This window comes from Nocardioides sp. (assembly GCF_030150155.1).
Lineage (GTDB): Bacteria > Actinomycetota > Actinomycetes > Propionibacteriales > Nocardioidaceae > Nocardioides.
In genome coordinates, this window is record NZ_JASLGR010000061.1 from 1 (window position 1) to 56,077 (window position 56,077).

54 protein-coding genes and 1 tRNA gene (1 of these 55 cut by a window edge) are annotated in these 56,077 nt (G+C 71.2%); 26 read left to right on the forward strand and 29 right to left on the reverse strand.

What is annotated here, in order from left to right:
- From kdpB to Q1V88_RS18720, 6 genes are all read right to left on the reverse strand, one after another.
- On the reverse strand, positions 1–1,167 hold a 1,167-nt coding region (gene kdpB / locus Q1V88_RS18695), incomplete at its 3' end, for a potassium-transporting ATPase subunit KdpB (protein ID WP_300683315.1).
- Positions 1,168–1,172: 5 nt separating this feature from the next.
- A complete protein-coding gene (gene kdpA / locus Q1V88_RS18700; protein WP_300683318.1) occupies positions 1,173–2,825 on the reverse strand; it encodes a potassium-transporting ATPase subunit KdpA in 1,653 nt (550 codons plus the stop codon).
- The gene (locus Q1V88_RS18705; protein WP_300683320.1) at positions 2,826–2,915 is read right to left on the reverse strand and encodes a potassium-transporting ATPase subunit F; all 90 of its coding nucleotides are present in this window, start codon (positions 2,913–2,915) and stop codon (positions 2,826–2,828) included. It lies immediately after the preceding gene.
- On the reverse strand, positions 2,912–3,259 hold the full coding sequence (locus Q1V88_RS18710; RefSeq protein WP_300683323.1) for a hypothetical protein: 348 nt from the start codon (positions 3,257–3,259) through the stop codon (positions 2,912–2,914). The genes Q1V88_RS18705 and Q1V88_RS18710 overlap by 4 nt, the downstream gene beginning before the upstream one ends.
- Before the next feature lie 96 nt (positions 3,260–3,355).
- On the reverse strand, positions 3,356–3,808 hold the full coding sequence (locus Q1V88_RS18715; protein ID WP_300683325.1) for a hypothetical protein: 453 nt from the start codon (positions 3,806–3,808) through the stop codon (positions 3,356–3,358).
- 1 nt (position 3,809) lies between these two features.
- Positions 3,810–3,894: transfer RNA gene (locus tag Q1V88_RS18720), tRNA-Ser, on the reverse strand.
- A 33-nt stretch (positions 3,895–3,927) separates the two neighbouring features.
- On the opposite strand from Q1V88_RS18720, the gene Q1V88_RS18725 reads away from it, so the two are divergent.
- Positions 3,928–4,284 carry a hypothetical protein gene (locus Q1V88_RS18725; RefSeq protein ID WP_300683327.1) on the forward strand — a complete coding sequence of 119 codons (357 nt, stop codon included), beginning with the start codon at positions 3,928–3,930 and terminating at the stop codon, positions 4,282–4,284.
- Between the two features lie 75 nt (positions 4,285–4,359).
- Here Q1V88_RS18725 and Q1V88_RS18730 read toward each other — a convergent pair whose 3' ends face one another.
- Genes Q1V88_RS18730 through Q1V88_RS18740 form a run of 3 tightly spaced genes read right to left on the reverse strand, consistent with a single transcriptional unit; the run spans position 4,360 to position 6,969 of the window.
- Entirely contained in the window at positions 4,360–4,590 is a 231-nt protein-coding gene (locus Q1V88_RS18730; protein WP_300683329.1) for a biotin/lipoyl-binding carrier protein, read from the reverse strand.
- A gap of 46 nt (positions 4,591–4,636) precedes the next feature.
- Entirely contained in the window at positions 4,637–6,163 is a 1,527-nt protein-coding gene (locus Q1V88_RS18735; protein ID WP_300683330.1) for a hypothetical protein, read from the reverse strand.
- Positions 6,164–6,174: 11 nt separating this feature from the next.
- A complete protein-coding gene (locus Q1V88_RS18740) occupies positions 6,175–6,969 on the reverse strand; it encodes a carbon-nitrogen hydrolase family protein (protein ID WP_300683332.1) in 795 nt (264 codons plus the stop codon).
- Between the two features lie 72 nt (positions 6,970–7,041).
- Here Q1V88_RS18740 and Q1V88_RS18745 point away from each other — a divergent pair, with 72 nt between their 5' ends.
- Entirely contained in the window at positions 7,042–7,605 is a 564-nt protein-coding gene (locus Q1V88_RS18745; RefSeq protein ID WP_300683334.1) for an NTP transferase domain-containing protein, read from the forward strand.
- Between the two features lie 88 nt (positions 7,606–7,693).
- On the opposite strand, the gene Q1V88_RS18750 is transcribed toward Q1V88_RS18745, so the two are convergent.
- The gene (locus Q1V88_RS18750; RefSeq protein WP_300683336.1) at positions 7,694–8,671 is read right to left on the reverse strand and encodes an NAD(P)H-quinone oxidoreductase; all 978 of its coding nucleotides are present in this window, start codon (positions 8,669–8,671) and stop codon (positions 7,694–7,696) included.
- 138 nt (positions 8,672–8,809) lie between these two features.
- Between Q1V88_RS18750 and Q1V88_RS18755 the strand changes: the two genes are divergently transcribed.
- Positions 8,810–9,367, forward strand: coding sequence for a bacterial proteasome activator family protein (locus tag Q1V88_RS18755; protein ID WP_300683338.1), 558 nt, complete (start codon positions 8,810–8,812; stop codon positions 9,365–9,367).
- A gap of 142 nt (positions 9,368–9,509) precedes the next feature.
- Here the strand turns inward: Q1V88_RS18755 and Q1V88_RS18760 are convergent, their stop codons facing one another.
- The 4 genes from Q1V88_RS18760 to serS all read right to left on the reverse strand — a co-directional run bounded on the left by Q1V88_RS18760 (position 9,510) and on the right by serS (position 13,167).
- A complete protein-coding gene (locus Q1V88_RS18760; RefSeq protein WP_300683340.1) occupies positions 9,510–10,100 on the reverse strand; it encodes a hypothetical protein in 591 nt (196 codons plus the stop codon).
- 25 nt (positions 10,101–10,125) lie between these two features.
- Positions 10,126–10,938, reverse strand: coding sequence for an HAD family hydrolase (locus tag Q1V88_RS18765; RefSeq protein WP_300683342.1), 813 nt, complete (start codon positions 10,936–10,938; stop codon positions 10,126–10,128).
- Between the two features lie 83 nt (positions 10,939–11,021).
- Positions 11,022–11,891: an HAD family hydrolase gene (locus Q1V88_RS18770; RefSeq protein ID WP_300683344.1), complete on the reverse strand. Its 870-nt coding sequence runs from the start codon at positions 11,889–11,891 to the stop codon at positions 11,022–11,024.
- Between the two features lies 1 nt (position 11,892).
- On the reverse strand, positions 11,893–13,167 hold the full coding sequence (serS, locus tag Q1V88_RS18775; protein ID WP_300683346.1) for a serine--tRNA ligase: 1,275 nt from the start codon (positions 13,165–13,167) through the stop codon (positions 11,893–11,895).
- A gap of 77 nt (positions 13,168–13,244) precedes the next feature.
- Here serS and Q1V88_RS18780 point away from each other — a divergent pair, with 77 nt between their 5' ends.
- Both Q1V88_RS18780 and Q1V88_RS18785 read left to right on the forward strand, forming a co-directional pair.
- Entirely contained in the window at positions 13,245–15,287 is a 2,043-nt protein-coding gene (locus Q1V88_RS18780) for a CARDB domain-containing protein (protein WP_300683348.1), read from the forward strand.
- A gap of 45 nt (positions 15,288–15,332) precedes the next feature.
- Positions 15,333–16,892 carry a diacylglycerol kinase family protein gene (locus Q1V88_RS18785; protein ID WP_300683350.1) on the forward strand — a complete coding sequence of 520 codons (1,560 nt, stop codon included), beginning with the start codon at positions 15,333–15,335 and terminating at the stop codon, positions 16,890–16,892.
- A gap of 1 nt (position 16,893) precedes the next feature.
- On the opposite strand, the gene Q1V88_RS18790 is transcribed toward Q1V88_RS18785, so the two are convergent.
- Positions 16,894–17,616 (reverse strand): hypothetical protein, encoded by a 723-nt coding sequence (locus tag Q1V88_RS18790; RefSeq protein ID WP_300683353.1) that lies wholly within the window; start codon positions 17,614–17,616, stop codon positions 16,894–16,896.
- Positions 17,617–17,678: 62 nt separating this feature from the next.
- On the reverse strand, positions 17,679–18,446 hold the full coding sequence (locus Q1V88_RS18795; protein ID WP_300683356.1) for a hypothetical protein: 768 nt from the start codon (positions 18,444–18,446) through the stop codon (positions 17,679–17,681).
- Positions 18,447–18,567: 121 nt separating this feature from the next.
- On the opposite strand from Q1V88_RS18795, the gene Q1V88_RS18800 reads away from it, so the two are divergent.
- The gene (locus Q1V88_RS18800; RefSeq protein ID WP_300683358.1) at positions 18,568–19,413 is read left to right on the forward strand and encodes a prephenate dehydratase; all 846 of its coding nucleotides are present in this window, start codon (positions 18,568–18,570) and stop codon (positions 19,411–19,413) included.
- A gap of 56 nt (positions 19,414–19,469) precedes the next feature.
- Here the strand turns inward: Q1V88_RS18800 and Q1V88_RS18805 are convergent, their stop codons facing one another.
- Positions 19,470–20,264, reverse strand: coding sequence for a hypothetical protein (locus tag Q1V88_RS18805; RefSeq protein WP_300683361.1), 795 nt, complete (start codon positions 20,262–20,264; stop codon positions 19,470–19,472).
- Positions 20,265–20,396: 132 nt separating this feature from the next.
- Here Q1V88_RS18805 and Q1V88_RS18810 point away from each other — a divergent pair, with 132 nt between their 5' ends.
- Together Q1V88_RS18810 and Q1V88_RS18815 are read left to right on the forward strand one after the other, a co-directional pair.
- On the forward strand, positions 20,397–20,765 hold the full coding sequence (locus Q1V88_RS18810; RefSeq protein WP_300683363.1) for a cyclic nucleotide-binding domain-containing protein: 369 nt from the start codon (positions 20,397–20,399) through the stop codon (positions 20,763–20,765).
- A gap of 455 nt (positions 20,766–21,220) precedes the next feature.
- Positions 21,221–21,736, forward strand: a complete 516-nt coding sequence (locus tag Q1V88_RS18815) for an adenylate/guanylate cyclase domain-containing protein (protein WP_300683364.1) — start codon at positions 21,221–21,223, stop codon at positions 21,734–21,736.
- Here the strand turns inward: Q1V88_RS18815 and Q1V88_RS18820 are convergent.
- Positions 21,728–22,537, reverse strand: a complete 810-nt coding sequence (locus Q1V88_RS18820) for a glycerophosphodiester phosphodiesterase family protein (RefSeq protein WP_300683367.1) — start codon at positions 22,535–22,537, stop codon at positions 21,728–21,730. The two genes, Q1V88_RS18815 and Q1V88_RS18820, sit on opposite strands and share 9 nt — an antisense overlap.
- A 200-nt stretch (positions 22,538–22,737) precedes the next feature.
- Between Q1V88_RS18820 and Q1V88_RS18825 the strand changes: the two genes are divergently transcribed.
- From Q1V88_RS18825 to Q1V88_RS18835, 3 genes are all read left to right on the forward strand, one after another.
- On the forward strand, positions 22,738–23,604 hold the full coding sequence (locus tag Q1V88_RS18825) for a DNA-formamidopyrimidine glycosylase family protein (RefSeq protein WP_300683370.1): 867 nt from the start codon (positions 22,738–22,740) through the stop codon (positions 23,602–23,604).
- A 97-nt stretch (positions 23,605–23,701) separates the two neighbouring features.
- Positions 23,702–24,361 (forward strand): DUF4396 domain-containing protein, encoded by a 660-nt coding sequence (locus Q1V88_RS18830; RefSeq protein WP_300683372.1) that lies wholly within the window; start codon positions 23,702–23,704, stop codon positions 24,359–24,361.
- Positions 24,362–24,482: 121 nt separating this feature from the next.
- Entirely contained in the window at positions 24,483–24,815 is a 333-nt protein-coding gene (locus Q1V88_RS18835) for a rhodanese-like domain-containing protein (RefSeq protein ID WP_300683374.1), read from the forward strand.
- A gap of 15 nt (positions 24,816–24,830) precedes the next feature.
- On the opposite strand, the gene aat is transcribed toward Q1V88_RS18835, so the two are convergent.
- Entirely contained in the window at positions 24,831–25,532 is a 702-nt protein-coding gene (aat, locus tag Q1V88_RS18840; protein ID WP_300683377.1) for a leucyl/phenylalanyl-tRNA--protein transferase, read from the reverse strand.
- An 87-nt stretch (positions 25,533–25,619) separates the two neighbouring features.
- Here aat and Q1V88_RS18845 point away from each other — a divergent pair, with 87 nt between their 5' ends.
- Positions 25,620–26,312, forward strand: coding sequence for an EcsC family protein (locus Q1V88_RS18845; RefSeq protein ID WP_300683378.1), 693 nt, complete (start codon positions 25,620–25,622; stop codon positions 26,310–26,312).
- Here Q1V88_RS18845 and Q1V88_RS18850 read toward each other — a convergent pair.
- A complete protein-coding gene (locus Q1V88_RS18850) occupies positions 26,273–27,472 on the reverse strand; it encodes a hypothetical protein (RefSeq protein WP_300683381.1) in 1,200 nt (399 codons plus the stop codon). The genes Q1V88_RS18845 and Q1V88_RS18850 overlap by 40 nt on opposite strands.
- A 127-nt stretch (positions 27,473–27,599) precedes the next feature.
- On the opposite strand from Q1V88_RS18850, the gene Q1V88_RS18855 reads away from it, so the two are divergent.
- Positions 27,600–28,529, forward strand: coding sequence for a glycosyltransferase family A protein (locus Q1V88_RS18855; RefSeq protein ID WP_300683384.1), 930 nt, complete (start codon positions 27,600–27,602; stop codon positions 28,527–28,529).
- Positions 28,530–28,545: 16 nt separating this feature from the next.
- Here the strand turns inward: Q1V88_RS18855 and Q1V88_RS18860 are convergent, their stop codons facing one another.
- The 3 genes from Q1V88_RS18860 to Q1V88_RS18870 form a co-directional block, all read right to left on the reverse strand.
- Positions 28,546–29,001 carry a hypothetical protein gene (locus Q1V88_RS18860; protein WP_300683386.1) on the reverse strand — a complete coding sequence of 152 codons (456 nt, stop codon included), beginning with the start codon at positions 28,999–29,001 and terminating at the stop codon, positions 28,546–28,548.
- Positions 28,998–29,657: a hypothetical protein gene (locus tag Q1V88_RS18865; protein WP_300683388.1), complete on the reverse strand. Its 660-nt coding sequence runs from the start codon at positions 29,655–29,657 to the stop codon at positions 28,998–29,000. The genes Q1V88_RS18860 and Q1V88_RS18865 overlap by 4 nt, the downstream gene beginning before the upstream one ends.
- Positions 29,658–29,769: 112 nt before the next feature.
- Positions 29,770–32,622, reverse strand: coding sequence for a DEAD/DEAH box helicase (locus tag Q1V88_RS18870; protein ID WP_300683389.1), 2,853 nt, complete (start codon positions 32,620–32,622; stop codon positions 29,770–29,772).
- Positions 32,623–32,677: 55 nt separating this feature from the next.
- Between Q1V88_RS18870 and Q1V88_RS18875 the strand changes: the two genes are divergently transcribed.
- Positions 32,678–33,163, forward strand: coding sequence for a glutathione peroxidase (locus Q1V88_RS18875; RefSeq protein ID WP_300683390.1), 486 nt, complete (start codon positions 32,678–32,680; stop codon positions 33,161–33,163).
- A gap of 102 nt (positions 33,164–33,265) precedes the next feature.
- A complete protein-coding gene (locus Q1V88_RS18880; RefSeq protein WP_300683391.1) occupies positions 33,266–34,852 on the forward strand; it encodes a DHA2 family efflux MFS transporter permease subunit in 1,587 nt (528 codons plus the stop codon).
- 499 nt (positions 34,853–35,351) lie between these two features.
- On the opposite strand, the gene Q1V88_RS18885 is transcribed toward Q1V88_RS18880, so the two are convergent.
- The 3 genes from Q1V88_RS18885 to Q1V88_RS18895 form a co-directional block, all read right to left on the reverse strand.
- Complete coding sequence (locus Q1V88_RS18885; protein WP_300683392.1) at positions 35,352–37,442, reverse strand: DEAD/DEAH box helicase; 2,091 nt, start codon at positions 37,440–37,442, stop codon at positions 35,352–35,354.
- A gap of 110 nt (positions 37,443–37,552) precedes the next feature.
- On the reverse strand, positions 37,553–39,511 hold the full coding sequence (locus tag Q1V88_RS18890) for a M13-type metalloendopeptidase (protein WP_300683393.1): 1,959 nt from the start codon (positions 39,509–39,511) through the stop codon (positions 37,553–37,555).
- 37 nt (positions 39,512–39,548) lie between these two features.
- Entirely contained in the window at positions 39,549–40,799 is a 1,251-nt protein-coding gene (locus Q1V88_RS18895) for a M15 family metallopeptidase (protein WP_300683395.1), read from the reverse strand.
- Between the two features lie 224 nt (positions 40,800–41,023).
- On the opposite strand from Q1V88_RS18895, the gene Q1V88_RS18900 reads away from it, so the two are divergent.
- On the forward strand, positions 41,024–41,785 hold the full coding sequence (locus Q1V88_RS18900) for an NTP transferase domain-containing protein (protein WP_300683399.1): 762 nt from the start codon (positions 41,024–41,026) through the stop codon (positions 41,783–41,785).
- A gap of 123 nt (positions 41,786–41,908) precedes the next feature.
- On the opposite strand, the gene Q1V88_RS18905 is transcribed toward Q1V88_RS18900, so the two are convergent.
- Positions 41,909–42,337 (reverse strand): CBS domain-containing protein, encoded by a 429-nt coding sequence (locus Q1V88_RS18905; protein WP_300683400.1) that lies wholly within the window; start codon positions 42,335–42,337, stop codon positions 41,909–41,911.
- Between the two features lie 178 nt (positions 42,338–42,515).
- On the opposite strand from Q1V88_RS18905, the gene ppgK reads away from it, so the two are divergent.
- Together ppgK and Q1V88_RS18915 are read left to right on the forward strand one after the other, a co-directional pair.
- Positions 42,516–43,262 carry a polyphosphate--glucose phosphotransferase gene (gene ppgK, locus Q1V88_RS18910; protein ID WP_300683403.1) on the forward strand — a complete coding sequence of 249 codons (747 nt, stop codon included), beginning with the start codon at positions 42,516–42,518 and terminating at the stop codon, positions 43,260–43,262.
- Positions 43,259–45,028: a phosphatidylglycerol lysyltransferase domain-containing protein gene (locus Q1V88_RS18915; RefSeq protein WP_300683405.1), complete on the forward strand. Its 1,770-nt coding sequence runs from the start codon at positions 43,259–43,261 to the stop codon at positions 45,026–45,028. The genes ppgK and Q1V88_RS18915 overlap by 4 nt, the downstream gene beginning before the upstream one ends.
- 94 nt (positions 45,029–45,122) lie before the next feature.
- Here Q1V88_RS18915 and Q1V88_RS18920 read toward each other — a convergent pair whose 3' ends face one another.
- Complete coding sequence (locus tag Q1V88_RS18920; RefSeq protein ID WP_300683408.1) at positions 45,123–46,445, reverse strand: FAD-binding oxidoreductase; 1,323 nt, start codon at positions 46,443–46,445, stop codon at positions 45,123–45,125.
- Between the two features lie 111 nt (positions 46,446–46,556).
- Between Q1V88_RS18920 and Q1V88_RS18925 the strand changes: the two genes are divergently transcribed.
- Positions 46,557–46,967: a nuclear transport factor 2 family protein gene (locus tag Q1V88_RS18925; RefSeq protein ID WP_300683411.1), complete on the forward strand. Its 411-nt coding sequence runs from the start codon at positions 46,557–46,559 to the stop codon at positions 46,965–46,967.
- Positions 46,968–46,981: 14 nt separating this feature from the next.
- Here Q1V88_RS18925 and ilvA read toward each other — a convergent pair whose 3' ends face one another.
- Positions 46,982–48,226 carry a threonine ammonia-lyase IlvA gene (ilvA, locus tag Q1V88_RS18930; protein ID WP_300683414.1) on the reverse strand — a complete coding sequence of 415 codons (1,245 nt, stop codon included), beginning with the start codon at positions 48,224–48,226 and terminating at the stop codon, positions 46,982–46,984.
- A 168-nt stretch (positions 48,227–48,394) separates the two neighbouring features.
- Between ilvA and Q1V88_RS18935 the strand changes: the two genes are divergently transcribed.
- From Q1V88_RS18935 to Q1V88_RS18965, 7 genes are all read left to right on the forward strand, one after another.
- Positions 48,395–49,156 carry an ABC transporter ATP-binding protein gene (locus tag Q1V88_RS18935; protein WP_300683417.1) on the forward strand — a complete coding sequence of 254 codons (762 nt, stop codon included), beginning with the start codon at positions 48,395–48,397 and terminating at the stop codon, positions 49,154–49,156.
- The gene (locus Q1V88_RS18940; RefSeq protein ID WP_300683420.1) at positions 49,153–49,977 is read left to right on the forward strand and encodes an ABC transporter permease subunit; all 825 of its coding nucleotides are present in this window, start codon (positions 49,153–49,155) and stop codon (positions 49,975–49,977) included. Before Q1V88_RS18935 ends, Q1V88_RS18940 begins: the two co-directional genes overlap by 4 nt.
- Before the next feature lie 104 nt (positions 49,978–50,081).
- Positions 50,082–51,314, forward strand: coding sequence for an ABC transporter substrate-binding protein (locus Q1V88_RS18945; RefSeq protein WP_300683422.1), 1,233 nt, complete (start codon positions 50,082–50,084; stop codon positions 51,312–51,314).
- Between the two features lie 8 nt (positions 51,315–51,322).
- On the forward strand, positions 51,323–52,411 hold the full coding sequence (locus Q1V88_RS18950) for a hypothetical protein (protein ID WP_300683425.1): 1,089 nt from the start codon (positions 51,323–51,325) through the stop codon (positions 52,409–52,411).
- Complete coding sequence (locus Q1V88_RS18955) at positions 52,408–53,838, forward strand: aldehyde dehydrogenase family protein (protein WP_300683428.1); 1,431 nt, start codon at positions 52,408–52,410, stop codon at positions 53,836–53,838. The genes Q1V88_RS18950 and Q1V88_RS18955 overlap by 4 nt, the downstream gene beginning before the upstream one ends.
- 12 nt (positions 53,839–53,850) lie before the next feature.
- Positions 53,851–55,290: an amidohydrolase family protein gene (locus Q1V88_RS18960; protein ID WP_300683431.1), complete on the forward strand. Its 1,440-nt coding sequence runs from the start codon at positions 53,851–53,853 to the stop codon at positions 55,288–55,290.
- Positions 55,287–56,077 carry the beginning of an NAD(P)/FAD-dependent oxidoreductase gene (locus Q1V88_RS18965; RefSeq protein ID WP_300683434.1) on the forward strand. Its footprint extends 925 nt past the window's final position, so the window shows 791 of its 1,716 coding nt (coding positions 1–791); the start codon lies at positions 55,287–55,289; its stop codon lies off the right edge, out of view. Before Q1V88_RS18960 ends, Q1V88_RS18965 begins: the two co-directional genes overlap by 4 nt.

Here is a 56,077-nt window from a genome sequence, read left to right on the forward strand (position 1 = left end):
GTCGACCCCATCGAGATCGACACCGGACATCCGGGTCGCGGCGGAGAATTCCACCCACTGGGCATGCGCCAGCTCGCCTGCCGCGCGCTCGCGCAGCCCGAAGTGCTGCTTGGCGAAGACGACGATCGAGCGCCCCTCCGGCGTTTCGTCGGCGAGGCTGGACAGCTGCGCGGCGTCGGCGAGCTGCTCATTGGTGACGCCGTCAAGTGGGAGGAAGGCGGCGGCCTGCCGGTTTCCCAGGGTGATGGTGCCGGTCTTGTCGAGCAGCAAGGTGTTGACGTCGCCGGCGGCTTCCACCGCGCGACCGGACATCGCGAGCACGTTGCGCTGCACCAGCCGGTCCATGCCGGCGATGCCGATCGCCGAGAGCAGCGCGCCGATCGTGGTCGGGATGAGACAGACCAGCAGCGCGATCAGCACCAGGATGGACTGCGGGGCTCCCGAGTACGCCGACAGGGGGCGCAACGTGATGGTGACCGCCAGGAAGACGATGGTCAGGCTCGCCAGCAGGATGTTGAGGGCGATCTCGTTGGGCGTCTTCTGCCGGCTGGCGCCCTCGACGAGGGCGATCATCTTGTCCACGAAGCTCTGCCCGGGCATGGTCGTGATCTCCACGACGATCCGGTCCGAGAGCACCTTGGTGCCACCTGTCACCGAGCTGCGGTCACCGCCGGACTCGCGGATCACGGGCGCCGACTCACCGGTGATGGCGCTCTCGTCGACGCTGGCCACCCCCTCGACCACGTCACCGTCGCCGGGGATGGTCTGCCCGGCCTCGACGACGACCCGGTCACCGATGGTGAGCGAGGCCGCCGAGACCTCGGTCTCGGTGCCGTCAGGCAGCAGCAGGCGCGCGGCGGTCTCGGTCCGGGTCTTGCGCAGGGTGTCGGCCTGGGCGCGACCGCGGCCCTCGGCCACGGCCTCGGCCAGGTTGGCGAACAGCACCGTGAGCCACAACCAGACGGTGATCGCCCAGCCGAAGAACGAGCCGTCGCCGATCGCCTCGACGGTGCAGTAGACGGCTCCGACCCAGACCACGAACATCACCGGGGTACGGATCAGGGCGCGGGGGTCGAGCTTGCGCAGTGCCTGCGGCACGGCGTCCTTGAGCAGGGGAAGCAGTCCCGACGTGGTCGGCGCTGTGGTGTTCGGGGTTGATTCAGTCATCTCTCTCACAGCCCCTCAGCCAGCGGCCCGAGGGCCAAGGCGGGGAAGAAGGTCAGGCCGGCCACGATCACCACGACGCCGCAGAGCATCGTGACGAAGAGGGGCCCGTGGGTGGGAAGGGTGCCGGCGCTGCGGGGCGTCGTCGTCTGACGAGCCAGGGATCCGGCCAACGCCAGGGTCAGCACGATCGGGACGAAGCGCCCCAGCCACATGCAGATCGCCAGCGCGTAGTTGTAGAAGTTCGTGTTGGCATTGAGGCCGGCGAACGCGGAGCCGTTGTTGTTGCTGGCCGAGGTGAACGCGTAGAGCACCTCCGAGAGGCCGTGCGGCCCGGCGTTGAGGATCGACTCCCGCGGACCGGGCAGCGCCATCGCCAGACCGGTGCCGAAGAGCACCAGCAGCGGCATCGTGAGGATGGTCAGCGAGACCAGCTTCATCTCCCGGGCGCGGAGCTTCTTGCCCAGGTACTCCGGGGTGCGTCCCACCATCAGGCCGGCGATGAAGACCGCCACGATCGCCATCACGAGCAGGCCGTAGACGCCGGTCCCGACACCGCCGGGGGCGACCTCGCCGAGACCCATGTTGAGGATCAGCAGACCCCCGCCGATTGGGTCGAAGGAGGAGTGGAACGAGTTCACCGCTCCGGTCGACGTACCCGTGGTGGCGGCGGCGAAGATGGTCGACGGGATCACGCCCAGACGCATCTCCTTGCCCTCCAGGGCCGTCCCGGCGACGCTGTAGGACCACCGGTGCAGCTCCAGCAGGGTCACCGAGGTGGCGATGATCACGAACAGGGTGACCATCGTGCCCAGCAGCGCGACACCCTGCCGGCGGTCGCCGACCATCGTGCCGAAGGTGCGGGTCAGCGAGACCGGGATCAGCAGGATCAGGAAGATCTCGAGCATGTTGGAGAACGCACTCGGGTTCTCGAACGGGTGCGCGGAGTTGGCGTTGAAGAAGCCGCCGCCGTTGGTGCCGAGCAGCTTGATCACCTCCTGGGAGGCGACCGGACCGCCGGGCACGTGCTGGGTGCCGCCGGTGAGCGTGGTGACGTCGAAGCCGGCGCTCAGGTTCTGGATCGCGCCGAAGCCGACCAGGACGATCGCCGAGACGAAGGCGATCGGGAGCAGGATCCGGACCAGGCCCCGGGTGAGGTCGGCCCAGAAGTTGCCCAGCCGATCGGTGTTGGTCCGGGTGAAGGCGCGGATCAGGGCGACCGCGACGGCGATCCCGACAGCACCGGAGACGAAGTTCTGCACCGCCAGTCCGGCCATCTGGACCAGGTGGCCCATCGTGGACTCACCCGAGTAGGACTGCCAGTTCGTGTTGGTCACGAACGAGACCGCGGTGTTGACCGCGATCGGCGTCGGCACCGCGGGCAGACCGAGGGAGAGCGGCAGCAGGGACTGGAGCTTCTGCAGGGCGAACAGCAGCACGAACCCGACCACCGAGACGGCCAGCACCGAGCCGGCGTACACCTTCCAGCGCTGGTCGGCCTTGGGGTCCACGCCGATCATCCGGTAGATCACGCGCTCGACCCGGAGGTCGCGCTCGGAGGTGAAGACCCACGCCATGTAGTCGCCCAATGGGCGCCAGCACAGGGCGAGGGCAGCGAAGACCACGCCGACCTGGATCAGGCCGGCCACGTTGTCGTTCATCTAGAGACGCTCCGGGAAGAGGAGGGCGACCACCAGGTAGGCCAGGGTCGCGAAGCTGACGATCAGGGCGAGGACGCTCTCGACACTCATCGGCGTGCCCTCCGATCGGGGTCGGCGATGCCGCCCAGCGCGAAGGCGAGCACGACCAGGACCACCAGCCACTGGCAGGCCACGGTGGTGAAGGTGAGCTCGCCGAAGCGGTTGAGCACGAAGCCGTCGCCGACCGCCCAGGCGGTGACGCCGATCAGGAGCGCCATCGCCCGGGGCAGGAACAGCGCGAGGCCGGCGGTGAGGACGCCGAGCACGGCGAGACCGGCGAAGGCACTCACGCCCGCCAGCGAGGTCACCAGGGTGACGCCGACGATGGCGAGTCCCCCGAGCCCCAGCCGCACGCCCGCGTCGTCTGACAGACGCGGATGGATCGATGTAGTCATAGGGCCATTCCAGGCCCGCCGACGTGCCCCGGGCGGGGTTCTAACGCGTCACTAACGCGCCTTAACGCACCCCTAACAGGGGTGCGGGAACGGACCTTACTTGCGCAGCTGGCCCTGTTGCAGGAAGCCCTGCAGCTCGCGGACGAAGTCGTCCTTCGGGATCTCCAGCAGATCGACCGGGATCGTCGTCACGGTGCCGTCCTTGAGCCGCAGCACCAGGCAGTCGATGCCGTGCGGCGAGGTCGTGACGGCGTCCTCCACGCTGGCCCAGCGCCCTGCCTTGGTGCCCGCCGAGCGGACCAGCCGGACCTCGTAGCCGTCGGCGGTGGCGCGCACGATCCAGGCCCGCTTGTTCAGCCACCAGCCGAAGACGCCCAGGCCGATCAGGCCCAGGACGGCGACGGCGAGGATCACATCGGGGGTGAGGTCGACCGCAACCAGCACGACCGTGAGCACGAAGACGAGCAACGCCAGCACGACGAGGTAGAGCCCGAGAAACCGCACCCGGACCTGGGGCGCGAGTCGGTAGTACGTCGTGTCAGCAACCATGCGGGTGATGAGGGATTCGAACCCCCGGATGCTTTCGCATCTTCGGTTTTCAAGACCGACGCAATCGACCACTCTGCCAACCACCCTGAACGTCAGTAGGGTACCGGCACAATGGACGGATGGACGACGCCGCCCTCGATACCGTCATCCTCCGGGCCCGCTCGGAGGTCCTGGCCGACCTGACCACCTCCGGATGCGCCGACGCGGCCGCCGTGAGCATCCTGGAGGAGGCCTGCTCCCAGCGCCGCTGGTGGGTGGAGCAGTGGCCCGCCGGAGCGGAGTTCATCGCCGGGCTGGTCGCCCAGGACGTGCAGGACGCGCTCGGCCTGTGGCCGCTGTGCCGCCTCGCCGACGAGGAGCACGAGACGCTCCCCCTGCACGCGTTGCGGATCGACCCCGAGCTCGGCGGCCCCGACCCGCACTGGGTCTGCGAGGAGGTCGGGGCGGCGGTGGCACCGCTCGGCCGGCTGGGCTGAGCGGAGTCGGGTGGGGCTGGGCTGAGTGGAGTCGGGGGGGGCGCGGGTCGGGTGGCGCTGGTCAGGCGCCCCGGATCAGGCGAGGACGACGAGGGTGTCGCCGTCCTGGACCTGGTCGCCGGAGGCGACCTTGATCAGCTCGACGACACCCGGAGCCTCGGCCAGGACCGGGATCTCCATCTTCATCGACTCCAGCAGCACCAGGGTGTCCCCTGCTTCGACGCGCTGACCCTCGGTGACCTCGACCGCGAGTACGACGGCGACGAGCTCGGCCGCGATGAACTGGCGTCCTCCCTGACGTGACATGGAATAGACGCTAGGACCGCACCCCGGGCCAACCCGTTGACGATTCCTACAACAATGCGCCGGTGCGTTTGGGCTCCGGTCGCACCGCGTTCTCGCGCTCCTCGCTCCGACGGCCCCGACGGCCGACCGCCGGACGGCCGCGACCCGAGCCGGTCAGGGCCAGGTCGATCCTGATGATCACGAAGCCGACCACCAGACCGATCACCAGCCCGTAGCCGATCGAGAGCGCCACCTCGATCACGCCGAGGTCGGTGTTCATCAGCGAGACCGCGACGGCCGAGGTGCCCGCCGCACCGAACGCGCAGACCCACCAGCCCTGTCGGCGGCGGGCGCGCATATGCGTGCCCCAGGCCAGCGCAGGCACGCCCAGGACCGCCTCCAGCGGCCGCGGGAACGCACCGATGTGGGTGCGGCACCAGTCCACGACGTCGAGCGCCGAGCCGACCAGGCTGACGTTGGCCCAGTGCCGCAGCGCCTCGGCGTACAGCAGGGTCAGGACCAGGACACCGGCACCGAAGAGCACGATCACCACGCCCCGACGGCCCAGACCGTGCAGCCCGGCACCCAGCCGGTAGACGAGGGTGAAGGCGCAGACCAGGGACATCACCAGGACGGCGTACTCGAAGCGGCCGAGATCGACCTCGGGGCGCCAGCCCAGGGCTGCGACGGCTCCGCCGCAGGCGACCAGGATCGCCAGAAAGGCCTCCCGGAACGCGGCCAGCACGCGAACCGCGGGCACGGTGATGACGACGCCGAGCACCGCCGAGGCCGCGGCGACCACCGCCGCCGCCCCGGTGTTGAGCTCGGGTCTGTCGGCGATCAAGGTCGCGACCCCTCCGACCAGGGTCACCGCGCAGAAGATCAAGGGGCGCCCGCCGGTACGCGAGACCAGCACCCAGATGTAGGCGATCGTGATCACCAGGCTGCCCGCACCGCCGAGCCACTGCGGGCCCCGGTCCAGGCCGTTGCCGACGATCAGCAGGGCGAAGCCGAGGGCGAGCGTCAGCGTCCAGAGCACGAGCTCCAGGGCGGAGACCGGCGCGACGGTGGCCGGGCGTGGTGAGACCTGGCGGGCCGGGCGGGCCGATGCCGCCGGACGGGGCTGGCGCGGGGCGCGGCTCTGCCGGGCCGGACGCGGGGTGGGAGCGGGCGTGACGGGCTGGGGCGGGGTGGGCGCGGGCGGCGTCACTGCCTGGGGTGTGGGCTGGGGCGCGGCCTGGGGTGAGGGCGGTGTCGGCGCGGGCGTGACCGGCGTGGCTCGGGTGGCAGGGCTGACCGGAGTCGGCTGCGGGGGCTGGGTGGGCTGCGGGGGCTGCGCAGGCTCGGTCTGGGCCGTCCGGTGCGGCTCGGGCTGGGCAGGCTGGGTGGGCTGGGTGGCCTGGGCGGGCTGCGACGCCTCGGCGGGCGTCCCGGGGACGTCGTACTCGACGAAGGCCGGGATCGACTGGGTGTCGGTCGGCCGGGCGGCGCGCTTGCCGCCCTTGGCCGTCTTCGACTTGGAACCGCCGAAGAGGCCGCCCCCTCGGCGCGACGAGCCGGAGACAGCCCGACGTCGACCAGCAGGTTCACTCACGATCCGCGACCTTACATCCGTCGATTGGCGAGGGACGGATTGACGCTACGGGCCTCGTCGAGGGTCGAGCGCACGATCGTGGCGGTCACGATCTCCTCCCCCGCACCGGCCTCGGCGAGGACGTCACCGAGCGGATCGACCACCATCGAGTGGCCGCTGTAACGCGGCGCGGGCTGCCCGCAGGCCGCGACGAAGACGGTGTTCTCGATCGCGCGGGCGCGCAGCAGCGTGCGCCAGTGGTCGACCTTCCGCTCGCCGGCCACCCACGCCGCCGGCACCACCAGGATCTCCGCCCCGGCGTCGACCAGGGCACGCGCCAGCTCGGGGAAGCGCAGGTCGTAGCAGGTCATCAGGCCGACGCTCGCGCCCGCTACGTCGAGCAGGACGGGCTCGATCGGCCCCGCGGTGAGGCGGTCGGACTCGCGGTAGCCGAACGAGTCGTAGAGGTGGATCTTGCGGTACGCCCGCCGGCGCCCCGCGCCGGTAGCGGTGCCGTCGACCGCCAGCAGGGTGTTGTACGGCCGCTCGGGCGAGCCCTCGACGGGCTCGACCATCCCGGCCACGACGGTGGTGGCACGCTCGGCGGCGACCCGGGCGAGCTCGGTCCCGAACCGACCGTCCAGGTGCTCGGCGTACGGCGCCAGATCGTCGCCCACCGGACCGAAGTCACGCTGGAAGACCTCCGGGAAGACGACCAGGTCCGCGCCGGTCGGGGCCAGCTCGTCGAGCCGCGCGGTGTTGGCCGCCGGCTCCAGGCCGGCCGCGGCCTGGACCAGCGCGAGATCGATCTTCTCCCACCGCGTCATAGGTTCCAGCCTAGGTGAAACGGACCAGTGGTCCCCATGTGCAAGAGCCGTCGATGCGCCTAGGGTGACGGGATGCTGGAGACCTGGGCCGCGATCATCCTCGCCGGCGGGCGCGGCAGCCGTCTCGACGGTGTCGACAAGGCGGGGATCGAGGTCAGCGGCCGCACCCTCCTGGAGTGGACGTTGGACGCCTGCATCGACGCGCGCGAGGTCGTCGTGGTCGGGGACCAGGTGCCCACCGAGCGCCCTGTCACCTTCACCCGCGAGCACCCGCGCTTCGGCGGTCCGGTGGCGGCGTTGCTGACCGGGGTCGACGCGCTGCTGAGCCGGCCGGGCTACCTAGGGGTACTGCCGGTCGACATGCCGCACCTGACGATGGGGACGATGCGGCGGCTGACCGATGCCGCCGAGGGCGCCGACGGTGCGGTCCTGATCGACCCCGCCGGACGCCACCAGTGGGCGATGGTGGTCAAGCGCGACCGGCTGCTGGAGTCACGGCCGAGCTACGAGGAGCAGCACGCGATGGCGATGAGCCACCTGCTCGCCGGGCTGACCCTGGTCGAGGTCCCGGCCGTGGGTGCCGAGCACCGCGACATCGACACCTGGGGTGATCTCCGGGATCTGGACGAGGCCTGACCGACTTCCGGGTTCACCACCGCCGACTTCCGGGTTCACCACCGTCCAGATCCGGGTTCGCCACGGTCCAGATCCGGGTTCGCCACGCTCAGGCCAGCAGCAGGATCTTCCCGGTGTGGTCGCCGGACTCCATGAACGCATGTGCCTGGCTCGCCTCGGCCATCGGGAAGGTCCTGCCCACCTGGGGTACGACGTCTCCCGACGCGATCAGCGGCCAGACATGCTCCACGACAGCAGCGCAGATGGCCGCCTTGCCCATCGGCCCGTCGACGGGGCGTGAGCGCAACGTCGTACCGATGACGGAGCCGCGCTTGCGCATCAGTGCGTTGATGTCGACCTCGGCGCGGGTGCCGCCCTGCATGCCGATGATGACCAACCGGCCACCGTCGGCGAGCGCGGTGACGTTGCGCGCGAGGTACTTCGCGCCCATGTTGTCGAGGATGACGTCGGCGCCGCCGAGGCCGCGCAGGATCTCCTCGAACTCCTCGTCGCGGTAGTCGATCGTCAGATCAGCGCCGAGGTCGCGACAGTACGCCGCCTTCGCCTCCGAGCCGACGGTGGTAGCGACCGAGGCGCCGAGAGCGTGGGCGAGCTGGATCGCGAACGACCCGATCCCACCGGCGCCGCCGTGCACCAGGAACCGGTCGCCGGCTGCGAGTCCGGCGTGCATCACGATGTTGGACCACACCGTCGCGGCCACCTCCGGCAGCGCGGCAGCGGTCACGACATCGACGCCGTCCGGCAGCGGCATCACCTGCCCAGCCGGTACGGCGACCCGCGAGGCATAGCCGCCGCCCGCCAGCAGGGCGCAGACCTCATCGCCCACCGACCAGCCGGTGACGCCTTCGCCGAGCGCAGCGATCGTGCCGCTGCACTCCATGCCGAGGACGTCGGAAGCACCGGGCGGCGGCGGGTAGAACCCCTGGCGCTGGAGCAGATCCGCACGGTTGAGGCCCGCAGCGGCCACCTCGATCAGGACCTCACCGGGGGCGAGGACCGGGTCGGCGACGTCGGTCAGCGTCAGGACGTCGGGGCCACCGGGCTCACGTGCGATCACAGCCTGCATGTGATCGAGCCTAGTGACGACGTACAGGATCGAGGGGGGTCAGCAGGTCGTAGAGCAGTGGCGAACCCGGATCTCGCGCGTGGCGAACCCGGAATTCAACCGTGTGAAACCCGGAACTCGGCTGGCTAGGCTGGCGGTATGAGCGAACAGTCCGAGACCCCTGACGTCAGGATCGTCGACCTGTCCGCCCTGGCCTCGGGGCACGCCGCGCAGGCGGCCGACGAGGCGGAGGGCGGCGAGTCCGAGCGCAGCATCACCGACCTGGTGGAGCAGCCCGCGAAGGTGATGCGGATCGGCTCGATGATCCGTCAGCTCCTCGAAGAGGTGAAGTCGGCCCCGCTCGACGAGGCCAGTCGCGCCCGGCTCAAGGAGATCCACCAGGCCTCGATCAAGGAGCTGGAGCAGGGCCTGGCCCCCGAGCTCGTCGAGGAGCTCGACCGGCTGACGCTGCCGTTCACCGAGGCGGCGCCGAGCGAGTCCGAGCTACGGATCGCCCAGGCCCAGCTGGTCGGCTGGTTGGAGGGACTCTTCCACGGCATCCAGACGGCGATCTACGCCCAGCAGGTCGCCGCGCAGGCCCAGTTCGAGCAGATTCGTCGCGGTCTTCCGCCCGGTGCGAGCGTGCAGGTGCAGCCGCAGCCGACGCCGCCCGAGGAGCAGCAGAGCCAGGGGCCGTCCGGCGGGATGTACCTCTAGCCCGAGGAGGTCCGGGGTGAACCCGGATCTCGCACGTGGCGAACCCGGATCTCGCGCGTGGCGAACCCGGATCTCGCGCGTGGTGAACCCGGAAGTCGGCGGTGGTGAACCCGGAAGTCGGCGGTGGTGAACCCGGAAGTCGCTAGATGAAGCGGCGCGCCGCGATCCAGCCCAGCAACCCGACCAGCGCCAGCGCGAGGCCGGGGGCCGCGGCGCGGAGCAGCGGGGTCGGGCCGGAGTCGGCGACCGGGGTGAACGTGACCTCGGCCGCGGCGGCCTCGGCACCGGTGGCCACGCCCGCGCCCAGGACCGCCTGGACCCGGCCGAGCAGCTGATCGGTGGCGACGGCGGTGCCGGAGTCTGCGCCGGCGACCAGCTTGTCGCCCTTGACCGTCACCATCACGACGTACCGCTCATCGGTCGTCAGCTTCCCGAGTCCGCACGTGCCACCGCGGGTGATCACCTGGACCGTCGAGCTGGCCAGCGATCCCTTGTAGATCCGGTCGACGGCGATCTGGGAGCCGAACCCTGCCGACGTCGCCGAGCTCGACTCGACCACGCCGGTGAAGACCGCGGAGGCCTTCGCCATCGCCGCGGCCGGCAGCGGCTTGGGGCAGGACGCAGCCGGCGCCGCGATCGCCGAGGTCGGCGATCCCAACGTCAGGGAGCAGAGCCCGAGCGCCGCTACGGAGGCGGCGACACGGGCCCGACGGACACCACGAGGACGAAGCACGCTCCCCATGATCACAGACGACCCGTCACAGATCGAGGAGACCGGCCAGCACACGCGCGACGCCGTCCTCCTCGTGGGTGGGCGCATGGTGCGTCGCCTGCGTCAGCACCGCGTAGTGCCCGTTGCGCATCGCGTACGACGTCCCCACCCAGTTCAGCATCGGCAGATCGTTCGGCATGTCACCGAAGGCGACCACGTCGGCGGAGTCGATCCCACGCTCGGCGCAGATCCGCGCCAGGGTCGAGGCCTTGGTCACCCCGCGGGCACTGATCTCGAGCAGCGGGAAGGACGAGTGCGTCACCTCGACCGCGTCACCGACCAACTCGAGCGCCCGGGCCACGAACTCGTCGGGGTCCGCGCCCTCCCAGCTGGCGAGCAGCTTGAGCACCGGCTGGTCAAGGATCTCGGCCAGCGGCGCCTCGCGCAGCGGGGTGAGGCGCCGGTTGCGGAAGTGCCCGGTCTCGGTGGACCAGCCCTCCACCGTCTCGATCGAGAAGCGCACCTCGGGCATGTCGGCCCGGATGGCCGCAGCGACCTGCTGGGAGACCTCGGCCGGGATCGAGTACTGCGCCACCGGGGCGTCGGCGGCGACGTCCCACACCATCGCCCCGTTGCTGATCACGGCCAGGCCGTGGCTGCCGACGTGCTCGAAGACCTCCCGCGCCCAGCGCAGCGGCCGCCCGGTGACGAAGACGACCGGGATGTCGCGCCGGTCCAGCTCCTCCAGCACCGAGATGGTGTACGGCGACACCGTGCCGTCGGTGCGCAGCAGGGTGCCGTCCAGATCCGTCGCGACCAAGCGCGGAACGGTGGTGGGCACGGGCGGCATGACAGACATCGCGACCATTGTCCCCCGGCGCCCCACATTCTGGGAATGAAAGCGCCGGTACGGACCGACTCGTTCGCAGCGGCCGCCCTACCTCACGACGCCGCGGGGCCGAACCAGCGGTCGATCTCGACCGCCGCACCGTCCTCCTCGACGGACAGAGTGACGGCGTCGGCGACCTCCTTGACGTCGTCGGTGGCGTTGCCCATCGCGACGCCACGTCCGGCCCAGGTCAGCATCTGCAGGTCGTTGCGACCGTCGCCGAGGGCGAGCACGTCGGCCGGCTCGAGGTTGAGCTTGTCCAGCACGTAGGCCAGGCCCGAGGCCTTGGAGATCCCGACCGGGGCGAGGTCGAGCCAGGCGGTCCAGCCGACGTGGTAGCTGGTCGGCTCCAGGCCGACCTCGGCGCCGAGCGCGATGAAGTCCTCCGGCGTCGCCTCGGGGTCGCGGATCACGACGCGGGCGACCGGCTCGGCCACCATCTCCTCGATGTCGGTCGGGATCAGCTCACCGGTCAGCTCCCCGGCGGGGAAGGGGCGATTGACCCGGTAGCCCAGGCCGCGCTCCTCGACCGCGACCAGCGCGTCGGGACGGGCGGCGAGGATCTTGCCGACCGCCTCGCGGGCGTCGAAGAGCTCCTCGTGGACGACCTCGAGCGGGGGGTACCGGGTCACGACGGCGCCGTTGGAGGCGACGATCCAGAGCCGGTCGGCCTCGGGCAGCGGCAGGCCGAGGAGGTCGGCGATCGGGGTCATCGCGTGCGCGGAGCGCCCCGAGGAGAGCACGATGTGCGCGCCTGCCTCGGCGGCCCGGCGGATCGCCGTACGGACGGGCTCGGCGATCACCTCACGGGTGGCACCGAGTCCCTCGATCCAGGCCAGCAGGGTGCCGTCGATGTCGAGCGCGATCACCTTCGGAACCCAGCCGCGGTCGCCGGGCTCCGGCAGCGTCCCGAGCACGGTCATCTCAACGACCGATCGGGGTCAGGACCTCGCGACCCATCCACTTCTGGAGGGCCTTCGGCACCCGGACCGACCCGTCGGGCTGCTGGTGCGTCTCCAGGACGGCGACGATGGCACGGGTGACGGCCGTCAGGGTGCCGTTCAGGGTCGCGGCGGGGACGTTGCCCTCCTCGCCACGGACGCGGATGTCGAGGCGGCGGGACTGGAACTCGGTGCAGTTCGAGGTCGAGGTCAGCTCGCGGTACTTGCCCTGGGTGGGGATCCACGCCTCGCAGTCGAACTTGCGCACGGCCGACGACCCGAGGTCCCCGGCGGCGACGTCGATCACCTGGTAGGCCAGCTCCAGCTTGTCCAGGAAGGCCCGCTCCCAGGCCAGCAGCCGCTGGTGCTCGGCCTCGGCGTTCTCCAGGGTGGTGTAGACGAACATCTCCACCTTCTCGAACTGGTGGACCCGGATGATGCCCTTGGTGTCCTTGCCCGCCGAGCCGGCCTCCTTGCGGAAGCAGGAGCTGAACGCGGCGTAGCGGCGCGGGAGCGTGTCGGCGTCGAGGATCTCGTCGGAGTGGTACGCCGCCATCGGCACCTCCGAGGTGCCGACCAGGTAGAGGTCCTCGCCCTCGATCCGGTAGACGCCCTCGTCGACCTGGTCGAGGAAGCCGGTGCCGGCCATCGCCTCGGGACGGACCAGGGCGGGCGCGATCACCTGGGTGAAGCCGGCCTCGCGGGCCTGCTCCATCGCGAGGTTGATCAGCGCGAACTCCAGCTCGGCGCCGACGCCGGTGAGGAAGTAGAAGCGCGAGCCCGACACCTTGGCGCCGCGCTCCAGGTCGATCGCGCCGAGCAGCTGGCCGAGCTCGACGTGGTCACGCGGCTCGAAGCCCTCCGCGGCGAAGTCACGCGGGGTGCCGACGGTCTCCAGCACGACGAAGTCGTCCTCGCCACCGGCCGGAGTCGCCTCGGAGGTGACGTTCGGGATCGCCCGGAGCGACCGGTTCCAGGCCTCCTCGGCCTCGCGGTTGGCCTCCTCCAGCGCCTTGACCTCGGCCGAGAGCGCCTTGGTCTGGGCCAGCAGGGCCTGCTTCTCCTCGCCCTGAGCCTTGGCGACCTGGCCGCCCAGCTGCTTCTGCTCGGCCCGCTTGGACTCGAAGGCGGAGATCGCGGCGCGGCGAGCGGCGTCGGCGGCCAGCGCCTGGTCCACCACGTCGTCGCTCAGCCCCCGCTTGGCCTGGGAGGCACGGACTCGGTCGGTCTCGTCACGGAGGATGCGCGGATCAATCACACCCTGAGCCTATCCGCCCTCAAACGTTGGGGTGCCACCCTGATGCAGACCGTTCGCGGCACGGCCACGCTGACGACATGCGTCAGTGGCTCGTTGCGCTCCTCGTCACTCTCCTGGTCGCCCTGCTCGGCCTCGCGTCCGTCGGCCTGCTCCCGTCGCCGTCGTACGCCGCCACCGCCCGGCCCGACCTGACCGTGCCCGCCCTCACCGGCCCCACCACCGCCCACCCCGGCAGCCCCCTCACCCTCACGGTCACGGTCCGCAACGGCGGCACCGCCCCGGCCAGGCGGAGCCGACTGACGCTCACCGTCGGCCGGACCACGGTGAGCGCGACGGTGCCACGGCTGCGGGCCCACCGCTCGGTGCGGGTCAGGCTCCGGCTGCGGGCACCGGCGGTGGGGCGCTACCGGGTGCGGGCCTGTGCCGACGCGGCGCTGAAGGTCCGCGAGCGCCGCGAGTCCAACAACTGCCGGGTCTCCTCCCTGGCGGTCACCGCCCGCACCCCGCAGACCAAGCCGCCGGTGACGCCGACGCCCCCGGCCGGCCTGCTCGCCACCCCGGCTCCGATGTCGGTCGACGTGGTCACCGACGCGACCCCACCGGTGACCGCGATCGCCACCCCCGACACCTCCGTCACGATCCCTCCCCTGCCTGCGGGCACGGCGTCGGTCGGCTTCACCGTCCCCGGACGGGCCGTGGTCGATCGCGTCCGGCTCCAGGCCCGGCCGGTGACCCTCCCCCACCACCCGTTCACCACCCTGCTGGGAGCAGCTCTCGTGACCCCCGATGTGCTCACCGCCGACTCGTTCGATGCTCAGTTCGTCCTCCCCACCAGTCCCGACGTCGGCTCCCTGGTGGCCTTCACCGCCGACGCCGGCGGCACCGACCTGCGGCTGGCTCCGCTCGACATCGGCCGGTTCCCGTTCCGCAAGCGGGTCTTCGTCCGGATGCTGCACGGCGGCATCGTCGGACTCGCCACCGCGACGCCGGCCCAGATCGCCGCGGTGGCGAAGGCCTGGCCCAGCGAGGCCGACCAGCAGGTCGAGGCGGCGCTCGCGCTGCGCCTGCTCGACGTGTGGCGGGCGACCTGGAGCGACACCGACGTTGCGGCGCCCCGCGCGGCGTTCAGCGCGACCGCCCGGAGCGCTGCCGCCACCGCGGTGAGCCCGGCCCTGGCCGCGGTGACGCCGACGACGCCGTACGCCGCCGTGGTCGGGGCCGACCGGCTCGCCCAGGGCTGGCGGACCCTGGTCTCCGACGCGTACGCCGACGACAGTGCCGCGATCCCCGCCGACCTGGCCGAGCCGTCCGCGGCCCTGGCCAACGCGCAGGGCGCCGTCATCCGGGGCCTGGCCCCGCGTGCCCAGGACGGCTCCTGTGGCGGCGGTGCCCCCGGCCCCGCCCAGATCCGGTTCGTGATGGGGACCGCCCGTGCCCTGCTGCACCAGGGCGACACCACCCTCGCCGACCAGGTGCTGCACGGCTCCGGTCTGGGCGAGACGTGCAGCTACCTGCTCACCCAGGTCACCCAGGAGTGGAGCATCCGCACCACCGGCACCAGCCCGGGCGAGGAGTCGGGTCGACTGCAGAGCAGCCCCGTCCCCGGGACCTGGTCCAGCAGCGGCTGGGCGATGCCGAGCACGGGCCTGTCGTGGACGGCGTACGCCGCCAGCGGCCTGTCCCAGGCCTGCCAGTCCGGCTCCTACGAGACCGGGTACGGCCCCGGGGCGGGCAGCACCGTCGGGGTGAGGTTCGGCTCCTACGGTCTGACGCCGCTGCGCGGGGGCGGCTTCACCCCGCCGACGGCGCTGGTCCGGCTCTATGCCGGGCTCGACGACCCGGGCGGGACGACGACGCTGCCGACCCGGACCGTCACCCACACCGGCGGCTGCGACGGCCTGCCCGACACCAGCAGCACCGAGCCGATCACGGCTCCGCCGCTGGACGACCCCGAGGCGACCGCCCCGGCCGACCGGGCCAGCCAGGGCTGGGGCGGAGAGTTCACGCTGTCGGGCGGCTACGCGATGTCGCACGACGTCACCCTCACCGGATCCACCCCGGTCAGCGGCGGGACCCGCGAGGTGACCCAACGCTTCAGCATCCTGATCCAGCCGACCTGATTCGTCGGGTCTTCGTGGAGGGGGCCCTCGGCTTATCCTTCAGTGGTGCGATCCCGCCTCCTCACGCTGAGCTGGGGCACGATCTGCCTCGCCGCCACCCTGCTGATCTGGGTCCTCGTCTCCACCGGAGCGACCGACTCCCTCGATGAGTCCTTCAAGGGCCTCGTCGTCCACCAGGGGTTCTGGCACGGCCTGGGACGCTTCCTCGAGCTGGCCTTCGAGTTCTGGCCGATGCTGGCCTTCAACCTGATCCTGGTGGCCAGCCTGCTGGTCAAGGGCTACCGGCGGGCGGCGCTCTTCGCCGCGCTGGTGAACCTGATCGCCGCCGGGGTCTCGCCGCTGCTCAAGCACCTCGTCGGCCGGGCTCGGCCCGCCTGGCAGGACACCACCGCGCTCTACACCGGCAACGGCTCCTTCCCCAGCGGTCACACCGTGCACGCGGCGGCCTTCTTCGGCACCTGCATCGTGCTGATCGTCGTCTTCGTCAGGAAGAAGGGGCTGCGCCGGCTGCTCAGCACCCTCTGTGTCGCTGCGGTGGTGATCGTGGGCTTCGACCGGCTGCTGCTGGGCCGTCACCATCTCACCGACGTCGCGGCCGGGGCCCTGATCGGTGCCGCCATCGTGCTGCTGACGCTGTCGGCGTACTCGCCCATCCCACGGCTCACCGCCGTGATCGCCCCGCTGGCCCTGCCGGCCCCGGCGCCGACCGACCGGCGGTGCGCGGTCGTGCTCAACCCGATCAAGGTCGAGTCGGTCTCCGTCTTCCAGGAGACGGTGCGTGAGATCGCCGCGGCCAGTGGCTGGGACGAGCCCCGGTTCTACCTGACCACGGTCGAGGACTCCGGCACCGGACAGGCGGCCCGCGCCGCCGTCGACGGTGCCGCGCTGGTGCTGGTCTGCGGTGGCGACGGCACCGTCCGGGAGGTCTGCGCGGAGCTGGCCGGCACCGGCATCCCGGTCGGCGTGATCCCGGCCGGCACCGGCAACCTGCTGGCCCGCAACCTGGCGATCCCGCTCTACCTGCGCAACGCCATCGACGTCGCCTTCACCGGCCAGGACCGGGCGATCGACATGGTCGAGGTCAGCGGCGACAACATGGAGCCCAGCCACTTCCTGGTGATGGCCGGGATGGGCTTCGACGCCGCGATCATGGAGGGCGTCAACGAGGAGATCAAGGCCAAGGTCGGCTGGTTCGCCTACGTGCTCTCAGCCCTGAAGGCGCTGATGTTCCCGGCGGTGAAGGTCGAGATCTCCGTCGACGGCGGCGACTTCACCAAGCACCGCGCCCGCACCGTCCTGGCCGGCAACGTCGGCACCCTCCAGGCCGGGATGCCGTTGATCCCCGACGCCGCCATCGACGACGGTCTGCTCGACGTCGTGCTGCTGCACCCGCGCCGGTTCTGGTCCTGGCTGCCGCTCGCCTTCCGCATCCTGGCCAAGCGCCCGCACACCGACGACCTGGTCAACCGGTGGACGGGTCGCGAGGTGACCATCCGCGCCGACCGGGACACCCCGCGCCAGCTCGACGGCGACACCGTCGGGGAGGGGCGTGAGCTGGTGATGCGGAACATCCACGGTCGGCTGCTGATCCGGGTGCCGCGCTGAGTCAGGCGCAGGAACGCTGGGTGCCGGTGCTGATGCTCCGCGCCGTGCCGCTGATCCGGAGCACGTAGCCCCGACCCTCGCTCCACCACTCCTGTCCGGCCGACTCCCGGAACAGATCGCGGTAGTCCCGCTTCAGGGCGGCGCGCCGGGACCTCTTCGCATGCTTGATGGCGACCGACCGCAGGGTCGTCTTCACTCCGATCGCGGTGACCGGTCCGCTCGGCAGGGTGATCGTCCTCTCCCCCAGCCCGGTCACCACGAAGGTGCCGGTCGCCACGAGCGTCCGTCCCGACGTCAGTAACTTCCTGGCCGCCTTGCGGCCGTAGGTGGTCCTGACGATGCTCGTGCCCCGGGTCGCCCCCTGACGGGCACGCACCTGCTCGACCGTGGGGTACTCCTGACGATCCACCATCACGACCTTCGGCGCCCCCGCCCCGTAACGGAACCGGCTGGTGGCGAGCAGGCCGCCGCCGGCGGTCATCTGCCACCTGGAACCGTCACCCGCGGCGATGTCGCCGACCGTGACCGCCGTGCTGGTGCGCTCGTGCACCCGGACGGTGAACTCCGTCGGGCCGCTGACGAAGACGTCCGGAGCGGTCGTGTAAGTCACGTCGTAGGTGCAGACCGCCCCCGCCTGCCAGAGGTACGACGACCACGGGGGCGTCTCGGCCGCGTGCGCTGACGTCACCGGGGCGAGCAGCGCCGCTCCCACTCCGAGCGCCACGAGCACGGACCGGACAGGGCGCGACGTTCGACTCACCCGGAGCACTGTACGAAAGACGCGCATCAGGCGCAGGAGCGCTGGGTGGTGGTCCCCCCGACACCCGCGGCCCTGGAGGTCCACTGCACGACGCCGAGGCCCTTGCTCCACCACTCTCCACCCTCGACCGCCTTGATCCGGTCGCGGTAGAAGTCCTTCACCCCGACGACCTCGCTCTTGACCACGTTGGTGACGGTGATCGAGCGCAGTCGGATGCCGATCCCGATCGCGGTGACCTGACCGCTGGGGAGGGTGATCGTCTTCTCCCCCAGGCCCGTGACCCGGTAACGCGCCGTCACGGTCATGGTGCGGCCCGAGACGAGGAACCCCTTGGCCTCCTTGGCCGAGTACCTCACCCGACGCGTGGTGACCAGCGGCGTCGACCCACGGCCCGCACGCGCCTGGGCGACGGTCGGGTAGACCTCCCGGCTGTCGGTCGTCGTGGCGTCGCGGACCCGGTGCTCGACCTCGACCAGCTTCCCACCCGAGGCCGCCGACCACTCCTGGCTGGAGCTGCCGGCCCAGTGCACCCGGACCTTCTTCGCGGTGCGCTTCTTCACCACCAGCTGGGACGAGCTGGTGCCATCGGAGTAGATCTCGTCATAGGTGCAGACCATCCCCGCCTTCCAGAAGTACGCCGCCCACGGGTTCGCCTTGGCCGCGCGTGCAGCCGGGGCGCCGGCCACCGGCGTCGTGGCGTTCTCGGCCTGAGCGGTCGTGGGGGCCAGCAGGCTGACACCGAGGGCAAGAGCCGCGGTCGAGCCGGAGAAGAGTCGTCGCACCATTCGATTCACGGAGCAGACCCTACGAAGGATCCATAGCCGACGCACAGGAAATACGGGCTTCTGGTCGGGCGGTCCGTGGCCGGCGTACGCCCGCAGACACAGGCCGGTGGGCGATCCCTAGACTGAGGCGGTGACCGGCAAGCGCATCGCGTACCAGGGAGAGCCTGGCGCCAACTCGCACATCGTGTGCGCCCAGCACTACCCCGACTGGGAGGCAGTGCCGTGCGCATCGTTCGAGGACGTCTTCGCCGCGGTCGAGTCCGGTGACTGCCAGCTGGCGATGATCCCGATCGACAACTCCCTGGCCGGGCGGGTCGCCGACATCCACCAGTTCCTGCCGGCGAGCAGCCTGCACATCATCGCCGAGCACTTCCTCCGGATCCGGTTCCACCTGATGGCGCTGCCGGGCACCGGCATCGACCAGATCAAGACCGTGCACTCGCACGTGCACGCCCTGGGCCAGTGCCGCACGATCATCCGCGAGCACGGCTTCACCCCGGTGATCTCCGGCGACACCGCCGGTGCCGCCCGCGAGGTGCGCGAGGCCGGCGACCCGACGATGGCCGCGCTGGCCCCGCCGATGGCGGCGGAGATCTACGGGCTCGACGTGCTGGCCGAGGACGTCGAGGACGCCGACCACAACACCACCCGCTTCGTCGTGCTGGCACCCGACCCGGTGGTGCCGCCGCGCGGCAACGGTCCGGTGGTGACCAGCTTCATCTTCAAGGTGCGCAACCTGCCCGCAGCGCTCTACAAGGCGCTGGGCGGCTTCGCCACCAACGGGATCAACATGACCAAGCTGGAGTCGTACATGGTCAGCGGCGAGTTCGCTGCGACCCAGTTCCTCTGCGAGGTCGACGGACACCCCGAGGACCTGGAGCTCTCCCGGGCACTGGAGGAGCTGACCTTCTTCACCACCGACATCAAGGTGCTGGGCATCTATCCCGCCGACCCCTGGCGGGCCGAGCACGCCTGAGCGGCCGGTGCCCGCCCGCGGATCCCCATCGATCCGGGGCAGGCACCCCGCACGGCTCAGTGGCAGCCGGAGAGCAGCAGGCCGTCGCTGCCGTCGGCCTTGGCGCCCCCGACCGAGACCAGACCGAAGCTCTCGGCGTAGACCTGGGTGCCGGTCATCGGAGCGAGGTACTGGCGCGCGGCGTCCACCACGGTGCTCTGCGCTGCGGAGACCACGTTGGTGGCCCTGACCGAGGCGACCGAGATCCTCACCGACGCGCCGTGGTAGCCCTGCACGGTCCGCACGCCCTGGCCCTTGGCCTTGAACGTGACCCGCAGGTTCACCGTGGAGCCGCTGGTCAGGTACGGCTTGACCTGGGCGGCCTGGGACTTCGGCAGCGTCGCCTTGATCACCACCGTGCTCTTCACCGAGCGCCGGTTCTTCACCCCCCGAAGAGCCGGCAGCAGGATGCCGCCCGACATCCGCAGCGTGACACCGCTGGCGGAGAGCTTGCGCACCTGCAGCCGCAGGCGATCGCCCTCGGCGAAGGTGTACTCCTCCGTGGCGCGAGCGCTGCCGGCCTTCACCCGGACCACGGTGTGCCGGTTGTCACGTGCCGTGACGGCGTACGTCGCCTGAGGGGTGGAGTAGCTCGACGCGGGCGCGTAGGAGCAGGTCAGCCCGGAGGCGGGCCAGAGGTAGCCGTACCAGGGGTTGTAGGACGAGGACCGGGCGAGCAAGGCTCCGGGAGCGGAGCGGTCGAGGCCGTCGGGGCCGTCGGCGTGCGCGGCCGGAAGGGCCGCGAGACACAGGGCGATCACGGGGACGCTGAAGAAGAGCGCGGCGAACCGCGCTCGCAGAAGGGAGCACATGGCAGCACCCTAGGCAGCGCAAGATTCGGCCGGAGTTAAATTTCACTTTTCGATCGGGGTCACGCGGGCCATGTCCCCGGCTATTCTCCGTCGTTGTACGTGTCACTGCTGTCACACCAACCGGAGGGCCCTGTGTCCGACTCCTTCTTCTCCCTGTTCACTCCCCAGGAGATCGCCAAGATCAGCGCGGCCGGCACGCGCGTCTCGCTGCCCGAGGGCTGGTCCCCGATCTGGGAGGACACCCCGGCCGACAAGGCGTACATCATCCTCACCGGCACGGTCTCGGTGCGCCGCGACGGCGACGAGGTCGCGCAGCTCGGCCCCGGCGACATCGTGGGCGAGGCGGCGATCCTCAACCGGGCGCTGCGCAACGCCTCCATCGTCGCGCTCACCCCGCTCGACCTGATCCACCTCTCCCCCGAGGCGCTGCTGCGACTCTCGGTCGAGATGCCGTCCTTCGGGCAGGCACTGGAGAAGATCGCCGCCGAGAGGGTGTCCTGAGCACGGAGCCCGAGCTCGACCTGGAGCAGGTCTCCCAGCTCGTCGAAGAGGTCCTGCTCGGGGAGCCTCCCAGCCTGACGCGTCAGCAGGTCGCCGACGCCGCGGGCGTCAGTCTCGCGCTCGCCGACGAGCTGTGGCGCCTGCTCGGCTTCCCCCAGCCGGAGCTGGAGGAGAAGGCGTTCAGCAGCGCCGACGTCGAGGCGCTGCGTCACACCAAGGAGCTGATCCGGCAGGGGATCCTCTCCCCGCAGGAGCAGTCGGCCCTGGTCCGCACCTGGGGCCGCTCCTTCGCCCGCCTGGCGGAGTGGGAGACCGCCCTGCTCGCCGACGTCGCCCGGGAGCGCCCCGGCGACCTGCTCAGTGAGGCCGCCGAGCTCGCCGTCACCGCGATCCCCCGGGTCGAGGCACTCCAGTCCTACGTCTGGCGCCGCCACCTCGCCGGTGCCGCCAGTCGGGTGCTGGAGATCTCCAGCGGCGAGAGCACCACGATGGCGGTCTGCTTCGTCGACATCGTCGGTTACACCGCCCGCTCCCGTGCCTTGAGCGAGGAGGAGCTGGTCGCCTGGGTCGAGGAGTTCGAGGCCACCGCCACCGGCGTGGCGATCGACCACGGCTGTCGGGTGATCAAGACCCTCGGCGACGCGGTCCTGCTGGTCAGCGACGATCCGGTCGCCGCCGCCGAGTCGGCCCTGCACCTGACCCTCAAGGGCGAGGACGAGGACGACCCGTTCCCCCGGGTCCGGGCCGGTCTCGCCGTCGGCCCCGTGGTGGCGCGCCTCGGCGACGTCTTCGGCCCGACGGTGAACCTCGCCTCCCGGCTCACCACCGTGGCGCGCCCGGGTGCTGTCGTGCTGGACGACGAGGCCGCCGAGTCGCTCTCGGGCGGCTACTCGCTGCGCCGGCTGCGGCGTACGTCGGTGAAGGGGTACTCCCGGCTGCAGCCCTGGCTGCTGCGCGAGGTCTCAGTCTGAGAGCAGGCCCCGCTGGTCGAGCCAGGTGAACATCTGGGCCGGCTTGTCGGTGATCACTGCCTTCACCCCGGCGGCCAGACACAGGTCGAGGGCCTCCTCGGTGTTGACCGTCCAGACGTGCAGGTCGTGGCCCGCCTTCGTGATCTTGCGCGCCAGCTTCGGATGCTTGGTCAGGGTGGCGATCCCGGGACCCACCACCCAGTTCGGGCCGATCGCGCTCTGCAGCAGCGTCCAGTTCCGCTGATGGTCGATCAGCTGGACCAGCCGCAGCTCCGGGGTCAGCCGCTCCATCCGCTGCAGCGCGGTGAAGCTGAAGCTCATGATCCGCACCGGTGCACCGGCCTTGTCCCAGCCGAACTCGGCCAGCATCTCGGCCAGGGTGCGCTCGACCAGCCCGCCGTAGCGGGTCGGGTGCTTGGTCTCGATCGCCAGCTCGACCCGGCGCCCGGTGCGTGCGGTGTAGTCCCGCACCGTCTCCAGCAGCGTCCGCAGCGTCAGCACCCGGTCCAGCGCCTCGTCGCGCATCGGAGCCTCGTCGTCGAGGTCGGTCCACGGGTTCTTCCAGGACGCGAAGTCGAGCTCGGCCAGATCGGCGAGCTCCATCGCCGACACGGTGCCGTGCCTGCCCGTCGTACGGCGGATCTTGCGGTCGTGCACACAGACCAGGTGCCCGTCGGCGGTGAGGCGGACGTCGCACTCGAGGCCCTCGGCCCCGGCGTCGAGCGCTGCCAGATACGCCCCCAGCGTGTGTTCGGCGACCGTGGCGCTGGCGCCGCGATGGGCGACCACCTGGGGTCTCATGACTCCATTGTTGCGCCCCGTTCGTGCGCATGGTCTCGATCCCCCGATTCTCCGCGTTGCGAGCGGCATCCCACGGGTGTGATGGCGAGGCGGAGTGCCGAAGGCGGGACGGCCGTCGAGGTGCGACAACGACGCCAGCGCGCCCGTGGGGTGTCGCGCAGCAGCGGACGAATCGGGGGATCGAGACATAGTCTGGCGGCATGCCGGAACTGCCCGAGGTCGAAGCGCTCGCCCTCGATCTTCGACGTCGCCTCGACGGCCACGCGATCACTGCGATCCATCTGGCGCAGTTCTCGGCGCTGAAGACCTTCGACCCGCCGCTGAGCGCTCTCACCGGGGCCTTCGTCGACGACGTACGTCGCCGCGGGAAGTTCCTCGCCTTCTCGGCCGGCGGGCTCTTCCTGGTCACCCACCTGGCCCGCGCCGGCTGGATCCACTGGCGCGACTCGGTCCCGGCGCTGCCGCCGAAGCCGTCGGCGAAGTCCCCTGTCGCCGCCCGGATGGTGCTCGACGTGGACGGTGAGGCCGAGGCGATGGACCTCACCGAGGCGGGCACCAAGAAGTCGCTGGCGATCTGGGTGGTGCGCGATCCGCTCGAGATCCCCCAGGTGGCCTCACTCGGCCCCGATCCGATGCGGCAGGAGTTCACCGTCGAGGTGCTGGCCGGGATCCTCGCCGAGGCCGGAAGGAAGCAGATCAAGGGCGTGCTGCGCCACCAGGGCACGATCGCCGGGATCGGCAACGCGTACAGCGACGAGATCCTGTGGGAGGCGCGGCTCTCGCCGTACAAGCCGGCCGACCAGATCGACGCCGCCGCGCTCTGGGAGGCCATCCAGACCACCCTGCGCGACGCGGTCGGGCGCTCGGCCGGCCTGGCGGCGAGCGAGCTCAAGAAGGAGAAGAAGTCACACCTCGCGGTGCACGGCCAGACCGGCCAGCCGTGCCCGCGCTGCGGGGACACCGTCCGCGAGGTCTCCTTCGCCGACTCGTCGTTGCAGTACTGCCCGACCTGCCAGACCGGCGGGAAGCCGCTGGCGGACCGGCGGATGTCGAAGCTGCTGCGCTGAGCCGCCGGAACGGGTACCCCTAGGGGGTATAGTCGAGGAGTGCGGCTCGGCGAGGTGACCCCGCCCCGTCAGGTCGCCATCCCCGATCGGAGGACCAATGGACGAGCACACCGAGCACACCAGGCACGAGACGCACGCTGACCACAGCGGGCACGAGATGCACGGGACGCACGGGACGCACGACGACCCCGGCGCCCTCACCTCGATGGCCGTAGCCGCGACACTGCACTGCCTCACCGGCTGCGCGATCGGAGAGATCGCGGGCCTGATCATCGGTACCGCGGCGGGCATCGGCAACGTCGGCACGATCGTGATCTCGACGGCGCTGGCGTTCGTCTTCGGCTTCTCGCTCTCCTCGCTGCCGCTGCTCAAGGCGGGGCTGACGGTGGCGGCGACGCTGTCGGTGGTGGTCGCCGCCGACACCTTGTCGATCGCCACGATGGAGGTGGTCGACAACCTCGTGATGGCGGTCATCCCGGGGGCGATGAACGCAGGCCTGGTGAATCCGACGTTCTGGATCAGCATGGCGATCTCGCTCGCCGTCGCGTTCGTCGCGGCCTTCCCGGTCAACCGGATCCTGCTGGCCCGGGGCCAGGGCCACGCCCTGACCCACCGCTACCACGGCATGGAGGGCGCCGCGGACGGCTTCCGAGCGCGGATCCCGTCGTTCTCCACCACCGCCCTGGTCGCGGTGCTGCTCGCGTTCATGCTGGGCGGCCTGGTGGTCTCGATCGCCGACCACCTGAGCACGACCTAGGACGCCGCGAGGCCCCGCGCCGCCGATCGGTGTAGTGCCACCGTCACCTGGTGACGGTGGCACTACACCGATCACGGGGTCACCACGCCAACGGCGTACGCCTAGGAAATAGACTGACCCCGTGAGCATCCCCACCATCACGATCGACCAGCTGCCCAACCCGCTGCCCGAGGGCCTGGCCGTCCTCGACGTGCGCGAGGAGATGGAGTGGGTCAACGGCCACATCGAGGGTGCGACCCACATCCCGCTGTCCACCGTCCCGGTCCGCACCGCCGACCTGCCCGACGGGCAGATCCTGGTGGTCTGCAAGGTCGGCGGGCGCAGCGCGCAGGCGACGATGTGGCTGGCGGCCAACGGCTACGAGGTGGTCAACCTCGACGGCGGGATGCTGGACTGGGCCGCTGCCGGGCGGCCGATGGTGAGCGAGAACGGCGGCACCCCGCAGGTCGTCTGACCCGCAGGACCGACCTCAGGGCCAGGCCGGGGCCGGCAGCTCCAGCGCCCGGCCGAGCCGACGCAGGTAGTCACGACGCGGCACCTCGATCACGCCCAGCGTGGCGAGGTGGTCGGTCTGCCACTGCACGTCCAGCAGCCGTCCCGTGACGCCGTCGGCGGTGAGCAGGTCGACCAGACCGATCAGGGCGACCTTGGAGGCGTCGCGCTCCCGGTGGAACATCGACTCCCCCGCGAACAGACCCCCGATCGAGACGCCGTAGAGCCCGCCGGCCAGTCGACCGTCGAGCGTCCAGGCCTCGATCGAGTGCGCCCAGCCGAGCCGGTGCAGGTCGCCGTACGCGCGCTGGATCGAGCGGTCGATCCAGCCGCCGTCGCGACCGGGGTCCGCGCAGGCGAGCACCACCTCGTCGAAGGCGGTGTCGACCCGGATCTCGAAGTGCTTGGCGGACTTGCGCAGCGAGCGCGGCACCCGCAGCCCGCCCTCGCCGGTGCCCTCCAGCCCGGCCGGAGCCAGCGGCAGGATGCCGCGGTGCACCGGGGAGAACCAGTGCACCGGGTCGCCGGGCAGCTCGCCCGGCATCGGGAAGAGCCCGCGCCGGTACGCCGCCACCAGCGTGCCCGGGGCCAGGTCGGCGCCGATCGCGACCAGGTCGTCGAGCCTGTCGTCGTCAGGGCTCACGAAGTCCCAGGAGGACGGCTCAGGCTCGACAGGCACCCTCAGAACGTACCCGCCGACCGGCCGGGGCCGCGCGTTGCCTGCGCGTCGCCACCCGGGCCTGGGACCCTCGCCTAGGGTGAAGAGGTGAAGAGCACCACGAAGAAGGCCGTCGCCGCTGTCAGCACGTCGCTGGCTCCCAAGATGATCGAGCTCGCTCCCGGGCTGACCAGCTCCTTCATCGGACAGGCTCTCCACCGGGCCATCGTCGGCATCGGGCCGCTGCCCGGCGCCGCCAAGACCGCGGAGAAGGAGCTCGCCAAGCACGGCAGCGTGGAGAAGGCGGTCAAGGCGCTGATCCGCAAGCACGTCGCCTACGCGGGCACCGAGGGCTTCGCGACCAACATCGGCGGCCTGGTCACCGCGGTGGTCACCGTCCCGGCCAACATCACCGGCCTGGCCGTGGTGCAGTGCCGGATGATCGCGGCGATCGCGCACCTGCGCGGCTACGACCTGGACGACCCGCGGGTCCGGGACGCGATCCTGATGATCATGCTGGGCGAGTCCACGGTCGACTCCAAGGTCGCCAAGCGGAAGCTGCCGAGCACCCCGATGGCGATCGCGACCGCCCCGGTGCACGACCCGTCGCTGGACACCCTGATCTCGGCGGAGGTCGCCGGGGAGATGCTCACCCGGGTGGCCGGCAAGCGGCTGGCCACGACGGTCGCCAAGCGCACCCCGGTCGTCGGCGGCGTGGTCGGCGGCTCGGTGGACGGCTGGGAGACGTACCAGGTCGGGCGCTACGCGCGCCGCGAGCTGCTGCCGCGCAAGCGCCGGTAGGTCTCCAGGGCCCGCTTGCCCGCGCCGGAGGACTCCAGCCGGCTCCGGGCGGCGTTGCGCAGCCCGGCGATCTGACGCAGCTCCTCGACCTCGGTCCGCAGTGCGTCGACGTCGCTCACCAGGGCCTCACGCTCACGCATCAGCCGTCCTGCCTCGGCGAGCAGGGCCACGGTGGCGTCGGTCCCGATCGAGGCGATCCGCTCCGGGTCGGGCTGGTCGGGGTCGGTGAACTCGGTGGGCCGCTCGCCGCGCAGCTCGTCGAGGTCGCCGGTCACCCGGTAGCCGCGCGCCGCGATCTCCTCGACCCACTGCGAGGCCACCTGCTCCACCCAGTCGCACGCGGCCGGAGGGACGGTGATCCGGCGCTTGGACCGGCGCGGTCCCAGGGTCCGGTGGGCCAGCACCTCCATCACCAGCCAGCGGTACTCGTCCTTGGACAGGAACTCCGGCACCACCTCGTTGAGCCCCCGTACGAACGTGGTGGCGTTGGCGCCCAGGGACTCGTTCGACCGTTCGGCGGTCACCTCGATCGGCAGATCGGTGAGGCCGAAGACCTCGGACAGCCGCTGCCACACCACACTGCGGTCGGTGCCACGCGGCGGCACCGTCACCAGGTGCACCCGATCCGCCGGCAGTACGCCGTCCCCGGCACCCCACCGGGCCAGGATCGCGGGCAGGTCCTGGACGCCCCAGAACAGCTCCGCGCTGCGCCCCTCGCGGGCGGTGATCGCGGCGATGAAGTCGGCGTAGGACTCGGTGCCGAAGTGCTTGACGGTCTCCTGCCACTCCGCAGGGATCTGGCGGAACAGGTCGCGCACGGTCAGCACCAGGTGGACCTCGGCCTCACCGAAGGAGGCCAGTGCCCGGGCCGCCTGCTCGGCGGTGGCGCCGGCCAGGATCTCGTTGCTGAGGATCACCGTGCCGGGCGTGGCCCGGACCTCGGCGGCCAGCGCGTCCCACTCGCCGACGACCTCGTTCTCCAGGCCGCCCCACTCCCGGCGCAGCAGGTCGAGGGCGGCTCGGAACTGGGAGTCGAAGTGCTCCCCCGGGTAGCCGATCCCGTGCGTAGCCAGCAGGTCACGGTGCCGGAACAGCACGTCCTGGAAGAAGGTGGTCGCCGTCTTCGGCGTCCCGACATGGAGCAGCACCCGTGAGGCCATGACCCTCAGGGTAGAGCCCGGACCTGAGTCCCCTCCTGTGAGCCAGGTTGACGGCGGTCGTCGGGATCAGCGCGTGATCAGCCCGTGAACAGCAATGTCCCCGTTTGGGGACATTAGGATCGCGCTCATGGCTTCCGTCGGGATCATCATCCGCACCAAGGACCGCCCCCAATTCCTGGAGCGGGCACTGCGGAGCATCACCGCCCAGACGTACGCCGACTGGGAGGCGTTCATCGTCAACGACGGTGGCCGTCCCGCCGACGTCGTGGCACTGGTCGACGCGCTGTCCCCCACCGACCGGGCGAAGTTCACGATCATCGACCACCCCACCTCCCTGGGTCGCTGGCCCAGCGCCAACGCCGGGGTGAGGGCGGGCGAGACGACGTACCTCGTCCTGCACGACGACGACGACACCTGGGCGCCCACCTTCCTGGAGACCTCGGTGGCCTACCTGGAGGCGCACCCGCTGGCGCCCGGCGTGGTGAGCAAGTGCGAGATCGTCTGGGAGGAGCGCCGCGAGCGTCCCGACGGCACCTCCGAGCTGGTCGAGACGGGCCGCGAGGTCTTCCAGGAGAGCCTGCCCGACCCGCTGCTCGGCCCGACCCTGCTGTTCAACCGGTTCGTGCCGATCGGCTTCCTGTACCGCCGTGCGCTGCACGACGAGATCGGGCTCTACAACGAGTCGCTCGAGGTCGTCGGCGACTGGGACTTCAACCTCAAGATCATGTCCCGCTGGGCGCTGACCTGGCTCGACGGGGAGCCGCTGGCCTTCTGGCACCAGCGTCCCGCGGCCGCCGGCGCCGACGGCAACTCGGTGATCGGCTCGGTCAACGCGCACGAGAAGTACGACGCCCTGGTCCGCGACGCCGCCCTGCGGCAGTACGTCGGCGAGCACGGGCTCGGCCTGGTGCTGTACCTGACCAAGTTCATCGATCAGCGTTTCGTCGACGTCGAGAACGGGCTGCGCCGCGACATCCTCTCGGGGCAGTCGGGCGTCGCGACGGCGTACCGGCTCAAGGAGAAGGCGCTCAACGCGCTGCCCTGGCGTCGCCGCTAGGACGCGACCACTCGGCTCAGTCCGCGGGGCGGAAGCGGTCGGCGACCCGACGTACGGCCCGCCGGGCGCGGGCCGGCAGGCGCTGCTCGTCCGAACGGCGGCCGGCCGCCTCGGCGACGGCCGCCACCAGCATCGCGTTGGTCAGCCGCATCACCCGGCGTGGACGCGGCAGGTCGGGGTCGATCCACTCCCCGGTGCGGGGCCGTGCCCGCAGATCGTCGAGGTCACCGACGACGTGGATCCCGGCCGCGGTGACCCAGTCGATCCAGACCTGCGCGAGGTCGGCGATCCACCCGTCCAGATCCGGCGGCACCACGATCGGCAGCGGACGGCCCCGCTCCCCGCGGGCGGCCTGGCCGGCCAGCATCTGCGGCACCAGCCGGTGGTAGACGATGTCACGATGCTCCTCGGTGCTCACCCCGGCCCGGATCAGGCCCGCGTTGAGCTTGCGCAGCGCCTGGGCCTCGATCACGCCCAGGGACTGGTTGGCCTCCTCGCCTCCACCGGCGCCCAGGCCGGGTCGATCCCGATCGCCTCGCAGAACCGCGGCCACAGCGCCGCCCGGTTCCCCGACGGCACGGTGACCAGGTGGACCCGCTCGGGTGGCAGCGCCGCACTCCACTGCGCCAGTGCCCGCGGCAGGTGCTGAGCGCGCCAGAACCAGCGCCGGGAGGTCATCGGGTCCTGGTCGACGATCCGCTCCAGGTGCCGCCGAAACGGGCGGGCGTTGTAGGTCTTGAGCCCTTCCTGCCAGTCCGCGGCGAGCAGCCGGCCCGGCTCCCGGGTGGTGAAGACGACGTGCACCTCCAGACCGTCCAGGTCGGCCAGCGCCCGCTCGATCTGGTCCGGGGTGGCGACGGCGAAGACCTCGTGGCTGACCACGACGGTGCCCCGGGCGGCGCGGATCCGGCGTACCAGCGCCCTCCACTCGCCGTGGGCCTTCTCGTGGAAGCCGGGCCACTTGATCGCGGTCAGGTCCACGGCGGCGAGGAACATCGTGGGCCGCAGACCGACCGGGTACTTCACGCCGTGCTGAGCCAGCGACGCCCGGTTGCGCAGCAGCCGGTCCTGGAGGTACGTCGTCCCGGTCTTGGGAGCACCGACATGGAGATAGACCTTCTGTGCCACGTGCTCCATCCTTGCCCCGGCACCTGTGCAACTCCTCAACAGTGAGCCAACACCGGCTGTCAACGAGACCGACGCCACGTCAGCGCCATGTCAGCGCCATGTCAGCACCCGGTCAGCGCCAGGTGCGCGACGGCCCTCCGGCCCGCTCCCGGTCCAGGGTGACCAGCGAGCGCAGCTCCTCGTTGCTCAGCTCGGTCAGGGCCGCGTCGCCGTTGCCCAGGACCGCCTCAGCCAGGGCGCGCTTGTGCTCCAGCAGCAGCGCGATCCGCTCCTCCAGGGTGCCGCGCATGATCAGGCGGTGCACCTGAACCGGCTTGGTCTGCCCGATCCGCCAGGCCCGGTCCGAGGCCTGGTCCTCGACCGCGGGATTCCACCAGCGGTCCACGTGCACGACGTGGTCGGCGGCGGTGAGGTTGAGGCCGGTGCCGCCGGCCTGCAGCGAGAGCAGGAAGACCGGCACCTCCCCCGCCTGGAACCGCTCCACCATCGCCTCGCGGGCCGCTACCGGGGTGCCGCCGTGCAGGAACTGGTGGCTGATCCCGGTCGCCTCCCAGTGCGCTTCGAGGAGCCTCGCCATCGCGACGTACTGGGTGAAGACGAGGACGGCGCCTCCCTCGGCCACCGCCGTCTCGATCACCTCGTCGAGGAGATCGAGCTTCTGGCTCCGCCCCGAGACCTTGCCCTGAGTCTGTTTGAGGAACTGCGCGGGGTGGTTGCAGATCTGCTTGAGGCCGGTGAGCATCATCAGGATCAGGCCGCGGCGCAGCGGGTCGTCGCCGGGCAGCCGCTCGATCCGCTCCATCGTGTCGCGCACGTACGCCTCGTAGAGCACCGTCTGCTCCTTGGTCAGGCTGAGCACGTGATCGGTCTCGGTCTTGGGCGGCAGCTCGGGGGCGATCCCCGGGTCGGTCTTGCGCCGGCGCAGCAGGAACGGCGCGATCAGGTCGGCGAACTGACGCGCCGCCACCTGGACACCGGCCTCGATCGGCGCCGCCCAGGCCTTGCGGAACGCCTTGCGCGAGCCGAGCAGGCCCGGCACGCACCAGTCCAGGATCGCCCACAGCTCCGAGAGGTCGTTCTCCACCGGCGTGCCGGTCAGGGCCACCCGGGCCGTCGCCGGGATCAGCCGGATGGCGCGAGCCGTGGAGGAGGCCGGGTTCTTCAGGTGCTGGGCCTCATCGGCCACCACCAGGTCCCAGCCCTGGGTGGCGAGCAGCCGGGCGTCGCGCCGCATCGTGCCGTACGTCGTCAGCACGACGCTGCCCGCCGCGGGCGGCTCGACCACGCTCGGGTCGGCCAGATCGCGGTCGGGACCGTGGAAGCGCGTGACCGCGACGTCGGGGGCGAAGCGGCGCAGCTCGGCCTCCCAGTTGCCCATCAGACTGGTCGGGCAGACCACCAGGGTCCGCATCGGGGTGCCCGCCTGCGCGGCCAGCGCCGCCCGGTGCAGGTGCACCGAGATCAGGGTGATCGTCTTGCCCAGCCCCATGTCGTCGGCCAGACAGCCGCCGAGACCGAGCGCGGTCAGGTCGGCGAGCCAGCTCAGCCCCTGGCGCTGATAGTCGCGCAGCGTGGCGCTCAGGGCCGGCGGGACCGGGGTCGGCTCGCCCTGGCCGACCGAGGCGACGATGTCGCGCAGCCGCTCCAGGCTGGCTCCCACGATGACCGGCGTGGCCGACGTCTCGGCGGCGTCCAGGTCGACGATCCGGGCCGAGCCGGCCAGCGCGATCCCGATCGCCTCGGCCGGGGTGGCGGCACGCAGGATCCGTTTGCGGGCCTTGCGGGCGATCGAGGGATCGACGATCGTCCACGAGCCGCGCAGCTTGAGGATCGGGCTCGCCGCGTTGGCCAGCTCGTCCATCTCCTCCTCGCTCAGCGCCTCCTCGCCCAGCGCCAGCTCCCAGCGGAACGCGAACAGGTCCTCCATCGCGAACAGTCCGGTCTTGAGCGCCTCCTCGCGGGTGACCCGCTCCTCGCCCTCGCCCAGCTGACGATCGGCGGTGTCGAGCACCGTGCGGGCGGTCAGCTCCCGGCCCAGCGAGCGCGGCCACATCACGTCCACGCCGATCGCCTTGAGGGCCGCGACCCCCTCGCCCAGCAGGGAGCCGACGTCGTCGCTCTCCAGGATCAGCTCGGTCGGCGAGGCCTGGCGACGCATCCGCTCCAGCGGCGGCCACGCCCGAGCCGCCTCGCCCAGCCGCAGCGCCATGTCCGCGGTGGTGCGCGGTCCGAAGCCGTGCAGCCGCGGGTCGTCGCGCCACAGCACCCAGCCGTCGGCGAGGTGGAGCGGGTTGGCGGCGTCGTGGACCTGGAGGACGAGCCGCACCACGCCCTCGACCAGCGACTCCTCGTCGGCCTCCACCCGCAGCGAGATCGCGATCCGCTCCGGGGCACCCGGCGCGTCGTCGGGGAGGATCCGACCGCGTAGCCGGTCCGCGATCGAGCCGCCGCCGTCGGCCAGCCGGGCCGCCTTCCCGGCACGCTCCCGCATCCGGCGCGAGGCCGCCGAGGCACCCCGTCCGGGGCCGGTGGCACGTCCGGCACCGGCTGCCCGGGCGCTGGTGGTGCCCGAGTGCATCGCGTCGACCGTCGCCGCGATCATCGACCAGGCGATCGCCTCGGCTGCCTCACGGTCCGTGTCGGCGTACGTCCGGAACTCGGCGAGCAGGCGGAGACGCTCCATGTCGGCGCCCTGCACGACCGGGGCCCAGACGATCTCCTCGGCGACCGTCGCCTCCTCGAACTTCCCCTCCGCGATCAGCTTCATCGCGAACAGCGCGGCAGCGCCGAGCAGGCCGACCGAGGGGTGCACCGCCTCGTTGGCCATCGCCTTGGTCAGCACCGGGATCGCCGAGACGATCGGCAGCGGCACCGAGCGGCGCTCGTCGCTGAAGGTGACCTGGCCGTCCCGCGGTCGGTCCGCGACGCTCAGCGTCGCCGGGCCGGTCAACGGGAGGAAGCTCACCGGTAGAACCTAACGTTCGACACCGACAATCCCGGCCCCCGCGTAGGCTCGGACCATGAGCATCCTCGACGCCTCGATCGCCACGCTGGACGGTACGCCGACCACGCTCGGCACCCTCACCGGCGGTCGCCCCGCCCTCCTGGTCAACGTCGCCTCCAAGTGCGGTCTCACCCCGCAGTACGAAGGCCTGGAGCGGATCGCCGAGGCCAACCCCGGCCTCGCCGTGATCGGCTTCCCGTGCAACCAGTTCATGGGCCAGGAGCCGGGGTCGCCCGAGGAGATCCAGGAGTTCTGCTCCACGACGTACGGCGTCACCTTCCCGCTGACGGAGAAGATCGAGGTCAACGGCGAGGGCCGGCACCCGATCTACACCGAGCTCACCCAGACCGCCGAGGAGGCCAGCGGCGAGGCCGGCGACATCACGTGGAACTTCGAGAAGTTCCTGATCTCCGGTGACGGCGCCGTGGTGAAGCGGTTCGGCCCGCGCACCGACCCGGAGGCCGCCGAGGTCCTCGACGCGATCGCCAGCGTTCAGGGCTGATCCCCCACCGTGACGAGCGCCCGTTGTGACCTCGGTTACAACAGGCGCTCAGTCATTCCTCCCTGAGTTGGGATAGTTGCCACAGGCAACTACGGTGGGCCGGTGACTGAAGATCTAGCACAGGCACAGCAGCCTGAGGCGCCAACGGGCGCACCCCACTCGGACAAGCTCGACGCACGCGTCCTGATCATCGCTGGCGTGGTCGTCGTCGGCTCCATCATGTCGATCCTCGACATCACCGTCGTCTCGGTGGCACTGACCACCTTCCAGTCGACCTTCCACGCCAGCGCCGCCCAGGTGGCCTGGACCATGACCGGCTACACGCTGGCCCTTGCCGCCGTCATCCCCGCCACCGGCTGGGCCGCCGAACGGTTCGGCACGAAGCGGCTCTACCTCGCCGCGATCGTCTTCTTCGCCGTCGGATCGGCGATGTGTGCGACCGCCTCCAACCTCGAGATGCTCGTGCTCTGGCGCGTCGTCCAGGGCTTCGGCGGCGGCATGCTGATGCCGATCGGCATGACCATCCTCACCCGAGCCGCCGGTCCGGACCGGGTCGGTCGCGTGATGGCCGTCCTCGGCATCCCGATGCTGCTCGGCCCGATCTGTGGCCCCATCCTCGGCGGCCTGCTGATCGACAAGGCCAGCTGGCACTGGATCTTCCTGATCAACGTCCCGATCGGTATCGCGGCGTTCATCTACGCCCTGCTCGCCCTGCCCCAGGACAAGCCGCAGGCCACCGAGCGGTTCGACCTCCTCGGCATGGTGCTGCTCTCCCCCGGCCTCGCGCTGCTGCTGTACGGCGTCTCCTCCGTCCCCGAGGAGGGCACCTTCTGGGCCGCCAAGGTCATGATCACCGCCATCGCCGGTGTCGTGCTGATCGTCGCGTTCGTCTTCTGGGCACTGTCCAAGCGGAACCCGGAGCCGCTGGTCGACCTGCGCCTGTTCAAGAACAAGGACCTCACCGTCTCCGTCGTCACGATGGCGCTGTTCTGCATGGCGTTCTTCGGCTGCAGCCTGCTGATCCCGCTCTACTTCCAGCAGGTCCGTGGCGAGACCGCCCTGGCCGCCGGTGTGCTGCTGATCCCCCAGGGCATCGGTGCGATGGTGACCATGCCGATCGCCGGTGTCCTGGCCGACAAGATCGGCCCCGGCAAGATCGTGATGAGCGGCATCGTGCTGATCGTGATCAGCTTCGCGATGTGGGCACCGCTGGACGGTCACACCAGCTACCCGTACCTGCTGGGCGCGCTCTTCGTCCAGGGCCTGGGCATGGGTATGACGATGATGCCGACGTTCTCCGCCGGTCTGGCCACGCTGCGTGACCACACCATCGCGCGCGGCTCGACGCTGATGAACATCAACCAGCAGGTCGCCGGCTCGATCGGCACCGCCGTCTTCACGGTGCTGCTCACCAACGGCCTGACCGGCAACAGCACCCTGAAGCTGGCCTCGGCCGTCGACCAGGCCGGCAACGACCAGAGCCTGCTCGCCAGCGTGCTGCAGAAGTTCGGGGTCAGCGCCGACAAGCTGCCCTCGCTGCTCGCCGGTGCCCCCGACGAGATGGGCGGCGTCTTCGGCAACGTCTTCATCGTTGCCGCCGTGCTCGCTGCCTGCTGCCTGATCCCCGCCTTCTTCCTCCCGCGTCACGCGGCGGAGAAGACGGGCGACCAGCCGGTGATGATGCACTGATCCTGCTCGTCAGGACGCACCCGTACGACGCCCCGCCCGGTTCTCCGGGCGGGGCGTCGTCCTTCCCCGACTTCCGGGTTCACCACCGCCGAGATCCGGGTTCACCACCGTCGAGATCCGGGTTCACCACCGCCCAGATCCGGGTTCACCACCGCCCAGATCCGGGTTCACCACCGCCCAGATCCGGGTTCACCACCGTCGAGATCCGGGTTCACCACCTTCGAGTTCCGGGTTTGCCACCAGCAGGTCCGTTCGTGCGTGCTCGGGCCGCAACACGCCGAGAGCCTCGGCGTGTCCCCTGGATCGGGCACTAGAACGGGATCGGCCTGCGGCCCGACGTACGACCGTGTGAGCAACCCGGAAGTGGGCGGTGGCGAACCCGGAACTCGCGCGTGGCGAACCCGGATCTGGGCGGTGGTGAACCCGGATCTCGACGGTGCTGAACCCGGATCTGGGCGTGGCGAACCTGGATCTCGACGGTGGTGAAGCCGGAAGTCGGCTAGGCGGAGACTGCCAGGGCCAGCGGGCTGACCTCGCCTGCCCCGGCCTCGGCCAGGGCCTTGGCCGCGAGGGTGAGGGTCCAGCCGGTGACGACCAGGTCGTCGACGAGCAGGACCCGGGCGCCGGGCGGGACCTCGGCGGACAGGGTGCTGCGGCGGCCGACGGCGGCGACGCGTTGGGCGGAGTTCATCGCACCCTGGCCCGGCTCGACCGACGGGTCGGCGAGGGCGAAGGTCCCCAGGATCGGCACCCGCAGGTAGCGCGAGAGACCCTGGGCCAGGTCGGCGACGAGCTGGCGGTGCCGGATCGACTCGACGTACACGATCCCGTCGACGCCCGGGCGCCACTCGCCCAGCACCTCGATCACGGCCCGCACTAGCGGGACCGGCACCGGGCCGTCGGGGGTCGACTCGGCGAAGAGCTCCCGCAGGGCGGTGCCGTAGCCGAGGTCGGTGAGCCGGGCCAGCGCGCGGCCCTCGGACGGCGGGGTGGGGAGCTTGCCCTTGAGCGCGATCCCGAGCCGGTCCAGGCCGGTGGGCCACATCTTCTTCGGCTCGATCACGACGCCGGGGCGGCTCAGCCGCTCGTCGGCGGCCTCCAGCGCCTCGTCGGAGACCCGGGCCTCCAGCACCAGACCGCCGCAGTTGTCGCACCGACCACAGTGGTCGGCACCCGGCAGCGCGAGGTCGGGGTCGTCGAGCTGGTCACGCAGGTAGTGCATCCGGCAGTCCGACGTGGCGATGTAGTCGAGCATCGCGCGCTGCTCCCGCGCCCGTGACTCCGCCACTCGGGCATAGCGCTCGGCGTCGTAGGCCCACGGCTGACCGGTCGCGACCCAGCCCCCTTGGACCCGCTGCACCGCACCGTCGACGTCGAGCACCTTGAGCATGGTCTCCAGGCGGGTGCGGTTGAGCTCGACGTACGTCTCCAGTGCCTGCGTGCTCAGCGGTCGGCCCGCCTGGGTGAGCGCCTCCAAGGTCTGGCGGACGAGCTCCTCGCGGGGGAAGGCGAGGGAGGCGAAGTACGCCCAGATGTCGCGGTCCTCGACACCGGGCAGCAGGACCACCGAGGCCGGACCGGTGATGCCGCGGCCGGCACGACCGATCTGCTGGTAGTACGACACCGGCGAGGACGGCGCCCCGAGGTTGACCACGAAGCCGAGCGGCGCGTCGAACCCCATCCCGAGCGCGCTGGTCGCGATCAGCGCCTTGACCTGCCCGGTGGCCAGCGCCTCTTCCAGCGCCTGGCGTTCAGCCGTCTCCGTCCTCCCCGAGTACGCCGCCACATGATGGCCCCGCGACCGGAGATAGTCAGCCACCTCCTGGGTCGCGGCCACGGTGAGGCAGTAGACGATGCCGGAGCCCGGCTGCTCGGCGAGGTGGTCGGCGAGCCAGGCCAGCCGCTGCGGCATCGTGGGGAACCGCACCACGCCGAGCCGCAGCGTGTCGCGGTCGAGCGAGCCGCGCAGCACCAGGACGTCGCGGCCCAGCTGCTCGGCGACGTCGGCGGTGACGCGGGCGTTGGCCGTGGCGGTGGTGGCGAGCACCGGGATCCCGGTCGGCAGGTCGTCCAGCAGGGTGCGGATCCGGCGGTAGTCGGGTCGGAAGTCGTGGCCCCAGTCCGAGATGCAGTGCGCCTCATCGACCACCAGCAGGCCGCACTCGGCCGCGAGTCGGGGCAGCACCGCATCGCGGAAGCCGGGGTTGTTGAGCCGCTCGGGGCTGACCAGGAGCACGTCGATCTCGCCGTGGTGGATGGCGGCCTCGGTGGCCGACCAGTCCTCGATGTTGGTCGAGTTGATCGTCGCAGCCCGGATGCCCGCCCGCTCGGCGGCGGCGATCTGGTTGCGCATCAGGGCCAGCAGCGGACTGACGATCACCGTCGGTCCGGCCCCTGCCTCGCGCAGCAGCAAGGTCGCCACGAAGTAGACCGCCGACTTGCCCCAGCCCGTCTTCTCCACGACCAGGGCGCGCCGCTTGTCCTCGACCAGCGCCGCGATCGCCGTCCACTGGTCCTCCCGCAACGTGGCGTCGGGCCGCCCGACGAGGGCGGCCAGGTGCTGCTCGGCGCGTTCACGAAGCGAGGTCATGTCACAGGTCTATCAGCCGCCACCGACACCCGGTGAACTTGGGGAAAGTAACGGTCAGCGGCGTTAGTTTCCCCAAGTTCACGCACGACCGCACGTGAGTTTCCCCAAGTTCACCAGATTCGGACGCGGTCCTCCGGCTCCAGCCACAGCCCGTCGCCCGGCACCGTGCCGTAGACCTCGTGGAACTCGTCGAGGTTGCGCACGATGTTGGCGCGGAACTCCGGCGGGGAGTGCGGGTCGACGGTCAGGTACTGCTGCTCCTGCTCGGTGCGGCGCTTGGTCCGCCAGCAGTAGGCCCAGTTCTGGAACAGCCGCCGACGCTCCTCCACGGTCGCCTCGGGGCGGGCGATCAGGAACGCGGTGTGGGCGATCGTCAGGCCACCCAGGTCGCCGACGTTCTCCCCGACCGTGAGCGCGCCGTTGACGTGCTCGCCGGGCAGGTTGCGCGGCTCGAAGCCGTCGTACTGCGCGATCAGCGCCTTCGTCTTGGTCTCGAAGGCGGCCTTGTCCGCCGGCGTCCACCAGTCGTTGAGGTTGCCGGCGCCGTCGAACTGCGCACCCTGGTCGTCGAAGCCGTGGCCGATCTCGTGACCGATCACCGCCCCGATCCCGCCGTAGTTCTCCTCCAGCAGCGCGTCGGGGGCGAAGAACGGCGCCTGCAGGATGCCGGCCGGGAAGCAGATCTCGTTGGTGCCGGGGTTGTAGTACGCGTTGACCGTCTGCGGCAGCATGAACCACTCATCCCGGTCGACCGGCTTGCCGATCTTGCCCAGCTGGCGGTCGGTCTCGAACGCCGAGGTGGCGAAGACGTTGGTCAGCAGCTCGTCGCGGCTGATGGCCAGCTCGGAGTAGTCGCGGAACTTCTCCGGGTAGCCGATCTTGGGCCGGAAGGTGTCGAACTTGGCGTACGCCTTCTCCTTGGTCTCCTCCGTCATCCAGTCGAGCTTTGCGATCGAGACGCGGTACGCGGCGAGCAGGTTGGCGACCAGCTCGTCCATCATCTGCTTGGACGCCGGCGGGAAGTGACGGGCGACGTACTCCTTGCCGACCGCCTCGCCGAGCGCACCCTCGACCATCGAGACGCCGCGCTTCCACCGCGCCCGCAGCTCAGGCGTCCCCGAGAGCGTGCGACCGTAGAAGTCGAAGTTCGCCTCGACGAAGTCGTCGGTGAGGTACGGCGCCGCCAGCCGGAGCACGTGCGAGGTGAGCCACGTCTTCCAGTCGGCCACGGGCACCTCGCCCAGCACCGTCTCCAGGTGGGTGAAGAAGCTCGGCTGCCGGACCGTCGTCTCGGCGAGCAGCTCGGCGGCCGTGGTCTTGGCGGCCGACAGGTTGCGGACGTAGATCTCCCAGTCGAAGGACGGGGTCAGCTGCTGGATCTCGGCGAACGTGAGCAGGTTGTAGGTCTTCTGCACGTCGCGGGTCTCGGCGCGCTCCCAGTGCCCCGCGGCCAGCCGGGTGTCGATCTCGAGGATCTTCTGCGCCAGAGCGGTGGCAGCCTCACCCTGCGCGACGGCGGCGAGATCGAGGAGACGCGCCAGGTAGGCGACGTACTTCTCCCGGATCTCGGCGAACTTCTCGTCGGTGTAGTAGCTCTCGTCGGGCAGGCCGAGGCCGCCCTGGAGCAGGTTGACCACGTAGCGGTCGGAGTTGCGGTCGTCGTTGTCGATGTAGGAGCCGAACAGCCCCCGGCCACCGAACCGCTCGAACTCGCCGAGGAAGGCGGCCAGCTCGCGGGAGTCGCTGATCCCGGCGACCCCGGCCAGCAACGGCTCGATCGGGCCGAGACCGGCGGCCTCGATGGCGTCGGTGTCCATGAAGGAGGCGAACAGGTCGCCGATCTTCTGCGCGTCGGAACCGGGCTCGGCCTCCTGGGCGGCGAGGTCGGTGATGATCTCCTTCACCTGGACCTCGGCACCGTCGGCCAGCTGGACGAACGGTCCCCAGCTGGAGCGGTCCGAGGGGATCTCCTCGGTGCGCAGCCAGGTGCCGTTGACGTGACCGAAGAGGTCATCGACCGGGCGGATCGAGTCGTCCATGCCCGAGCGGGCGTCGTCGAGAATGCTCACCCTCCGAAGCGTAGTGGGCGAGCCTCAGACTCTCGGCTCAGCCGGGGTGGACGACCCGGTTCATCTCGAAGTGCATCGGGTCGGTGTAGTGCCAGTCGCCGCCCCAGGTGAAGCCCCAGCGCTTGAACACCGCGACCACCGACCGGTCGATCTGTCCGGCGGTACCGCGCTGGTTCCCGGGCACGTTGACGTCGAGCGCCAGTCCGAAGGCGTGGTTCGACAACGCCTGGGTGCCGGCGATGAAGCGGGGGTTGTAGCAGCCGCCGTACTGGCTCTTGACCAGCTTCGAGGCCAGCCCCTGGGCGACGATGTCGGCCAGAGCCGCCTTGAGTTGGGGGAAGAGTGCCTTGTTGCAGGTGACCGCGCCGAGGATCGGCACGTTCTCGGTGACGATGTGGCTCTTCACCCAGGCCGCGTCGGGAGTGACGGTGCCGCCCGCACCGACGCGATAGGTGTAACGGCCCACCGCCTGGGCGACCGACCCGACCACGACGGCGGTCTGGACGGCATCGATGTCGAGGCCGTACGTCGCCACCGCATCGAGCCGCTGCACCGAGGCGTCCTTGCCCAGGATCGTCTGGAGCGGCTTGACCACCCGGTCCGGGGCGGTCGAGGTGGTGGTGATCAGGAGGGCGTTGCCCTGCACCATGTCGAGACTGGTGCCCCACTTCGTGTTGACCACGGCGTCGACAGCGCCGGTGATCTGCGGCGCCCACGCGCCGACGTGCAGGTCGGGGGCATCGTCCTCGGAGCCGAGCGTGATGTCGCCACTGTCATTGAGCTTGACGGTCTTGGACAGCGAATCGTCCAGCGCGATCTCGCCGCCGGCGATGCGCTCCCACAGCGTCTGGTTGTCGGCCGAGGAGGCGGGGGTGAAGTTGCGGTACGTCGACGGGTCGACCGCCATCACGCGCAGCAACCGGTCCTCGACCGAGATGTTGGCCAGGGAGGTCTGGGCTACGCCACTGACGCCCTTGACCGCCTTGATCTTGGCGACGGTGGCAGCGTCGAGGGAGTCGGGTGAGACCACCAGAATGTCGGCGGGGACGAGCGCTCCGCTCCGCGGGCCGGGTGCAGTGACGGCATGCTCGGGGTCGGCGATGACGACGCTGCTGGAGGCGGTCGGGCTGGTCGAGGAGCTGGCCGAGCCGGTTGCGGACGTGCTCGCCGAGGAGGTGCCGTCAGCGTTCGGCTTCGACTCCGAGCCGCAACCCGTCAGGGTCGTGCTCAGCACGACACCGATCAGGACCCCGATCCCGACCGTGACACGCGAACGCCGCCTGTGCATCGCCACCTCCCCCGGCCAAGGAGGGTAACGCACGGGTGTGCGGGCCTCGGTGGCTCGTATCAGGAGTTTTGGGATGGTGGGCGTGCTCGGGGTGCGTGCCTCGCAAGGCGGAGGACCGAAGGCGGGCCGGAGGCCCGTCGAGTGTTCGACAACGCAGCCAGGTGCGTGCCCCGAGTGCGCGAACCGACCAACAACTTCTGACACGAGCCACCTAGGCTCGACCGGTGAGCATCGACGGACCCCGCACCGCCACCGCCGGGCCGCCGCCGTTCGACGCGATCGTCCTGGCCGGCGGACGCGGTTCGCGACTCGGCGGCGTGGACAAGGGCGCCCTGCTGTACGACGGCCTCACCCTGCTCGACCGGGCGCTGCGCGCCGTAGCCGCTGCGGGGCGGGTCGTCGTGGTCGGCGGGCCGGTGCCGTCACCGGAGGTGCGGGCGAGGTTCGCTGCGGTCGGTGGGACCGACGTCATGCACGTCGTCGAGGAGCCTGCCGGGTCGGGGCCCGCGGCCGGGGTGGCCGCAGGGGTGATGGCCCTGGAACGCGCTGAGGCGGGGGAAAGCCGGATCTCGACGGTGGCGAACCCGGATCTCGGCGGTGGCGAACCCGGAACTCGGCTGGTGGCGGTGCTGGCCTGCGACGTGCCCGAGGTCGAGTCAGCCTTCGCACTGCTGCGGGCCGCCGGCGGACCGGCGATCGGGGTCGATGCCGACGGGCGACGGCAGTATCTGCTCGCGCTCTACCCGGCGGCGGCGCTCAGGGCCCGGGTCAGGGGGCTCTCTGAGGTCGGTCGCTCGGCAGCGGAGGCCGAGGGTGCGGCTGGGGAGGCAGGGGAGGCCGGGGCCGGTGGGGAGGAGCGGCCGGAGAGTGTGGTCGGCATGAGCATGCGGCGCCTGGTCGACGCGCTCCCGCTGGTCGAGGTACTCGTCGACGCCGCCGACGTGGACACCCCTGCTGAGGCGGCCCGCTTCGGCATCACCCCCTAGCCGACTTCCGGGTTCACCACCGCCGAGATCCGGGTTCACCACCGCCCAGATCCGGGTTCACCACCGCCCAGATCCGGGTTCACCACCGCCCAGATCCGGGTTCACCACCGCCCAGATCCGGGTTCAGCCCAGTTCCCGCTCGGCTCGCCGCGCTGCCACATCGGCGTCGCTGCAGAAGTCTCGACCGTGCCGCTTCAGACAGAGCAGACCGAGCAGGCTGCCGTCCGCCCCGACGACGGCACGGCGGCGCTGGCCCGCGGCGAGCATGGACCGGCGTACGGCCGAAAGTCTGTCGTCGGGCAGCACCAGCCGTTCCGGCGCCAGGCTGGACCACGGCAACGCGGGTCCTGGCTCGGCGTCGGCGAGATCGGGTCGCGTCAGGGTGCCGAGCAACCGGCCATGCTCCGTGATCAGCAGCATGTGGAGCTTCGGGTTCTCGAAGGCAGCCAACGCCTCCGCGACCGTCAGGCTTGGCCCGAAGGTGGACGAGACGGTCAGTAGCCCGTCACGCACCGACCGTACGTCGGTCATGGCATCGCGCTCTGTCACCATGTCGCACCTCCTCCACCCCATCGTGCCCCGTTCACGACTCCGACGCACGTGGCGAACCCGGAACTCGACGGTGGCAAACCCGGAACTCGACCGTGGCGAACCCGGAACTCGAGCGTGATGAACCCGGAAGTCGGCGACGGTCAGGTTTCTGGCAGCCGGCGGCGTTAGGTTGGGCACCATGAGCACAGCCATCGGGATCGACTTCGGCGGTACCGGGATCAAAGGGGCGCCGGTCGACCTGACCGCGGGCGTCTTCGCCGCGGACCGGGTCCGGATCAAGACGCCTGACAAGTCGACGCCGAAGGCCGTCGCCGACATCGTCGCCGACCTGGTGACGCAGTTCCCCGATCACGACGGACCGGTCGGGATCACGGTGCCGGGCGTCGTGCGCCACGGCGTGGTCCACTCCGCGGCGAACATCGACAAGTCCTGGATCGGCACCGACGCCGACACCCTCTTCACCCAGCGCCTCGGCGGCCGCCCGGTGCATGTGGTCAACGACGCCGACGCGGCCGGTCTGGCCGAGGTGCACTACGGCGCGGCGAAGGGTCATGGCGGGCTGGTCATCGTCACCACGCTCGGCACCGGGATCGGCTCCGCGCTGGTGTACGACGGCACCCTGCTGCCCAACACCGAGCTCGGCCACCTGGAGATCGACGGCCACGAGGCCGAGTCGCGGGCCTCCAACCGGGCGCGCGAGGACAAGGACCTCTCCTGGGAGGAGTGGGCCAAGCGGCTCACGCGCTACTACCGGACGCTCGAGGCGCTCTTCTCCCCCGACCTGTTCCTGGTCGGCGGCGGCGTCTCCAAGGACTTCGACAGCTTCGGTCATCTGATCGACGTCGACACCGAGATCATCCCCGCGACGCTGCGCAACAAGGCCGGCGTGATCGGGGCGGCACTGGTCGCGACCCAGGTCCGATGAAGGGCTTCTGGGCGGGGTTGAAGTCCCCGCTGTGGGTCGGCCGGATCGTCTTCGTCGTCGGTCTGCTGACGCTGACCGGTGCCTACGTGCCCGGCATCGCCAGCCGCACCCACCTGATCAACCAGGTCGTCCCCGACGTCTTCCCCGAGGCCGCGACCACCGGGTCGGCGGCGATCGGCCTGCTCCTGATGCTGCTGGCCGCCGCGTTGCGCCGCGGCAAGTACCGCGCCTGGCTGGTCGCCCTGATCCTCACCTTCCTCGCGGCCGCCCTGCACCTGCTGCACGGCCTGCGGATCGAGCCCGCCGTGCTCAACCTCGCCATCGCGGCGCTCCTGATCGCGTCCCGGCCGCAGTTCACCGCCCGCCCGGACCAGCGCTCCACGGGCCGCTTCCTGCGCGTCATCATCTTCGGGCCACTGATGGCCACGGCCCTGGGCTGGCTCTGGCTCACCGTCGATGGCGACTCCGTCGACGGTACGACGTTCTGGGACCGGATCTGGCAGTCGGCCCTCGGTCTGATCGGCATCCCCGGTCCGATCACGTTCACCTCGTCCGGGGCGGCGCACGGCTCCGCGGTCGCGCTCGCGGTGCTCGGCGGGGTGGTGCTGATCCTCGCCCTGGTGGTCGCGATGCAGCCCTCGGACGGACCCCACCCGTTGACCGCGGGTGAGCACGTCCTGGTCCGTCGCTTCCTGGACTCGTGGGGCTCGGTCGACTCCCTGGCCTACTTCGCCACCCGTGACGACCGCTCCATCATCACCAGCCCGAGCGGTGCCTCGGCGGTCTCCTACCGGGTGATCGGCAACGTCTCGTTCGCTGCCGGTGACCCGCTCGGTGACCCGAACGACTGGGACAACGCGGTGACGGCCTGGCTCGACGAGGCCCGCGCCTACGGGTGGACCCCGGCGAACCTGGGCTGCTCCGAGCGTGCCGCCGCGGTCTACCACCGGGCCGGCCTGATGGTCCTGGAGATCGGCGACGAGGCAGTCGTGCACGCCAGCGAGTTCACCCTCGAGGGCCGGACGATGCGCGGCGTACGCCAGGCGATCTCCCGCACCCGCCGGGCCGGGATCAGCGCGACCGCGCACCGGATCACCGACCTGCCGCCGGAGACCCTGGAGCTGGTCCGCGACAAGGCGATCGAGTGGCGCGACGGGCCGATCGAGCGCGGCTTCTCGATGGCGCTGGGCCGGTTCGGCCAACAGCGCGACAACGGCGGTGCCGTGGTGATCGCCCGCGACGCCGACGGCGAGCCGATCGGGCTGCTCTCCTTCGCGCCGTGGGGCAAGGACGCGCTCTCGCTGGACCTGATGCGTCGCCGTGCCGACGCCGAGAACGGCGTCACCGAGCTGATGGTGGCGACCGTGATGGAGTCGGCCGAGGCGCTCGGGATCACGAAGATCTCCCTCAACTTCGCGGCCTTCCGGTCGGTCTTCGCCCGCGGTGAGCGGCTCGGTGCCGGACCGGTGCTGCGGCTGTGGCGCGCGATCCTGCTGTGGGCCTCGCGCTACTTCCAGATCGAGTCCCTCTACCGGGCCAACGCGAAGTTCAGGCCCGAATGGGTGCCGCGGTTCCTGGTCTACGCCACGGCCGGTGACCTGCCCCGGGTCGGCACCGCAGCGCTGCGCGCCGAGGCTCTGGTGGTCGCTCCGGCCTGGTACCGCCGGCTCACCGGGCGCGACGGCCGCAACAACGCCGTGGACCAGATCCCGTCGATCGTGGTCGCCTCGGACATCCCGCACGACGCCAGCGAGCTGAACGCCTGACGCGACGTCGACGCCCCCGCCCGAGCAAGGGCGGGGGCGTCGGCGTCATGGCCGACCTCAGGTCGTCAGCGTCAGGTCCTCAGCGCGTCGCCGCCTAGCCGAAGAGCGCCATCCCCGCCGGCGCGGCCGGGAGCTTCCCCGGGTTCAACAGCCCCAGCGGATCGGTCTTCTCCGCCGTCGCGATCGCGACCTCCTCGCGCCGGTCGAGCACCCAGGAGTGCGGCGCGTGCGCCATCACCCCGAGCTCCTTGAGCCGGGCGACTCCGGCGTCGATGGCGGCCTCGGACTCGAACAGGCCACCGACCATCCCGATCGGGAGCGCCTCACCGTCGTGCCGGTGGGCGTCCATGTGCATGATCGTGCCGGGGAAGACCTCCAGCACCTCCTCGAGCCGGTCGACCAGCGCGCGTCCGGCGGTCTCGACGTGGAAGTAGTGGTCCCCGTCGGCCCGGATCAGGTGCCACAGCGGGTGGTTGTAGGACAGCAGCGAGATCGCCGCGATCGCGCCCAGCCCCGTCTGCTCGGCCAGCACCTCGCCCCCGGCCGCGGCGACCAGCTCCCGGACCTGGGCGACCTGGGCCGCGCTCACCACCGCCCTGAAGCTGCACTCCCCCTCACGCACGACGGCGCTGGCGGGGAACGTGCGGTGGACGCTGGCCATGTCGGTCGAGGCGATCCGCGGAGCGGGCTCGTAGACGGCTACCTCCAGGAGCGCCTGCTGGGCGGCGGGGAACGCGGGGATCGAGGCCCAGACCGAGACCCAGTCGACCAGCGGCTCCAGGGCGACCGTGGCCGCGACGATCACGCCGGTGGTGCCGTAGGTGTGCAGGAACGGCACGCAGTCGGCCCCCTCGATCCGGTGGATCGTGGCGCTCCCGTCGGCCAGCACCACGTCGAGGGAGAGCACGAAGCCGTCCTCGATCCAGCCGCGCGCGAGCGACCCGGTGCCACCCGACCCGCCGGCCAGGAAGCCACCCAGGGTGGACTGCACGGTCGAGGGGTACATCCACAACTGCTGCTGGGCGCTCCAGGCCCGCTTCTCCAGGTCGAGCATCCGGGCGCCCGCCTCGGCGGTCAGGGCGCCGTCGGTCACCGACAGCACGGCCCGGGCGCGGCTGGTGTCGATCACCAGGCCGGCCTCCAGCGGGATCGCCTGACCGTAGTTCCCGGTGCCCCGCCCCCGCACCGTCACCGGCACTCCACGACGTACGGCGGCAGCGACCGTCTCGGCGACCTGGAACCGGTCCGCGGGGTAGGCGACCAGGTCGGCCGGCGTATGCGGGATCCGGGTGCGCAGCACCGGGGACATCGTCGCCTCGTCGACCGAGGCCCGCTGCCGGGCGTCGAGGTCGGTGGAGACCCCGCCCTCCCCGAGCAGGTCGATCAGGTCGGCCACCAGGCCGGAAACGTCGCTCATGGCCCCATCGTGGGGCGGCCATGTTTCGGGTCGCGGCGCCTGCGGGTAACGCCGCGGCGTTACATCCTCGGGGACAGCCGGGACAGCCCGACCCGCTCTAGGGTGTGCGCCATGCCGGCCCTGCCCCGTGACGCCTCAGCCGAGATCGCCCCGCTCCTGGAGGCCTGGTTCCCCGCCGTCGGGCGCCGTGACCGGGCCTGGTTCGAGGCGGTGTTCGCCCCCGATCTCCAGGTCCGCAACGTGCCCCTGGCCCAGCAGCGCGGGCGGGAGGCGATGATCGACCTGGAGCTCTCCGTGCCGCCGCTGGGCTTCACCACGCTGGGCATCACCGCGACGGCGTACGACGACCCGACCGGCTCCACGCCGTCGATCGCGCTGTCCACCTGGAGCGTGCTGGTCTGGCGCCTCGACGACCGCGCAGGCACCGAGCACCACGGCCTCTTCACCGCCTCCTGGCGTCGCACCGCCACCGGGCAGTGGCAGGTGTTCGACCTGGTCAGGGCGGGGAACCTCCCCGCCTGAGACCGGGCCGCGGCTCAGCGCAAGAAGGTGAAGAGCTCGGAGTCGTTGTCGATCTTCTCGATCAGCAGGTGGCTGGCCGCCATCCGCTCCAGCAGCCCGGCCAGCCCCTCGGGGTGGTCCAGGTCGATGCCGACCAGCGCCGGACCGGTCTCCCGGTTGGAGCGCTTGATGTAGTCGAAGACGACGATGTCCTCACCGTCGGACAGGACGTTGTCGAGGAAGCCGCGCAGCGCGCCCGGCTCCTGCGGGAACGAGACCAGGAAGTAGTGCCGCAGACCCTGGTAGACCACCGCACGCTCGACCACGTCGGGGTAGCGGGAGACGTCGTTGTTGCCGCCGGAGATGATCACGCCGACCCGGCCGGTGAGCCCCTTGATCTGGCCGAGCGCGGCCGCGGCCAGCGCGCCGGCAGGCTCGGCGATGATCCCCTCGGTCTGGTAGAGGTCGAGCATCTCGACGCAGATCGCGCCGACCGGGACCTCGACGACCTCGTCGACGAGCTCCTTGGCGATCGCGTACGGCGTGGCGCCGATGGTCGCCACCGAGGCGCCGTCGACGAACGTGTCCAGGTGCTCCAGGGTGACCGGGCCACCCGAGCGCAGCGCAGCCTTCATCGAGGCCGCCCCGACGGGCTCGGCGCCGATGATCCGGCACTCGGGCCAGACCGACTTCACCCAGGTGGCGACGCCACCCATGAAGCCACCGCCGCCGATCGGGACGATCAGGGCGTCGAGCGGGCCGCCGGCGTCGGTGAGGGCCTGGTCGGTCAGCTCCACGCCGACGGTGCCCTGGCCGGCGACGGTGCGCTCGTCGTCGAAGGCGTGCACGAAGGTGGCGTCGGTGTCGCGGGCATAGGCCTGGGCGGCGGCCGCTGACTCGTCGTACGTCGACCCCACCAGAGTCAGGGTGACGGCGTCGCCCCCCAGGGCCAGGATCCGGTCCCGCTTCTGCCGCGGCGTGCTGGTCGGGACGAAGATGTGCCCCTTCGCACCGAGCCGAGCGCACGAGATCGCGACTCCCTGGGCGTGGTTGCCGGCCGAGGCGCAGACCACGCCGCGGGCGAGCTCCTCGGGGGTGAGCAGGCTCATCAGGTTGTAGGCGCCGCGGACCTTGTAGGAGCGGGCCAGCTGCTGGTCCTCACGCTTGAGGTAGACCTCGGCGCCGATCTTCTCGCTCAGCCTCGCTGACTTCTCCAGGGGCGTACGACGGGCGATCGTGCGCTCAGCGGCTGCGGCGATGAGGTCGGGCGTGACAGTCACCCCGCCAGTCTCTCACCTGCCGATTCGGCTCCGCATCGGAGTTCTTCCGGCGTCCCGCTTGTCCCCTTGTCCCGACCGATGTAACAGCACCGAGAAGATCGCAGGGAGGCCGTAAAGGCGCGGTAAACCCCCGCTGAAGTCGGCGTTTTCGCGCCTACTGTCGCCGCCATGGCTGAGCACCTCCCCGGGTCGTCGTACCCCACTCGCCCCTTGGTCGCCTTCGACCGGGTCGGGCGCACCTTCGGTGCCGTGGAGGCTCTGTCCCCCTGTGACCTGAGCGTGGACCGGGGCGAGTTCGTCTCCATCATCGGCCCCTCCGGCTGCGGGAAGTCGACCCTGCTCCGGCTGGCCTCGGGCCTGGACAAGCCGACCACCGGCACGGTCCGGTACGCCACCGACTCGATCGGCTACGTCTTCCAGGACGCGACCCTGATGCCGTGGCGCTCGGTGCGGCGCAACGCCGAGCTGCTCGGCCGCCTCGCCGGGATGAGCAGAAGCACCGTCGCCGCGGCGGCCGCCGACGCTCTCGCCGTGGTCGGGCTCACCGACTTCGCCGACCACCTGCCCCACCAGCTCTCCGGCGGGATGCGGATGCGCACCTCGATCGCGCGCTCGCTGGTGATGAACCCCGAGGTGTTCCTCTTCGACGAGCCGTTCGGCGCCCTCGACGAGATCACCCGGGGTCGGCTCAACCTGGTCCTGCTGGGCCTGTTCCGGGAGCGGCGCTTCGCCGGCCTGATGGTGACCCACTCCGTCGAGGAGGCCGTCTTCCTCTCCACCCGGGTGGTCGTGATGAGTGCCCGACCCGGCCGGATCGTGGCCGAGTTCGAGGTGCCGTTCGGCCTCGATCGCTCCCTGGACCTGCGCTACACCCCCGACTTCGCCGAGCTCGCCGGCCGCGTGGCCGCCGCCCTGGAGGCCGTCTCATGACCATCCCGTCCGTCGCCGCCGTACGCCGGGCCCTGGGCCGTGCCGCCCTGACCGTGCTGCCCGCCGCCGCAGTCCTCGGTGCCGTGATCGGGCTGTGGTACTACGTCTCCCTCGGCGTCCTCACCGAGCGCAAGCGGTTCCTGCTGCCGCCGCCGCACGAGGTCTTCACCGACGGCTTCTTCGACCCGAAGGTCCGTGCGGACATCCTCAGCGCCTTCTGGATGACCACGAAGGAGGCCATGATCGGGCTGCTGGTCGCCGTCGTCATCGCGACGGTGCTAGCACTGCTGATGGCGCAAGCGAAGTGGGTGGAGCGCTCGCTCTACCCGTGGCTGATCGTGATCCAGACCATCCCGACGCTGGCGATGATCCCGATGATCGGCTTCTGGTTCGGCTACTCGCTCACGCCCCGGGTGCTGATCTGCGTGATCATCGCCCTCTTCCCCCTCGTGATCAACCCGCTCCAGGGGATGCTCGGCGTCGATCGTGGGCTGCACGACCTGCTCTCCCTGGCCGGAGCCAACCGGGTCACCCGGCTGCTCACCCTGCAGTTGCCCGCAGCGATGCCCGACTTCTTCGTCGGGCTGCGCCAGGCGGCGGGCCTGTCGGTGGTGGGCGCCACCGTCGGTGACTACTTCTTCGGCAAGGGCGACATCGGCCTCGGCCTCCTGATCAGCAAGTACACCGCCCGGGTCGAGGCGGCTCCGATGCTCGCCGTCGCCTTCGCCGCCTGCTTCCTCGGGATCGTCGTCTTCATGATCTTCGGCGCCTTGGGACGCCGAGTGATGGGCCGCTGGTCGCCCGCCTGGGGCGCGTACTGACGCCTCGACGACCAGCCCCGTGAGTCCCGCCAGCACCGCCGCCAGCACCGCCACCGACACCGCCGTCAGTCCAGCAGTTCCACCCCTGTGGGAAGGATCCTCCGTTGAGCTCTCGTACGACCACGTCCGCATCGCACCCCACCCCGGCCACCACCGTGCGGCGCGTCGCAGCCCTCGCGACCGCCGCGATCCTGGTGGGGAGCACCCTCGCCGCCTGCGGCTCGAGCAGCGACTCCGCTGGCTCCTCCTCCGCCACGGCTGGCGCCTCGGGCGGTGCCTCGGCCACCGCCGCTAGCGCCGGGTCCCTGGCCGGGGTCTGCCCCGCCACCGTCGTCCTCCAGGCCGACTGGGAGCCCGAGGCCGAGCACGCCGCGTTCTACGCCCTGCTGGGCAAGGACTACGACATCGACACCACGAACATGCGCACCACCGGTGAGCTGATGGACGGCGACACCGACACCGGGGTCAAGGTCCAGATCCGGATCGGCGGCGCCTCGGTCGGCTACCAGGACCCGACCGCGCTGATGTACGCCGACGACGACATCCTGCTCGGCTTCGGCCGGATCGGCGACACCATCGCCACCGACGCCAAGACCCCGGTGGTCGGCGTGATGGCCTCGATGGCGAAGAGCCCGTACGCGATCTACTGGGACCCCGCGACGTACCCGAACGTGAAGACCATCGCCGACCTCAAGTCCGCCGGCGCCACCGTGCTGACCCAGGGCGAGGGTCAGTCGGCCACGTGGGCGGCGTACTTCGCCGGCTCCGGCATCCTGGACGCGAAGCAGTACGACGACTCGGCCGACAACAAGCCGGCGACCTTCATCGCCGCCGGCGGGAAGGACGCCGAGGTCGGCTTCATCACCGCCGAGCCGTACATGTACGAGAAGCTGGTCAAGGCCTGGGGCAAGCCGGTCGTGGGCCAGACGATGGGCGACGCCGGCTACCCGGAGTACTTCCAGGCGATCGTGGCGCGCAAGGACGACGTCACCGCCCGGAAGGACTGCCTGGCCAAGCTGATCCCGGTGATGCAGCGCGCGCTGGCCGGCTACATCACCGACCCGGCGGCGACGAACGCCACGATCGTGAAGATCGTCGAGACCTACGACGACTCCTGGCAGTACGACGCCGGCTCGGCGACCTACGCCCACGACACCGCGGTCAAGCTCGGCATCCTCGGCCCGAGCAGCGACGGCGTGCTCGGGAAGTTCGAGTCGGCCAACGTGCAGAAGCTGATCGACATCGCCCGGACGTACCGCTCCGACGTCACGGTCCCCGCCGACCTGACCCCCGACAGCCTGGTCACCAACCAGTTCCTCGACCCCTCCATCAAGTAAGGCCCAGCGTGACCCTGATCGACATCGCGGACCTCGCCGACGGCCTCGGGGACCTGCTCCCCGAGGCCCGTCTGGCGGCCTCCCGCCGCAAGATCCATGCCCCGTTCGAGCTCGACGAGACGATGCGGTTCTACTCCCCGCAGACCAACCTCGCCGCCCTCACCCACCCACGGGTGGCGCAGTGGCTCGACTTCGTCACCGGCACCTGGACGCCCTCGCCCGTGGACCGCACGCACGCCCGGATCGGGCTGCTGATGCCGTGCTGCAAGCACAAGCCCTACGTCACCTCCCGCGAGCACCGGGCGATCAACGCCGCGCTGCTGGCCGACGGGTGGCGCCCAGTGCGTGGCTTCGACGGGCCCACGGACCTGCTCGACGTGCTGGCCCCCGGCCAGAGCGCCGACCTGCTCTCGGTCGCACCGCTGGTGCGCGACGGCGTCGTGCTGGACCGGTTCGTGCTCAGCGAGCCGCTGGCCCTGGTGCCCTACGAGCACTCGCTCTACCTCCCCGCGGCGCTCGGCGGCGGACCCTCACCCGCCGTCTCGTACGACGATCCCGGCCTGTTCGAGGCCCGCGGCACGTCGGTCTCCCCGGAGCGCTCGGACTTCACCGCGACCCGGCGCGCCGACGGCTCCTGGGCCTGGGGACCGGCCGAGCGTGACGCCTACGTGCGGATCCACAACGCGATGTCGGGGGCACTCGCCGTCGCCTTGACCCGCCTCGGGCCGGCGTACGACGCCTTCTGCGGGTGGGTGTCGATGGGGCTCACCCATCGCAGCTTCCTGGCCTCGGCCGACCAGCGCCGCGCCGAGGGGCTGCCCAGCTCCAAGGTCGGGCTGAACGGTCCGATGGCCCTGATCGGGCTGCTCGACGAGGTGCCCGGCGCGGTCGAGGTGCTGCCGACCGGCGCCTGGACCACGGCCGCCAAGGCGGACCTGGCGGCGCGGCTGGGACGGGAGGGGCGCTCGACCGCGGCCCGCTCCGTCAACGCCGTCTTCGCCCGCGGGGACGGCCACGACACCCCGCTGGGGCTGCCCGAGCTGACCTCACGGCTGGCCGCGCACCTCGGTGGGATCGCCGATCGGCTGGGCCGATGAGCGTGCGTGCGATCAGCGTCATCACCGCCCCCGGCTCCGGCGAGCCGCTGGGCAGCATCGAGGCGCACAGCCTCGACGACGTCCCCACCCTGGTCGCCGCCGCCCGCGCTGCTGCCGGTGACTGGCGCGCCGCCGCCCCGTGGCAGCGCGCCACGCTGCTCGCCGACGCCGCCGACGAGCTCGACACCCGGGTGCACGACCTCGCCACCCTGCACGCCCGGGAGTCGGGCAAGATCCTGCCGCAGGCCCTGCACGAGATCCGCGGCGCGATCGGGCTGCTGCGGCGCAACGCCGAGCTCGGCCGGACCGCGACCGCCGAGGTGGCACCGACCGGATCCCTCCCCGGTGGCGAGCGGGATCTAACCTTGGTCGAGCGCGTCCCGCTCGGTGTCGTGGTGGCCGTGATCCCCTTCAACTTCCCGGTCGAGCTGACCCTGGAGAAGGCCGCCGCGGCGATCGCGGTGGGCAACACCGCCATCGTGAAGCTGCCCCCGCAGAACCCGCTCACCACCGCAGCCGTGCTCGACGTCCTCGAACGTCACCTCCCGACCGGTGTGCTGACCCACCTGCACGCCGACACCGAGACCTCGGCGGCGCTGTGCGCTGCGGGCGGGGTCGACGCCGTCTCCCTGACCGGCTCGGTCGGGGCCGGGATCGCCGTGGCCCGCGCCACCGCTCCGGTGCTGCGTCGGCTGCACCTCGAGCTCGGTGGCAACGGTGCGGCGATCGTGCGCCCCGACGCCGACCTCGACCACGTCGTGAGTGAGACCCTGCGCGGACGGCTGCTGATGAACGGCCAGGCCTGCGCGGCCACCAAGCGGGTGATCGCCCACCGCTCGATCGCCGCCGAGCTGACCGAACGCCTCGTCGCCGCACTCGCCGCCGTCGAGCCCACGGACCCGCTGGCCGAGGGCGCCCGGCTCGGCCCCCTGATCGACGCCGGTGCCGCGGCCCGGGTGGAGTCCCAGGTCCAGGCCGCGATCGGGGCCGGTGCCCGCCGGGCGCTCGGCGTACCACCCGACGGAGCCTGGTTCGCGCCGACGGTGCTGGCCGACGTCCCGCACCACGCAGCGGTGCTGCACGACGACGAGATCTTCGGGCCGGTCCTCCCGGTGACGGTGGTGGACTCCGACGCCGAGGCACTGTCCCTGGCCAACGCCACCTCGTTGCGGCTGACCGCCGCCGTCTTCAGCGCCGACCTCACCCGGGCCCTGGCGATGGCCGCCGACCTGGACTTCGGCGGCGTCGTGGTCAACGGCACCAACAACTACCGTCCCCCGATCGTGCCGTTCGGCGGGGTGGACCTGGCCGGAGCGGGCCGGGAGGGTCTCGGCTGGACCCTCGACGAGCTGACCCGCACCCGGTTCATCGCGTTGCGCGGAGTGCGGCCGGCTGGCGTGACGCCCATCGTCCAGCCACTCGGCTGAGAAGGAGCAGTGATGAGCGCTGCGGAGTTCCTGGTGCGTGGACGCTACGTCCTCACCATGGCAGGCCTACCGGTACCGGGGGAACGTGATCGCACCCCCGGCGTGCACCTCGACGGCGTCCTGGCCGAGGGTGCGGTCCATGTCCGCGACGGCGAGATCGTCGCGGTGGCGACGTACGACGGACTGCGGGCGGCCCACCCCGGCCTGCCGGTCCACGGCGATGGGCAGGGCGTCGTGCTGCCCGGCCTGATCTCCACCCACACCCACCTCTCCGAGGCGCTGGCCACCGGGATGGGCTCGGAGCTCTCGCTCTTCGAGTGGGGCGAGCAGATCGTCGGGCCGCTCGGTGACGCCCTGAACGCCGAGATCGCCGCCGAGGGCACCGCGATGCGGGCCGTGGAGATGCTGACCAGCGGGATCACCACCGTCAACGACATGTTCTGTCACGGTGCCCTCGGGTCGCGGGCGTCGGTCGGCGTGGTCGACGGCCTGACCCGGGCGGGGATGCGAGGCGTGGTGTCGTTCGGGGCCGAGGACCTGCCGCTGGTCGAGGCCGGGGCGTCCCAGCTCGCGGTGATCGACGACGTGATGGCCGAACAGGCAGCCCTGCGCGACGCAGCGGCGGCGAACCCGCTGCTGACCTACCGGTACGGCGTCGGCACCCTGCTCGGCCAGTCCGACGCACTCCTGGCCGCGGGGGTGGAGTGGTGCCGCAGCGGCGGCCACGGCGTACACACCCATCTGGCCGAGGTGCGCGAGGAGCTCACCGCTGCCACCCACCGGTGGGGGCACCGCACCGTGGAGCACGCCCGCCGGATCGGTCTCTTCGAGCGGCCGCTGATCGCCGGTCACGGGGTCTGGCTCAACGCCTCCGAGATCGCGATGCTCGCCCGTGAGGACGTGGCGATCGCGCACAACCCGGTTGCGAACATGATCCTGGCCTCCGGGGTCTGCCCGGTGCCGGCCCTGCGCGGCGCCGGGATCGCGGTCGGGATCGGCACCGACGGCGCCGCCTCCAACGACTCCCAGGACATGCTCCAGGCGATCAAGACGGCCGCCCTGCTGCAGAAGGTGCACACCCTGGACGCCCAGGTGATCGACGCCCTGGACGTGCTCACGATGGCGACGATCGACGGGGCCCGCGCCCTCGGGCTCGACCACCTGGTCGGGTCCCTGGAGCCGGGCAAGCGCGCCGACCTGGTGCTGCTGCAGGACACCGTCGACGTCGCGGTGCTGCACGACCCGATCAGCCAGCTGGTCTACGGCGCCTCCCCGCGCTCGGTGCGCGACGTCTGGGTCGACGGCCACCAGGTGGTCGCCGACCACACCTGCACCTCCATCGACGAGCGGGCGCAGATCGCCCGCTGCCGGCCGCTGATGGCCGACGTCGCCCGCCGTTCCGGCCTGATCCAGGCCGGCCATTCGATCCTGACCGAGCGAGGAGCACGATGAGCAGCACCACCCCCGCGAAGGGCTCCGCCCTCGTCATCGGCGCCGGCCACAACGGCCTGGTCGCCGCGCTGCGCCTGGCCCGGGCCGGCTGGGCCGTCACCGTGCTGGAGCAGGGCTCCGAGCCGGGCGGCTGTGTCTGGACCCAGACCCACTCCTCCGGGGTGCTGGTCGAGCGCGGTGCCTGGGAGCACGGCGGGATCTACCCGATGACGCAGGAGCTGGGCCTCGACATCGACTACCGCGAGCACCCGGTCGCCGCCGGCTTCCACTTCGGCGACGGCACCCAGCGCTGCTTCTGGGCCGACCTGGAGGCCACCGTGCCGCAGCTGGGCGCCGACGCACCGGCGTACCGCCGTCTGGTGGCGCTGGCCGACACCCTCTTCGGGATGCTCGGCACGTTCGAGACGCCGCCGACCCTGACCCAGGTGGCGGCGGCGATGGCGGCGGTCCCCGGCGGCGACGACCTGTTCCGACTGATGATCCAGTCCGCGGAGACGGTGATCGACGCGACCTTGACCGACCCCTACACGCGGGCCGCGCTGGCACTGCAGGCTTCCCACGCCCAGGTCCCGGCCTGGTCGCCGGGCACCGGGCTGTTCGCCTTCATGATGCCGTTGGCCCACGGCGGCACCTCGGTCCGTCCGGTCGGCGGCTCGGCCGCCCTGACCCGGGCTCTGGTCGCTGCTCTGGAGGCCGCCGGCGGCCGGGTGCTCACCGGTGCCGAGGTGGTCGGGCTCGCCTCGACCGCCACGGTGCCGCCCGCCCCGGGGCTGCCCGCCGCGGGCGG

What these genes read in the sequence shown, in the direction of transcription:
- Q1V88_RS18780 (WP_300683348.1), top strand. Translation starts at nt 13,245, where the DNA reads ATGCGTCAGTGGCTCGTTGCGCTCCTCGTCACTCTCCTGGTCGCCCTG.
- Q1V88_RS18730 (WP_300683329.1), bottom strand. Translation starts at nt 4,590, where the DNA reads ATGTCACGTCAGGGAGGACGCCAGTTCATCGCGGCCGAGCTCGTCGCC.
- Q1V88_RS18710 (WP_300683323.1), bottom strand. Translation starts at nt 3,259, where the DNA reads ATGACTACATCGATCCATCCGCGTCTGTCAGACGACGCGGGCGTGCGG.
- Q1V88_RS18935 (WP_300683417.1), top strand. Translation starts at nt 48,395, where the DNA reads ATGGCTGAGCACCTCCCCGGGTCGTCGTACCCCACTCGCCCCTTGGTC.
- Q1V88_RS18705 (WP_300683320.1), bottom strand. Translation starts at nt 2,915, where the DNA reads ATGAGTGTCGAGAGCGTCCTCGCCCTGATCGTCAGCTTCGCGACCCTG.
- Q1V88_RS18955 (WP_300683428.1), top strand. Translation starts at nt 52,408, where the DNA reads ATGAGCGTGCGTGCGATCAGCGTCATCACCGCCCCCGGCTCCGGCGAG.
- Q1V88_RS18755 (WP_300683338.1), top strand. Translation starts at nt 8,810, where the DNA reads ATGAGCGAACAGTCCGAGACCCCTGACGTCAGGATCGTCGACCTGTCC.
- kdpA (WP_300683318.1), bottom strand. Translation starts at nt 2,825, where the DNA reads ATGAACGACAACGTGGCCGGCCTGATCCAGGTCGGCGTGGTCTTCGCT.
- Q1V88_RS18895 (WP_300683395.1), bottom strand. Translation starts at nt 40,799, where the DNA reads ATGCACAGGCGGCGTTCGCGTGTCACGGTCGGGATCGGGGTCCTGATC.
- Q1V88_RS18855 (WP_300683384.1), top strand. Translation starts at nt 27,600, where the DNA reads ATGGCTTCCGTCGGGATCATCATCCGCACCAAGGACCGCCCCCAATTC.
- Q1V88_RS18715 (WP_300683325.1), bottom strand. Translation starts at nt 3,808, where the DNA reads ATGGTTGCTGACACGACGTACTACCGACTCGCGCCCCAGGTCCGGGTG.
- Q1V88_RS18885 (WP_300683392.1), bottom strand. Translation starts at nt 37,442, where the DNA reads ATGACCTCGCTTCGTGAACGCGCCGAGCAGCACCTGGCCGCCCTCGTC.
- Q1V88_RS18770 (WP_300683344.1), bottom strand. Translation starts at nt 11,891, where the DNA reads ATGACCGTGCTCGGGACGCTGCCGGAGCCCGGCGACCGCGGCTGGGTT.
- Q1V88_RS18805 (WP_300683361.1), bottom strand. Translation starts at nt 20,264, where the DNA reads ATGTGCTCCCTTCTGCGAGCGCGGTTCGCCGCGCTCTTCTTCAGCGTC.
- Q1V88_RS18960 (WP_300683431.1), top strand. Translation starts at nt 53,851, where the DNA reads ATGAGCGCTGCGGAGTTCCTGGTGCGTGGACGCTACGTCCTCACCATG.
- Q1V88_RS18820 (WP_300683367.1), bottom strand. Translation starts at nt 22,537, where the DNA reads ATGAGACCCCAGGTGGTCGCCCATCGCGGCGCCAGCGCCACGGTCGCC.
- Q1V88_RS18725 (WP_300683327.1), top strand. Translation starts at nt 3,928, where the DNA reads ATGGACGACGCCGCCCTCGATACCGTCATCCTCCGGGCCCGCTCGGAG.
- Q1V88_RS18830 (WP_300683372.1), top strand. Translation starts at nt 23,702, where the DNA reads ATGGACGAGCACACCGAGCACACCAGGCACGAGACGCACGCTGACCAC.
- Q1V88_RS18850 (WP_300683381.1), bottom strand. Translation starts at nt 27,472, where the DNA reads ATGGCCTCACGGGTGCTGCTCCATGTCGGGACGCCGAAGACGGCGACC.
- Q1V88_RS18940 (WP_300683420.1), top strand. Translation starts at nt 49,153, where the DNA reads ATGACCATCCCGTCCGTCGCCGCCGTACGCCGGGCCCTGGGCCGTGCC.
- ppgK (WP_300683403.1), top strand. Translation starts at nt 42,516, where the DNA reads ATGAGCACAGCCATCGGGATCGACTTCGGCGGTACCGGGATCAAAGGG.
- Q1V88_RS18750 (WP_300683336.1), bottom strand. Translation starts at nt 8,671, where the DNA reads ATGCAGGCTGTGATCGCACGTGAGCCCGGTGGCCCCGACGTCCTGACG.
- Q1V88_RS18765 (WP_300683342.1), bottom strand. Translation starts at nt 10,938, where the DNA reads ATGTCTGTCATGCCGCCCGTGCCCACCACCGTTCCGCGCTTGGTCGCG.
- Q1V88_RS18920 (WP_300683408.1), bottom strand. Translation starts at nt 46,445, where the DNA reads ATGAGCGACGTTTCCGGCCTGGTGGCCGACCTGATCGACCTGCTCGGG.
- Q1V88_RS18875 (WP_300683390.1), top strand. Translation starts at nt 32,678, where the DNA reads ATGAGCATCCTCGACGCCTCGATCGCCACGCTGGACGGTACGCCGACC.
- Q1V88_RS18925 (WP_300683411.1), top strand. Translation starts at nt 46,557, where the DNA reads ATGCCGGCCCTGCCCCGTGACGCCTCAGCCGAGATCGCCCCGCTCCTG.
- Q1V88_RS18915 (WP_300683405.1), top strand. Translation starts at nt 43,259, where the DNA reads ATGAAGGGCTTCTGGGCGGGGTTGAAGTCCCCGCTGTGGGTCGGCCGG.
- Q1V88_RS18740 (WP_300683332.1), bottom strand. Translation starts at nt 6,969, where the DNA reads ATGACGCGGTGGGAGAAGATCGATCTCGCGCTGGTCCAGGCCGCGGCC.
- Q1V88_RS18905 (WP_300683400.1), bottom strand. Translation starts at nt 42,337, where the DNA reads ATGGTGACAGAGCGCGATGCCATGACCGACGTACGGTCGGTGCGTGAC.
- Q1V88_RS18825 (WP_300683370.1), top strand. Translation starts at nt 22,738, where the DNA reads ATGCCGGAACTGCCCGAGGTCGAAGCGCTCGCCCTCGATCTTCGACGT.
- Q1V88_RS18745 (WP_300683334.1), top strand. Translation starts at nt 7,042, where the DNA reads ATGCTGGAGACCTGGGCCGCGATCATCCTCGCCGGCGGGCGCGGCAGC.